Genomic DNA, 46,091 nt, shown 5'->3' on the forward strand with positions numbered 1-46,091 from the left:
TATTGGGTCTGGTCAAGCGTGTCGAAATCCACAAGGATGAGATCGTCGTTGTGTTCAGGGTTGACCCACAGCCTGGGGCTCTCGACAGCGAAAATTCGAATGATTCAGACGACGGAGTGAAAAGTATGCAACGTTGTACGCGGCGTACTGTCGCCGCTGCTGTCGAACATCCTGCTGACGGATTGGGACCGTGAACTAGAGAGGCGGGGGCTGGCGTTCTGTCGCTACGCGGATGACTGCAATATCTACGTCCGAAGCAAGGTGGCGGGACAACAGTTGTTGGCACGTATGACGGCGTTCCTCGCGGAGCGGCTGAAACTGCAAGTCAACGAGGGCAAGAGCACGTGCGGGCGCCCGTGGGCGCGCAAGTTCCTGGGCTACAGCGTGACAGCACACCGTCAGGCGAAGCTGCGTATTGCGCCGGAAAGTCTGCAAAGGCTGACGGGGCGGATCAAGGAGCTGATGCGCAAGGGGCGCGGGAGGGGCTTGACTCACACGATCGCGACGCTGAATCCGGTGTTGCGCGGGTGGATGGGCTACTTCCAGCACACACAGAGCAAAAGACCGCTGGAGGATCTGGACGGCTGGGTGAGGCGGCGGCTGCGCTGTCTGCTATGGCGGCAAGCCAAGAGTTGTACTACCCGGACTGCGCTGCTGCGTCGACAGGGGCTGGAGGAAAGACGTGCCTGGCACTCGGCCCACAATGGGCAAGGCCCATGGTGGAATGCCGGGGCGAGCCATATGCGCGCGGCCTTCCCAAAGCGCTTCTTCGACGCCATGGGGCTGATCTCGCTGCTGGACACGCAGCGACACCTGCAGTCTCGATCATGAACCGCCGTATGCGGAACCGCACGTACGGTGGTGTGAGAGGGCTGAGGGGGTGACCCCTCACCCTACTCAATGGGATACGTCTTGATGACGTCGATTCGCCCGCTTGAGGCTGGAACGCCAAATGCTTTGGTTTGTGGCGTGCAGCGAGGCCGGCCTGGCCGCAATCGCGCAATGGCGCCCTTGCGACCTGCCGGCCTGCGAGCAACGGAGGTAACGATGAATTTGACCACCGTTCTGGTCACCCTGAGCCTGGCCTCATCGGTGGCGGTCTCCTCCACGCCCATTGAAAAGCAACTGCTAGCCATCAGTCCGCGCGATTTCGCCCAGCAGTTCAACGCAGTGGCCCATGACGCGGGCTCCAAACTGACGCTTCCCGATTTCCGCATCAAACCTGGCTGGCACCGCGCCTCGACCAGCGAGGGCGTGTCCGTGCTCGTCCGCGCGGCGCACACCGGCTACGCGCTCGACGAGGTGGTGGTGGTATGCCGTGCCGTCGAGCAGTGCCTGATGACGATCTGTACGACGGCACTGGCGATCGACGCGAGCGTGGACCCCGTGCTGCTGCAACGGTTCATCGCCGCGCGCATTGCCGCGCAGCTCGGCGAGGTGGCACTGGTGATGTCGGGTCTGGTGTACCTGGTGGTATCGCCAAAGGATGACGACTACGTGGCGCTGGTGATTCGTCCGTACTTGCCACAGCAGGAACTCAGCGCCCACACGCAGGCCACATTACGGCCGGTCAGCATGCCGGTGCACGTGCGGGCCATGCCTCAGGTTTGAGCATCCCGGGCAGCCGGGGCCTCTTAGTGCAAATGTGGGCTCGCGCGGCGTGCGGGTGTGTCGTGTCCACGCGAGGGCGCGAATTCCACGATGCGTTGCTCCAACAGGCGTTGCAGCTCGGTGGCCCCACGGTAGTAGTGCGCCAGCAGCAGGCGCAAGTCCGGATCGGCTAGAGGTTCCCGCAGCAGCGCACCGTACTCCGTGGCGGCGTGTCCGGCTTGTTGCGCCGCGTAGCGCAGCAGCACAAGTTCGCCGGCGTCCGTGGGCGGGGGCGCGTGCGATAGCGCGGTATCCCGCCGCCTGGCGGTGGGCGGATACGATTCCTGATCGCTGATGGAAGCGCCCGCCCGCACGGCTAGCTCGGCGGCGGCGCAGCTTTGGATGTTGGCGCGGTGCGCCAGGACGGCGCGCACTTGCGGATCGGATGCCGCGGCGGCCGCGGCGGATAGTGACTCTGCACACAACTGGGCGTGGCGGCTAAGCCGGGCCAGTTTAGTGGTCAGTGCATCCATGACGGTCTCCGTCTTCGCGTTTCTCTACTGTAGATGACGGACCGTATCGATGACCAAAGCGCCATCGTCATCTGTCTGAAATTTTCTTCAGATCTGTCGCAAGCGGATGGGCATCGGGGATATACGCGGAAACGCGCCGCCCGCGTGCCATGTGGTTGGCATGCGGGCGACGCGCGCCACGGGCCCCAAGGGAAAGTCGGGTCCGTGGCGATACCGTTACGCGACGCAAGGCTGTTTCGGCGCCGGGTCCGGTGAGTCGCCCAGTGGGCCGGGCGGCGCTTCTCGGGCGTCGAGACCGGCGGGGCATTCCATGTCAGATTTCCATAGTGTAGTGCCGGATTTTTACGATGGAAGTGCCTTCACGATATGTGCATCCCACCCGGCCCACAGGGGGGCGATGCCTAATCGCGTGTGGGATATCGACGACTTCGCGACGACTTGGCGACGACGCGCAACCAACGCATTCGCCACGGCGCCGCGGGTGGCATATGCATGCGTCGCCCAGCGCGGGCGAGGCGTTCTTTCGTGCAGGTTTTATATGGCGATGTAAAAGGCGCACCGCCGATTTTCGCCGGGAAGACGCGCACGAGGTATGCACGAGGGATGCGCGAGCGATGGCGTGCGGCACGCAGCGCACGTGGGAAGACGGCGGGGCGCGGTATGGAATTTGCGTCCTGAGGTTGATGCATGACGTGTGCGGTGCCTGTACGCGGCGATACGCGCCAGATTCATGCGCCAGATTCACGCGCCAACCGGAGACTCTCATGAACCAGGGCAATCAGTGGGGGAGCGGGTCGGACGACCGCGCTTCCGACGGCTACGGCAGCGATCGCGATGACGATCAATACGCCGACGACCGGCGTGGCAGGGCACAGCGCGCCGGCTGGCAGAACGAAGATGGCTACCCCTCGCCGCACGCGCAGCGCCAGCAGCAGGCGGACAGCGGCGGATGGCTATCTCACCAGCAACAAGGGCACCAGCAACAAGGGCATCAGCGGCAAGGGCCTCAGCAACAAGGCGGCGGCAGTGACTGGCAGGGCCGCGCCAGCCAGCAGCAGGGCGGCGGAAATGACTGGCGGGGCTACAGCCGCGACCAGCACGGTGGGAGCCACGCGCCATCATCCGTGTCCTCGCAGAGCGGATACGGCGGGTATGAAAGCGAGCCTCGTCGATATGGTGGCGAGGGCCGCGATGCGGGACGGACGCCGGATCAGCGCTATGGCTCGCAGCGGCAGGACGAGCGCGAACGCTGGGGCGACTGGCATCAGGAGGGCGCAAGCCGGGGCAGCGAGTGGCAACAACGCGGTCGCCAGTCAGGGAGCCAGGGTGGCCAGTGGCCCGATGTCTCGCGTACGCGCGGCGCGCCCTGGGACGAGCCCACGGGCAACCGGCCGGACATGCGCACCCACTACACGGGCGCTTATGGTGTCTCCGACTATGACCCGTCGCCCGACCAGCGCTATCGCGGCGGGCAGCGGCCTGCGGCATCGGAGTGGCTGGATGAGCAGGGTGACCTGGCCATGCGTCGGCGGCAGGGTATGCGTGGCGGCACGGGCAGCCGCTGGGGCGAGAGCCGCTCGGGGACGCAGTCCGGCGGCTACGATCGCGACGCCGCCGCCTATGAGCAATTCACGGGCGCCAATGAGCGTAGCCGTCTCAATCGCGGCTTCGGCGGTGCCGGTGGCTCGGCCGCTGCACGCGCGCAACGCGTGGCGCCGAAGGGCTACCAGCGCTCGGACGAGCGCATTCGGGAAGACCTTTGTGAACGCCTGATCTACAGTGGCCGGCTCGATGTGCGCGAGGTCGAGGTCTCCGTATCGGCAGGCGCGGTGACGTTGACCGGCTCCGTGCCGGATCGCCAGCAGAAGTACCGGATCGAGGACATCGCCGAGGACGTGTTTGGCGTGAAGGACATCAACAATCAGCTCCGCGTGCAGCGCGACGGCGGCGGCCCGGGCGGCAGGCGGCCGGGTGGCTCGACCGCGTCCGGCACTGGCAGTTCGGCAGAAGGTACGTCAGGCGGCATGTCAGGTGGCAACTCGGGCGCGACTTCGGGCGCTGCCATCGGCTCGGACTTCTCGACAGGCAACGCCGGCAGCGCGACCGGGTCGTCGGCCAGCAGCTACACGAACCCACTGGAGCCTGGCAGGAGCGGCACGACACCTGGCAAGTCCTGATCCGAAAGGGACCCGCCTTGCGTCCGGCCAGGGCGCACGGCGGGGCTGAAAAGCGGATAACTCAGGCCTGGCGCCCGTCGCACGGCTCAAGTGACCAATACCGTTCCGGCGCGCAGACATCGGCCAGTTGCACCGGGCTGAAGCGCTGAAGCTGGCTTGCGTAGGCTTCCACGGCGCGGGCCTTCCGCGCGCGTTGAACATGCCGACCGGCATATGCGTTCGCATTCTGTGCGGGTCACGGCACACCACGGCAAGAACCGTCCTCGGCGGTCCCGTAGCTTGTTCAGGGTTTTGCGTTGTTCAGACAGTATGAACACCGCCAAAAGTTGAACAGCGCCGCGCTTTCGTCCATGATCGTAGCTACGTTTACCAACTCCATGACGCCAGTTCACGGCGACAAGACCACGCTGCCATGGACCAGAAGACGGTTGATTTCGACTGGGTGGAAGCCGCATTGTCGGCACTGCACCGGACGACGGGCATACCGGCGCGCATCCGGCGCGGCAGGCGCGAGGGTGCGGCTTCTCCGGTGGCGGCGGTTTCGCTGCGCCGCGGCACTGTCACGTATCGCTATGCGGTGGAATGCCGCCGCTCGGTTCGCACCGCGGCGGATCTGTCGGTGGTCCGAGCCCAGCTGGCGGCGCGCGATCCGGGCCTGCTCGTCACCACATACCTGACGCCGGCGCTCGCCGGCCAGTGCCGGGAGATGGGGCTGCAATTCATCGATACGGCCGGCAATACCTACCTGGATGCGCCCGATCTGTTCGTCTTCGTCAGCGGCCAGACGCCGCCGGACAGCGTGGTGCGGCCGACGGTGCGCATCAGCGGCAATCCCAGTTCCCAGCGCATGGTGTTTGCCTTGCTGTGTGAGCCGGCATTGCTGCAGGCCACCTACCGCGAGATCGCGCGCGTCAGCGGCATCGCGCTGGGCTCCGTCGGCGCCGTGTTCAACGGGCTTGCCGCGCGCGGGTGGCTGCTGGAGACCCGCCAGGAGGAGCGCCGCCGCCTGACGGCGCCGGACCGGTTGCTGGACGAATGGGTGACCAACTATCCGACGATCCTGCGGCATCGGCTGCAGCCGCGCCGCTTCAGCGCACCGAATCCGGAGTGGTGGCGATCCGTGGGTGTGGTGGACCTGGGCGCCAGCTGGGGCGGCGAGGTGGCGGCCGAGTCAATGGTGGGCGGCCTGCGGCCTGAATGGCAGACGCTCTACGTGTTCCCGTCGCGCATGGCGCAGGCGATGCAGGGGCTGACGCAGAAGCACAAGCTGCGACCGAACCCGGAAGGCGCCGTGGAAGTGCTGGAGGCGTTCTGGGATCCGTCGATCGACAAGTCGGCCGGCGCGGGCCTGGTCCCGCCCGTGCTGGTCTATGCGGACTTGATGGCGACGCTGAGCGCCGCGGATCTGGAGGTGGCCGCCCAATTGCGCAAGGGCATCATCAAGGACGTGCTGGATCAGTTCTAAGGCCGGGGCGCCCGGATGTGCCCCGAATCACCGGTCTGCCGCACGCACACGCCCCGGGGCACCGCTTCAGTACCCGCTGCCGCCTGCGACGGTGGCGCCCTTGCCGCCGCCGTCACGCGACGCTTTCGCCAGTTCGCGCACCGCCCGCGCATAGACCAGCACATCCACGCCGGTGGCCACGAATGTGCAGCCGAGATCGAAATACTGGCGGCCCGCCGCGGCATTCGACGTCAGCGTGCCGGCTGCCTTGCCGCTGGCGATGATCGTCTTCATTGCGCGTTCGATGGCGGCCTGCACCTCGGGGTGGCCCGGGTTGCCGCGATGGCCCATCGAGGCCGCGAGGTCCGCCGGCCCGATGAACACCCCGTCCACGCCGTCCACCGCGCAGATCGCCTCCAGGTTCTGCAGGGCCGTCACGGATTCGGCCTGCACCAGCAGGCAGACTTCATCGTTCGCCACGTCCAGGTAATCGGCGCGCGCATTCCATTGCGAGGCGCGCGCGATGGCGCTGCCCACGCCGCGGATGCCTTGCGGCGGGTAGCGCGTGGCGCTGACCATCCGCTGGGCCTGTTCGGCGGTATCGACCATCGGGATCAGCAAGGTGCGGGCGCCGATGTCGAGCAACTGCTTGATCAGCGCCACGTCGCCGGAGACGGCCCGCACCACCGGTTCGGCCGGGTAGGGTGCCACCGCCTGCAGCTGGGCGAGGATGCTGCGGACATCATTGGGTGCGTGCTCGCCGTCGATCAGCAACCAGTCGAAGCCCGCCGTGGCGGAGACCTCGGCCAGATAGGGCGTGGCCATAGAGATCCACAGGCCGACCTGCGGCTGACGTGCCGCGAGGGCGGCCTTGAAGGGATTGTTTGCGGGCATGGGCTAGGGGCCTCGGGGGGAGCGAAGCCATCACGATAGGACAAAGCCGCTGGAACGGGAAGTGGGGGAAGCGGGGGGAAGGTGCGGAATGCGGCGAGCTGCAGGAGGAGAGGCGGGCAGCGGGGCCCCGGCGACGGGCCCCGCCGATCAGATTGCCGGCTTGCGTCAGCGCGCCCAGGGCGCTTCGGCGTCGAACCGCAGGTCGTACCGGGCGAGCGCCTGCGCATGCAGATCCCGGTCGATCGCATGAAGCGCGCTCACCACGATATGGTGGCGGTCGATCTCGAAGAACTGGCGCAGTGCGCCGCGCGTGTCGCTGCGGCCGAAGCCATCGGTCCCGAGTGCCGTATAGGGGGCGTCGACGTAGGGCGCGATCAGCTGGGCGTAGGCGCGCACGTAGTCGCTGGCCGCCACGACCGGCACATCGCCGGGCAGGCAGTGGCGGACGTGGCTGTGCGCGGTGGCGTCGCCGCCGAACAGCGCCCGGCGCTCGCATTCGCGTGCATCGCGCGCCAGTTCGGGGAAGCTCGTCACGCTCCAGATCTCGGCGTGGATGTTCCAGTCGCTGGCCAGCAGCTCCGCTGCGGCGATGACCTCGCGCAGGATCGGGCCGGAGCCCAGCAGGCGGACCGCCACCGGCGCATCGTCGGGGCCGCGCGTGCCGAACTGGTACATCCCCTTGATGACGTCGGCGTGCGCGCCCTCGGGCAGCGGCGCTTGCGCGTAGTTCTCGTTGTTGACGGTCAGGTAGTAGAACTCGTCGCGCTGTTCCTCGAGCATTGCGCGCGCGCCGTGGTCGATAATGACCGCCGCCTCGCTGATGAACGCGGGATCGTAGGCGCGGCAGTTGGGCACCGTTGCCGCCACCAGCTGGCTTGAGCCGTCCTGGTGCTGCAGGCCCTCGCCGGACAGCGTCGTGCGGCCCGCCGTGGCGCCGATCAGGAAGCCCCGGGCGCGTTGGTCCGCCGCGGCCCAGATCATGTCGCCCACGCGCTGGAAGCCAAACATCGAGTAGTAGATGTAGAACGGCAGCATGGGCACGCCGTTCACGCTGTAAGACGTGGCGGCGGCCGTCCACGATGCCATCGCGCCGGCTTCCGTGATGCCTTCCTCCAGCAACTGGCCGTCGCGACTCTCCTTGTAGTACAGCATCGATCCCGAGTCTTCCGGCTCATAGAGCTGGCCCTGCGGCGAATAGATGCCGATCTGGCGAAACAGGTTGGCCATGCCGAAGGTGCGCGCCTCGTCGGCGACGATGGGCACCACGCGCGGTCCCACGGTCTTGTCCTTGATCAGGTTCGAGAACAGGCGGACCACGCCGGTTGTCGTGGACACCTCGCGGTCATCGGGCTGCAGGGCGAACGCGCCATAGTGGTCAAGCGGCGGCAGCGGCAGCACCGGCGACGCACCGGAGCGCGCCGGCAGGTATCCGCCCAGCGCGCGCCGGCGCGCATGCAGGTAGGCAATTTCCGGGCTGTCGTCGGCGGGCTTGTAGAACGCCATCGACGCCAGCGCCGCGTCGTCGATCGGCAAGGCAAAGCGCTGGCGGAACGCGCGCAGGGCGTCGATGTCGAGCTTCTTCTGCTGGTGCGCCGTCATGCGCGATTCGCCGGCATTGCCCATGCCAAACCCCTTCTTGGTCTTGGCCAGGATGACGGTGGGCCGGCCGGTATGCGAGGCCGCCGCCTGGAACGCCGCATGGAGCTTGCGCAGGTCGTGGCCGCCGCGGCGCAGGCCGTCGATCTCGGCGGGGCTCATGCCGGCGACCAGTGCCTTGAGTTCAGGGTCCTGATGGAAGAAGTGCGAAAGGTTGTAGTCGCCGTCCTTGGCGCCGAGGTTCTGGTATTCGCCATCGACCATCGCGGCAAAGCGTTTGAGCAGCGCATGTTGCGTATCGCGTGCGAACAGGGCATCCCATTCCGATCCCCAGATCACCTTGACGACGTTCCAGCCGGCGCCGGCAAACAACGATTCGAGTTCGTGGATGACCTGGCCATTGCCGCGCACCGGGCCGTCCAGGCGCTGCAGGTTGCAGTTGATGACGAAGGTCAGGTTGTCGAGCCGTTCTCGCGCGGCCAGCGACAGCGCCGCCAGCGATTCAGGCTCATCCATCTCGCCATCGCCGAACACGCCCCAGACGCGCCGGCCCGCGGTTTGCGCGAGACCACGGTCGGCCAGATAGCGCAGGAAGCGGGCCTGATAGATCGCGCTGATGGGGCCGATGCCCATCGAGCCGGTTGGGAACTGCCAGAAATCCGGCATCAGCCACGGATGCGGATACGAGCACAGGCCGTCCTTGCCGACTTCCTGCCGGTAATTGGCGAGTTGCGCCTCCGACAGGCGGCCTTCGAGGAAGGCCCGCGCATAGACACCCGGCGCCGAGTGGGGCTGGAAGTACACCAGGTCACCGTTGCGGCGGTCCATCCCCTTGCCATCGTCGGCCCGGAAGAAGTGCTGGAAGCCGACTTCGAAGATCTCCGCCGCCGACGCGTAGCTGGCCAGGTGGCCGCCCAGTTCGCCGTACGCCTTGTTGGCACGCACGACCATCGCCAGCGCGTTCCAGCGGATGATTGCGGTCAGCCGTTCCTCCATGGCGAGGTCGCCGGGGTACGGCGGCTGCGCGGCCAGCGGGATGGTGTTCTGGTATGCGGAGTAGGGGTGGGGCGCTTCCAGCCCGAGATGGCTGGCATGTTCGGTCAGACGGTTCAGCAGGAACCCGGCCCGATCCGCGCCAGCATGTTCGAACACGCCGCTCAGCGCGTCGAGCCATTCGCGGGTCTCCAGCGCGTCGCTGTCGTGGCTGGTGTGGGCGGGGTTGTCGGCGGGGTTGCCGGTGCAGGTGGCAGCGCTGGCGCTGGTGCCGTTGGTGGCGGGGGTGGCACCCGCCACGGCCTGGTGTTCCGAAAAGTCCATCTCGCGTCTCCTGTAGGGCACCGCGGCCTGTCGTCCCCCGGCGTTTTGAACGATTCTAGGCGCGGGCTGGCGGCAGAAGCTGCCGGATTCGGACGGGTCGGGATCGGCGGGCAGCAGATCGTGCTGCGCCTTGCGCGAAGCCGGGCATGCGCGAGGCCGATGCGGCCATTCCGGCAGCACGGCCGTCGCCTCAATCTCGAACAACATGCCGTCCTGCGCGGTGCACTCCAGCCGTGTTTTCCGCCGATTTTGTGCGGTACGATGGCCGCCTTCCGCATTCGCCCCCATCCGACGCCATGGCCCGCCATCCCAAAACGCCCGTTACCGATCGCCCCCTGCACTCACGCGATCCCTTGTCCGTTGGCGAAGTGGCGGCGCGCAGCGGACTGGCGGTGTCCGCGCTGCATTTCTACGAATCGAAGGGCCTGATTTCCAGCACGCGCAGCGACGGCAACCAGCGCCGCTATCCGCGCGGCGTGCTGCGCCGGCTGGCGGTGATTCGCGTGGCGCAGCGCATGGGCCTGCCACTCGCCGTGATTGCCGATGCGTTCCGGAAACTACCCGAAGGCAAGGCGCCGACGGTGGCGGACTGGCGCCGCTTGTCCGCCGCCTGGCGCGAGGACCTCGACGCCCGCATCCGCACGCTGACGATGCTGCGCGACCAGCTGGACGGCTGCATCGGGTGTGGATGCCTGTCCCTGAAGGCTTGCCCGCTGCGCAATCCGCAGGACGCGCTGGCGGGACAAGGGCCGGGCCCGCATTTCAGTGCGAGTCCGCAGCAGCCGCCCCGGCCGCCGCGGCAGGCAAGGCGCTGACTACTGGTTCTTCATGGCGTCGGCCAGGCGGGAGATGATTTCGCCTTCGCTCTTGAAGGCCTTCTGCGCATAGGCCCCGTATTGTTCCGGCCCCATGTAGTTGGTGACCATGCCGTATTGCCGTGTCACGTTGAGCAGCTTGGGGTCCTTCAGGGCATTGCGGAACGCTTCGTCGAGCCGCTTGACCACGGCAGGCTTCATCCCCGCCGGGCCGATGATGCCGAACGGCGAGTTCGACCAGACTGGGTAGCCAATTTCCTTCAGCGTTGGCGCGTTCGGAAAATCCGCTGCGCGCTTCTCCGACAGCGTGGCCAGCACGCGCATCTGCCCGCTTTGCACATACGGCAGTAGCGTGTTCGACAACACCGCCACGTCGGAGGAACCGCTCAGCAGCGCGGTGATCGCCTCGGCATCGCCCTTGTAGGGCACATGGGTCCAGTTGGATTGCGAGACCCGCGCCAGTTCGGAAATCGTCAGGTGCTGGCTGCCGTAGATGCCCGTGGTGCCGTAGCTGATGCCGCGCTTGCTGGCCCTGGCCTCGTCCACCAGTTCCTGCATGGTCTGCCATTTGGCGTCCTTCTTCACGGCCACCGCGAAGTTGTAGTCCGCGATCATGGAGACATAGGTCAGGTCCTTCAGCGGGTCATAGCGCATCTTCTGCACATGCGGCAGCCGGAAAATCACCACCGGCGCCATGCTGAGTGTGTAGCCGTCGGGTTCCGTGGTCACCATCTGCGTGGCGCCCAGCGTGCCGCTGACTCCCGGCTTGTTTTCCACGACGATCGACTGGCCCAGTTCGCGCCCGGCGGCGTCCGCCAGCGCGCGCGCCACCTGGTCGGTCACGCCGCCGGCGCCGTACGGCACGATCAGCCGGATCGGGCGCGTCGGGAAATCGTCGGCAGCCTGGACTACGGTCGGCAGGACGCCTCCCGTGGCTGCCAGGCTGGCAGCGGCGATGGCGAAGAAGCGGCGTCGTTGCATGGGGTCTCCTGGGATGTCTGCCGGGTCGAACATGTCCGGCGCATGGTGGTTGTCGCCTCAGTATGACTGCGTCGGCGGAGGCGCCCGAGCGGGGTATACGCGAGGTTTGCGCGGGGCGGGCCGCGCTATCCGCCGATTTCATCGTCTCCATGCGCGGCCTGCATGCAGCCGGCAAACGACAAGCCGAGGCGGGTTATCGAAAAGAAAAGGCCACCGGGAACACCGGTGGCCTTGGGCGCATCGCGTGGCCCCTGTCAGGGCCGAAGAATCAGGCAGCAATCAGGCGACGATCAGGCGGCAATCAGGCGGCAATCACGCGTGTGCGGATGAACGCCTCATCGCGCATCAGCGCATCGGCCCAGCCAGCGGGCGGCACCAGGCTGATATCCGTGATGGCATAGCCAATGTCGCCCTCGGTCTGCAGTTGCTGCGCCACGATATTCGCGCCGATCTGCGCCAGCGCCTGGTTGAAGTGCGACAGCGTGCCGGGGCGGTTGTAGTGGATGTTCAGGATGCGTGCGGGCGCCTCGAGCGGATTCGGCTGGATCTCCGGCAGGTTCACCGCGCCGATCGTGGCGCCTGTTTCCAGGAAGTTGACCAGTTTGGTCGCCACCTCCACGCCGATGTTTTCCTGCGCCTCTTCCGTGCTGCCGCCGACGTGCGGCGTCAGGATGACGTTGGGCTTTCCCTGCAGCGGGGAGACGAACGGGTCCGTATTGCTGCGCGGCTCTTCCGGAAAGACGTCGATGGCGGCGCCGGCCAGGTGGCCACCGTCCAGCATTTGCGCCAGCGCATTGATATCCACCACCGTACCGCGCGATGCATTGATCAGGATGCTGCCGGGGCGCATGGCGGCCAACGCCTTGCGGCCCATCAGCCCGCGCGTCTGCGGCGTGGCCGGGACGTGCAGCGTGACCACATCGGCCTGGGACAGCGCATCTTCCAGCGTGTGCACCGGCATGGCCGACCCGATCGACAGGCGAGGGCGGATGTCATAGAACACCACGCGCATGCCCATCGCTTCCGCCAGGATGCCGACCTGCGCGCCGATATTGCCGTAGCCGATCACGGCCATGGTCTTGCCACGAATCTCGAACGAGCCCTTGGCGGTCTTCTGCCACTGCCCCTGGTGCGCCGAGCGGCTTTTCTCCGGAATGCGGCGCATCAGCATGATGGTCTGGCCGATCACGAGCTCGGCCACCGAGCGCGTGTTCGAAAACGGCGCATTGAAGACCGGAATGCCCGCGTGAGCGGCGGCGCCCAGGTCCACTTGCGAGGTCCCGATACAGAAGCAACCCACCGTCAGCAGGCGGGAGGCGTTGGCGAACGATTCCGCCGTCAGCGTGGTGGCGGAGCGGATGCCGAGCAAGTCGTGATCGCGGATGGCCTGGGACAACGGCTCGCCGGCCAGGGCCTTTGGCTGGGTGGCGATGTCGATCTGGTGGCGCCCCAGCAGTTGCTGGGCGCTGGCGTGGATGTTTTCGAGGAGGATTGCGCTGGCCATGACGGTCGGGCGGTGCTGGAGAGAGTTGGAGGGGCTTCGGGCGTCCGCGAGCGTACGAGGTACGTGGAAGGAGACGCGCATGAGCACACCTTATCACTGTCCGGTATCCGTGCTTGTAGGAGGGACATAGCGCGGCGCGGCATTGACCGCCACGCCGTTACGAGGTGTCTTGGTTGGCCTTAGATGTCGTACGAGATGACGCAAAAATCACGAAAACAACCGATTTTGCGCTTGATCATCCATGTTTCATGTCATAGGATGTCTGACAAGTCGTGGGGCCATAGTCACGAAAGAATGAACCGGCTTCCCGCGACCCATACCAACAATCAGGAGACCGGCATGAACGAAGTGAACACGGGAGTCGACCCCCAGCGTCGGCTGTTACTGAAGGCTGGCGCGGCTGCCGCGACGTTGGCGGGCAGCGGGCCGGTGCTGGCGCAGGCCTTCGACTTCAAGCCCAGCCAGCGCTATCCGGACGCCGCAGTCGAGATCCTGGATCCGAGTTTTGCCAAATACCGCCTGTTCAGTTCGACGGTGGAACAAGTCGCCACCGGATTCCGCTGGGTGGAAGGCCCGGTCTGGTTTGGCGATGGCCGCTACCTGCTGTTCTCCGACATTCCCAACAACCGCATCATCCGTTACGACGAAACGTCGAACCAATGGAGCGTCTTCCGCTCGCCGGCCAATTTCACGAACGGACACTGCCGCGACAGGCAGGGCCGGCTGGTGAGTTGCGAGCACCTGACGCGCCGCGTCACGCGGACCGAATACGACGGCACGATTACCGTGCTGGCGGACCGCTATCAGGGCAAGCGATTCAATTCGCCCAACGACATCATCTGCAAATCGGACGGCTCGATCTGGTTCAGCGATCCGCCGTTCGGCATCTCTGGCGACTGGGAGGGCGACAAGGCGACGCCCGAACTGCCGCAGGCGGTCTACCGCATCGACCCGAAGGACAACACCGTCACACAGGTCATCAGCGACCTGAATGGTCCCAACGGCCTGTGCTTCTCCCCGGACGAGAAGAAGCTGTACGTGATCGAGGCCCGCGCGCAGCCCTATCGCGTGGTCTGGGCCTATGACGTGGCGGCGGACGGCAGTCTCGGTAACAAAACCCGGCTGATCGATGCCAATGGCCCCGGCGCGCTGGATGGCATGAAGTGCGACGTGGACGGCAACATCTGGGCGGGATGGGGCAGCAATGGCGCGCCCGGGGCGGACCCGGCCAAGCTGGATGGCGTGCGGGTGTTCAATCCGCAAGGCAAGGCAATCGGCCATATCCACTTGCCGGAACGCTGCCCGAACCTGTGCTTTGGCGGTGCCAAGCGCAATCGCCTGTACATGGCCAGCAGCCATTCGCTTTACGCGCTCTACGTGGAAACGCGCGGCGCGGTTTGAAGCGTTGACGCATCGGGATGGCTGGCGCGGGCAACCGCGGACCCGGTGCCAGTCATTCCATCAGATGAAACGAACATCTGAAGGTAAGAAAAGCATCACTTCCCTGTCATGAACATCGGCCACCATCGGCGCCCGAAGAAAGCCTTGCCAGTGCGGCTGGGACGCTGAGGGCACAGCCAGGCTGGCAGACCCTCAGGACCGAAGGCGCACGGTCAGATGGGTCAATAAAAACAATACATTATCAGGGAAGTTTCATGCGTCACTTTAAATCCACGATCGGCATCGCGGCGGCCTTGGCCGTCGCTTTCGGCTTCTACGGCTGCAATGGCAGCGACGAGGCGACGAGCTCGCCCGCCGCCAGCACACCCCCCAACCCGGCCACGCCCGCGGCGGAAGTCACCGGCAAGTGGACGACCGGCGATCTGCATGTCCATACGATCGAATCCGATGACGCCCAGAGCCCGCTGGCGACGGTGCTGGATCAGGCGCTGGTCAAGAACAACCTGGACTGGACGGCGCTATCCAACCACCTGCGTCCCTCCACGCGCGATCAGAATGGCGCGGCCATCGCCGGCGGCTCGCTGCCGTACTCGCAGGCCATGGCCCAGTACGAAATGCCGGCCGTCCGCCAGCTGCAGGTCAATGGCAGCTACGTGAGCAAGCTGATCTTCTCGGCCTTCGAATGGGACATGCCGACGCATGACCACATGAACGTGGGCATCTTCGGCGGCACCCCGCTGGGCACGGCCACCCGGGCCGCCAATGAGTTCGAGTACTTCTTCACCAACCGCCCGGACACCCAGTTCGACCCGGTCGACGTGGCCAATTGGAACGCCAAGGGCCCGCGCGCCTTTACCACGCACGCCGATGCGGTCAAGGCCGTGGCCTGGCTGCGCGACAACTACCCCGACACCAGCTACGCGCTGATCAACCACCCGTCGCGGAACTCCGGCAAGTACACCGCCGCCGATTACCGCGAATTCAACGATACCGCCCCGAATATCGCCTTTGGCGTGGAGGGCATGGTCGGCAACCAGATGGAGCCGGACCGCGGCGGCTACACCACCGCCTACATCAATGCGAACCTGAAGAACCGGGTCTACGGCGGCGTGGATTACGTGGTGGCTCAGGTCGGCGGCATCTGGGACGCACTGCTCGGCGATGGCCGCCGGTTCTGGAACGTGGCCGATTCCGATCACCACTTCAAGACCATCGGCGCCAACAGCAGCGGGTACTTCCCGGGCGAGTACGCCAGGACCTATGTCTGGATCGACAACAAGAACACCGGAATCAAGGGCGTGCTGGAAGGCATCCGCTCGGGCAAGATGTTCTCGGTGTTCGGGGACCTGATCAACGCACTGGATTTCAACATCGCCAGCGGCACGGGCAAGAGCGAGATGGGCGGCGAGCTGAAGGCCAGGGCTGGCGATACCGTGACGGTGACCATCCGGTTCAAGAGCCCGGACCACAACAACTATCAGTATCCGATCGACAGCGGCATCAACGTCAACGTCAGGCCGGCGGTGGACCATATCGACCTGATCGCCGGGGATGTCACGCCACGCGCGGCGGCGGGCACGCCGGGCTACAGCAAGGAAACCAACGACTCCACCAAGGTCATCGCCACATTTACCTCGGCGGACTGGAAGCTGGACAAGGATGGCTACAACACCGTGACGTATACGTACAAGGCGGCCAGGAGCCAGTATTTCCGCCTGCGCGGGACCAACCTGGGCATGAACGTGCCGGGCGAAACCCAGGACGGCAACCCGCTGCCGGACCAGAAGACCACGGTGACGGAAGACGCGGCGCGCTTCAATGCGATCAACGCGCGCAACTACAACGATCTCTGGTTCTATTCGAACCCGGTGTTCGTGACGGTGGGCAGTTGATCCCGCCCGCGGCGCCCGGGCGGATCAGTTCGCATCGAGCGCCGTGGCCGCCTTGTCCATGAGCGTCAGCAACTGCTGCAGGCCCTCCTGGCCCAGCGCGGCATGCAACTGGCCGTCCAGCCGGGCGGTCAGTTGTGCTTCGATCCCATCGCAAAGCACCCGTCCCGCATGGCTGGCCGCCAGCACCATGCTGCGGCGGTCATCGCGGGCCGGCATCGCCGTGACCAGCCCGCGTTGGCGCAAGGCGAAGATCGCGCGCGAGAGCGACCCCGCATCGTGATCCGTGGCCTGCGCCATCTCCGTCAGCGTGCTGGTCTCGCGTTCGCGCAGATGGCAGAGGATGATCCATTGCGAGATATTCAGCGCGGACTCGCGCAGGATGGCCGTTGCCCCGTGCTGCAGGTTCCGCTTCAGGCGGCCGCAGCGCAGCAAGGCCACGCTGCCCGACAAGCGTCGTGTCAACATGATTGCCTCCTTGCATGGCAGGTTTAGTGCGCGCCAGCCGCGGCCCCGGACACGGCACCCCGGATCGGCCGGGTGAACCAGATCAGCGGCACGATGGCGATGAAGATCACACCCGAGATCCAGAAGATATCGTTCAGTCCGAGCATGACGGCTTGCGTGTTCAGCGATTTCTCGAAGAAGGCCACGGCCTGAGCGGGCGTGAAATGCATCGTGGCCTGGATCGATTCCAGCGCGGCGCCATACAGCGGGCTGTTGGGTCCCGTCTGTTCCACCAGCCGGGCGTGATGCAGCACCGCGCGGTCATTCCAGCCGGTGGCAGCCAGCGAGGTCCCCACGGCGCCACAGAACACCCGGGCGAAGTTCGACAGGCCGGCAGCGGCCGGAATCTTGTCCGCCGGCAGTCCGGACAGGACGATCGCGGTCAGCGGCACGAAGAACAGCGCCATCGGGATGCCTTGGAGCAACGTCGGCAGAACCAGCGTGAACGTATCGACGCCGGTCGTGTAGTTGGACCGCATGAAGAACACAGCCGCAAAGCCGAGGAACGACAGCGTGGCCAGCACGCGCAGCTCCGCCTTGGGCATGAGCTTGCCGAGCAGCGGATTCAGCAGCACCGCGAAGACGCCGAGCGGCGCGGTCACCAGGCCGGCGTTGACGGCGGGGTAGGCCAGGTATTGCTGCATCCACTGCGGCAGCACCACCAGGTTGGCGAAGAACAACGCATACGCCACGGAGATGGCGATCGTCCCGGCCAGGAAATTGCGGCCCTTGAACAGGCGCAGGTCGATGATCGGATTCGGCTCGGTCAGCTCCCAGATCACGAAGAACAGGAAGCTGAGCAGCGCGACCACGGCCAGCGTGATGATCACGGGCGAGGCGAACCAGTCGAGGTCCTTGCCCTTGTCGAGCATGATCTGCAGTGACGCGACCCACGTGATCAGCGACGCCAGGCCCACGGTGTCGATCGACAGCTTGCGCGCGGGGGTTTCACGATCCTTGTAGATCGCCCACGTCACGGCCGCGGCAAACAGGCCGACCGGGACGTTGATGTAGAAGATCCAGGACCACGAATAGCTGTCGGTCATCCAGCCGCCGAGGGCCGGGCCGGCGATCGGGCCGACCGTGGCGGTCATTGCCCAGAGGGCCAGCGCGTGGGTACTCTTTTCCTTCGGAAAGGAACCGAGCAGGATCGCCTGCGACAGCGGGATCAGCGGACCCGCCACGGCGCCTTGCAGGATGCGGGCGGCCAGCAGCGTGGTCAGGTTGGGCGCCACGCCGCAGAGCCAGGACGACAGCACGAACAGCAGGATGGCGCCGACGAACAGCCGGATCTGGCCCACGCGCTGGGTGAGCCAGCCCGTCAGCGGAATGGCCACCGCGTTGGCGGCGGCGAACAGCGTGATGACCCAGGTGCCTTCGTCCACCGACACACCGAGGTTGCCGGAGATCGTCGGGATCGCCACATTGGCGATCGACGAGTCCAGCACGTTCATGAAAGTGGCCAGGGCCACCGCAAAGCTGCCCATCACCAGCTTTGCGCCGGTGAGCGGTGGAGGAGTGAGGGGCGTCTGGGCTTGGGTCGACATATTGCGCTCCGCAATGTGGGGTCGTGGCGGGTCTGTTGGAGGTCTGCGCAGGGTCTGCGCCTCAGGAGCCGCTGGCCGCCGCGCCGCGCCGGGCAATGGCGACGTCGCCCGCCTTGCCGTGGCTGTTCCTGGCGATGATCCGTTCGATCTCGCGGTCAGCTTCCTGCCCGTGGCGCTGGAAGACATCGGTGCTGTAAGTGGTGCGGGCCGGCTTGGCCTGCGCGCTGTCGAGCTGCGAGCCATCGCGCTTGATGTTCACATCGACCTGCATGGACAAGCCGATCTGGAGCGGATGCGCGCGCAGTTCGGCCGGGTCGAGCTGGATGCGCACCGGCAGGCGTTGCACAACCTTGATCCAGTTGCCGGTCGCGTTCTGGGCGGGCAGGGCGGAGAACGCGCTGCCGGTGCCCGCGGAGAAGCCCACGACCTTGCCGTGGTAGGTCACGCTGCCGCCGTAGAGGTCCGCATGCAGTTCCACCGGCTGGCCGATGCGGATGTGCTTGAGTTGAACTTCCTTGAAGTTGGCGTCGACCCACACGCCGTCCAGCGGGACGATGGCCATCAGCGGGTTGCCCGGCGCCACGCGCTGGCCGACCTGTACCGAGCGGCGCGCGACGTAGCCGGTCACGGGGGCGGGCAAGGTGTTGCGCGCGTTGGCGAGGTAGGCATCGCGCACCCGGGTGGCGGCGGCCTGCACACTCGGATGATCGGCCACGGTGGCCTGATCCGTCAGCGCGTGATTCGACGCCAGTTGCTGGCGCGCGGTTTCGAGTGCGGCCTCGGCGGTCTTGACCGCATCGCGGGCGTGGGCGACGTCTTCCGCGGCCACGGCGCCGGCTTCGGCCACCTGCGTGCGGCGGCGCAAGTCGTCCTTCGCGCGGGCCAGGTCGGCCTGGCGCTGTTGCATGGTGGCTTCCAGGACGCCGTTGTTGACGTATAGCGCGCTGACCTGCCGCACGGTCTGGCCGAGCGCGGCTTCGGCGTTGGCCAGTGCGATGCGGGCATCGGCATCGTCGAGCGTCACCACCGACTCGCCGGCCTTGACGATCTGCGTGTCGTCCGCGTTCACCGCGATCACCGTGCCGGTTACCTGCGGCGTCAGTTGCACGAGATTGCCGTTGACGTAGGCGTCATCGGTCTCCTCATGGAAGCGGGCAACGGTGTAGTAGTACGCGCCATATCCCGCCGCGGCGAGCGCCGTGGTCAGGCCCAGCAGGGTGAGCATGCGCTTGCGCTTGCCGGCGGCGGGGTTGGGGGCTTTAGCGGTGGCGTCGGCGGCGGTGGCCGTCGCGGAGGCAGTTGCGGCCGGGGTCTTGTTCGTATCGTTCATGGTGGCACCTGTGCGTGAGTTCGTTCGGGATCGTTATGAATAGAGCGGACGGGTCAGCGGGCAAGTGCCGCCTGTTGGGTCGATGCCGGGGCTTCGGTGTAGCCCCCGCCGAGCGCGGCGGCCAGGGCAATCTGGCGATCGCGCCGGGTCATGCGCAGGTTGGTCACGACCTGGCTGCTGGCCAGCGCGTTCGTTTGCGCGTTAAGCACGGTCAGCTGCGTGGTCAGGCCAGCCTTGTATTGCGCCAGCGCCAGCGTCAGGGCGCGCTGCGCGGCGACATCGGTGCGCTCCGCATTGACGATCTGGGCGTCGATGGCGCGGATGTCGGACAGTTGCGTCGCGACGTCGGTCAGCGCGCCGATCAGCGTGTCGTTGTAGCTGGCGACGGCAAAATCGAACTCGGCATAGCGGCCCTTCAGCTGGGCACGCAGCGCCCCGCCATCGAAGATCGGCAGGTGGATCGCCGGGCCGGCCGACGCCGTACGGCTGGCGGCGCGGAGGAAGCGGCCCCAGCCGAAGGCGTCCAGGCCGATCGCGGCGCTCAGGTTGATATCGGGATAGAACTCGGCCTTGGCCACCTTGATGTCGTGCGTGGTGGCATCGACGCGCCAGCGCGCAGCGACGATGTCCGGACGGCGCGAAACGAGGTCGGCGGGCAGGTTGTCGGGCAGACGGACCTCGTCCCCGGCGCCCAGTGCCGGGCGGGCGATGGCCAGGCCACGGTCGGGCCCCTGGCCGAGCAGCGCGCCGAGCTGGTAGCGGGTACGCAGGATATTGCCTTCGAGGGCGGACACCGACACCTCCGCAGCCGCGAGATTGGCTTCGGCGGTGCGCTTTTCCACCTCGGTTTCGAGCCCCATCGTCACGCGGCCGTTAGTCACGCGCAGCACGTCGCGGCGCTGGCTGACTTCGTTGGTCGCGATATCGTGCAGCGCGTAAAGGCGGGCGAGCTCGTTATAGGCACGGGCCGTCGCGCTGGAGAGCGTCAGCTTCACCTGTTCGGCCTCGGCTTCCGTGGCATGCACCGTTGAGACCGCGGACTTCAGCGCCTCGCGATTCTTGCCCCACAGGTCCAGCTCATAGGTGGCGCTGAGGAACGCCTTGTTTTCCGACTGCCAGGAACCCGCAAAGCCGGGCGGGATGAAGGTACTTTCCGTCAGGCGCTGACGCGTCCAGGAATACCCGGCGCCGACTTGCGGCAAGGTGTTCGCGTTGGCGGTTTCGCTGAACGCGACCGCCGCGGCCACCCGGGCGCGCGCCTTTTCCAGCGTCGGGCTGCCCTGCAGGGCTTCGGCGACAAGTGCCTTGAGCTGCGCGTCGCCAAACTGGTCGGCCCAGTCGGCGGCAGGCCAGCGGCCTCGTTCCGCAGGAATGGATTGCGTGGAGGCAAAGTGGTTCGCCTCCTCCATGTGCTTGTCGCTATGGATGCCCGCGTAGTTGGCGCAGCCGGCAAGCACCGCAGCCATCAGGACCGAGAGGGCGGGCGCGGCAAGGCGGCTGATTCTGGGATTGCGGTGACTGATGCGGCCTACGCGGCTGTCCGCCTGATCTTTTGTTTGCTTAAACATTGTCTGACTCATCAGATAAATGGGCGAAAAAAGAGGCGCGTAGGCTTCCCGGAGCAATCCGGGCACACCAGGCGGCTGAGAAGGCTCATCGTGCCCGCCTGGATACGCGCTGTTTTGGTTGCCTGAACAATAACTGACATATCAGACAAAAGCAAGGGTGAAGCCCGGAAGAAAGTTTCTATCGGGCTGATAGGGAGGGATCGGGCTGGCGGCGGTTATGGCAGATGGAGAGCGTGCTGACTGGCGTCGACCTGTGCGTGCCGGATTGGCGCGGTGGTCTGCGGCGGCGGCTCGGATTGCCGCACCTTGGCGACATCCAGGCGATAGCCGCGCCCATACGCCACGGTGAGCAGCACGCCATTTTCCGCGCGCAGGTTCAATACCCTGCGCAGTCGCGAAATCATGCCCGGCAATGCGCGCGAGGTCGGGAGCAATTCGCGGCCCCACACGGTGCGTTCGATCTGCTCGCGTGATAGGACGATGCCGGGATTGGAGAACAGCAATGCGGCCAGCGTGTACTCCATCGCCGAGAGCGAGATGCGTTTGCCACGCAGGCTGGCGCAGCGTCCGAACGAACTCAGTTCGTATGGGCGGGCGCTGGGAACTTTCTGAAGTCGGTTCGGGCGCTTTGGACGCCGCCGGCATGACGAGGTGATGCGGGCAAGGAGTTCGCGAACGCGCAATGGCTTCACCATCGTGTGGTCAACGCCCGCATCGAGCGCTGCAACGATGTCCTCCTCGTTATCGTGGTGCGTGACCATCAGGATCGGCGCATCGTATGCCAGCTTTCCGCGAAGCTTTTTCAGCAAGACAAGAGACCTGCGAAAGTGCCATCGAGGAAGATCGTCGGTCGCTACTGAAATGCCTCGAGGATGTGTCCGTCGATGACTTGCGGAAGTGGTGTCACCGGGCCGGCGGTGGCCTGGCCGTTTTCGAACAGCCCCAGATCAATGGCTTGATCGGGCGCTTTTCCGAGGTCGTCAAGGCCGCGGACGTCGCGAAGATCAAGGTCGTCGGGAAGACCGTCATCGACATGCTGGACCACATTCTGGATCTGCTTCGCGAAACGTCGACCCGGGAAGGCTGAGCATTCCGGTGAGCGCCTTTTCCGATGCTTCTTCCCGGCGTGGTGCAGCAAGGCTCAGGGCTGCCCCGGAATTATTCGCCCGACCGCTGCGACTGCCAGCAAGTTGTAAGGGATGCACTATGCTCCTTTTAGAGGTCGTTTCAGAATGAAGCGAAGCGGTCCTGGCTAGGCGCGCGGCCGCAAGACAGTACAAGTGGTACGGGCAGGCCGCGCAACGACGCCAGGATCTTTTTTAAACGACCTCTAAGTGCAGGGGCGCCGCTGTTGACGGGTTGCGTGTCTGTGTTCCGCATTGCAGCATCCCTTTTTTCTGGCCGTGACGTCGGTGGACTCCCGTCATGTTGTCGATGGCGGTTGGGGTCCCGGTCGCCTTGTCGTGGGTCGAGGGAGGGCACCATGCAGCGTGGATCTCGGTTATTTACGGGCGCTGGCTTGGTGGTCTGCCGCCTGCTTATGGGAATCCTTGCGCTGGGGATGCCATCGGCGTTCTCCGCGCCGCCGTCCCCGGCACCTGCGCCGTCCTCCGCGACGACTCCTGCCGCCGCGCAAGGCACCTCGTCTGCGAAAGCCCCGGCCGCTCTGGCCAAAGGGGATCCATCCAAACGCCAGTTGGGTCTCGCCGTCCAGCCGTGGAAGGGCGATTTCGACGCCATGATGCAGCGGCGCCTGATCCGGGTCCTCGTGCCTTACAGCCGCTCGCTTTATTTCCTCGACAAAGGCCACGAACGCGGCCTGACCGCCGAACTCGTGCGCGACTTCGAGCGTTATCTGAACAAGACCTATGCCGACCGCCTGGGCAAGCGCCCGGTCACGGTGTACCTGATTCCCACCACGCGCGACCGGATGCTTTCGGACCTGAACGCCGGCCTTGGCGATATTGCCGCAGGGAATCTCACCGTAACGGCTGAGCGGGAGAAGCAGGTCGATTTCCTCGCGCCGCGTGACCGCAAGCCGGTCAAGGAACTTGTCATCACCGGCCCGAAAGCCGAACCGATTGCCTCGCTCGACGCCCTGGCGGGACGCACCATCCATGTCCGCAAGTCATCCAGCTATTACGAGAGTCTGAACCTGCTTGACCGGCGCCTGCGCGATGCCGGCAAGCCAGGGCTCAAGCTCGTCATGCTGCCGGATGCGCTCGAAGATGAAGACGCCATGGAGATGCTGAATGCGGGGCTGATCGATGTCATCGTGGTCGATGACTGGAAAGCCCGGCTGTGGGCGCTGGTACTGCCGAAAATCAAGATTCATGACGACCTTGTGCTCCGTGCCGAAGGCTATGTCGGATGGGCGACTCGCAAGGGCAGCCCGCAACTGCATGCCGCCATCGACGACTTCTACAAGAATTTCCTCAAGAAACAAGGCGTGGCCGAGTACCGCCTGAGCCAGTATATGAAGCGCTTCAAGCAAATCCGCAATAACGGCGGCGATGAAGAGGTCAAGCGCTTCCAGGCGACGGTGGCGCTCTTCGAGAAATACGGCGCGCAGTACGGATTTGATCCCTTGATGCTTGCGGCGCAGGGATTTCAGGAATCGCAGCTCGACCAGAAGCGTAAGAGCCGGGTAGGCGCGGTCGGCATCATGCAATTGATGCCTGCCACCGGAAAGGAAATGGGCGTGGGCAGCATTGCCGTCGCGGAAGCCAATATCCACGCCGGCGCCAAGTATATGGATCAGCTGATGACGCGCTATTTTGCCGATGCGCATTTTGAAGGCAGCACTCGAACGCTCTTTGCGTTTGCGAGCTATAACGCCGGCCCGGGCAATATCTCGAAAATGCGCAAGCTCGCCACCGAGCGGGGCCTGAACCCCGACAAATGGTTCAACAACGTGGAAATCGTGGTGGCAGAGAAGATTGGCATGGAGACCACGACTTACGTACGCAATATCTATAAGTACTACGCGGCGTACACCTTGCTGAAGGAGGCGCAAGCCCGGCGGGAAAAGGCCGTGGAGCAAGTCGTCAAGTAATCAGTAATGCGGCTTCGGAGCGTGCTCTCGCGCAGCGGCATGCGCCCACAGGCGGCGCGCGATATCCGCCAGCAGGCTGTGCGGGCTGCCGACGACTGGCAACTGATCTCGCCGCCCGCGGCGTAAATTCTCGTCCACACATTGCCATAAGAAGACTTATCGCAATGGTGGTGTGCCGGGAGACAAAACTTGATGGCTCGGGAAGGGACAAGGCGCTAAATGCTCCCTTCGGTGCCGCTAGCTGCCGGGCAGGGCGCGATAGACAATCAACGCGAGAGGAGGGAATTGACGGGAAATGCCCTAGGCGGGGCGGCGCGAAGCCGAAGTCTGCTTCGCCAGTGGTAGCAGTGAAATGCCTAGCAAGTGCGTATGGTTCTTCAACGACCTTGGCGATGGTTTTTAAGAAGTTCCCCATTTGTCATAGTACGTGACCACGGCTTCCCTTTCGCGTGTGGCACAGGGTTCGACGGTTCCAATCCATCGCGCATCGGTCCGCTTCTGGGTGCGGACTCTCCGTGACTGCGGACTCTCAGGGACCTGAAATCGAAACCGGCCGAGACTGCAGGCGGTACAGACCACCGCATTTGCCGGCACGGATTCCTGGCAACTGGCTCATACGGGATCGTTAGCGACCCCGACAGCACGTATCGGCGAGTCTACGTCCGCCAGATCGCGGGAATAGCGGCGATTACGGCACGCTTCGACGCGTTTCTCGACACCCCTCTCCCTAAAAAGGGCACCCAGGCACGTCCTCGCTGCGAAATGGTATGCGCTTTTTCCTGCGCAGATGACGCGATGTGGAGAAGAGCGATGGAGGATCGACGCTGCATCGTCCTCAGATCGGCAATCCCAGACTGCCATATCGATACCTGTTTCACATTTGTAACGAATTAAATGAAGAGAAATACTCCAGTAATTTTGATTTAATTGCGATTTCTTGTGTTATGAATAAAGTTAATCTGAAATCAATATCAAGAATAGGTGCGTCCGACCTCTACAGTCGGCGCCCCATGAACGGGGCCGCGAGAAGATAAGCCGGACTCCGGAGGGGAGCGCAAACGCCCGTCCAGTCGAGCGACTGGACGCGGGCATACCCCTGCTTTCGATCTGCGGGAGGCGCGCCTCCCTCATCTCTTTTGGGGAGGCCACCTTTTCAGAACGAGAAATGCATTGTACGCACGGGTGCCGATGCTCATTCGATTTACTGCCCGGCGCAGGGGGGGCTATGACCACCAGAGAGTTCGATCTACGAATTTTCGCCGATGACGGCAAGTATTGGGCGGAAGTTGCCGACTCGCCCGTCAGCCATTCCAGATGCGAGGCCGTGGAGGCTCCTTCCGCGCGACCGAGCGCTCATTCTCGTGCAATTCGAAAATGCCGTCCTGCGAGGCGGAGGTCGGCGCTGCTGCCCTCGCGTCGCGGGAGGAAAAGGTGTTGCGCGACTTCGGCAACAAGATGTTGTTGAGGCCGGCACCGAGCAAAGCATTGTCCGGCAGGCTTTTGCGGCGAATGGGACCCTTTACCGCTCGCGATGAGACGGCAGGCGAAAGGTAACAAATCTCGCGCGATGCGTGCACTTAGGCATGTGGTGTCGCGTGTCATCAACCGTTCGCATCGACTTCACGCTTCCCAAAAGGAGGCTCCATGAAAGACTTGCAGGGAGCGCGGACCCTCCCCACTCCATTCGACTGGTCCGGCCAGCCTTTCATCACCGGACTTATGGCGTCCGATAGTCCGTGCGCGATCGTTGACCAGGCGGGCGTGGTCACCTGCGCGAATCCCGCCTTCGCCATGCTCGTGCCAGACAGCACGGGGCGTCCGATTCAGGTGACGTTCTTTTTCCGCACTCCCATCTATGAGGAAATATCTGCCGTACGAAAACTGCAGGTTCCGAACGAAGTTCTGTACTACGACGCCAGCGGCATGCTTGTGCCGGCATGGCTACATACACTCTACGAGGTGCCGGAAACGGGCGAGCGGCTGATCCTGCTGGCGGACGGCGGGCCACTTAGGCGCGCCGCTGAGCAGCGACTGGACGCGGCGCCTCTCGCAGTGCTTCGCATCAGTACGGACGGTGTCGTGCGCTTTGCGAACGCGGAGACGTATCGCGGGCTGTCGCTGCAAACCGAGGACGTCATCGGTCATACGCTCGAATCGCTGTTCGGAAGAGCCGCCGTGGATGACACAGAGAAAGACAAGCACTGCGTAGAACATCTCAAGTCGTGCTTCAAGGATTGTCTGCAAACGCTAAAGCCCGTGGCACTCGACGTCTCGGTGGCGCAATACGCGAACAATGAAATTGAAACTGCGCAGATGCGCCTGATTCCGGATTTGGCGCCAGATGGTCGGGCACTAGGCGTATTGGCGGTGATCGAACTGACGCTGGAGGATAGGATCCGCACGCAGATCTCGAAGATCTCGCGCGATGCATCAATTACGTGGCAGGAGCGGCTTGGCCTCGTGCTGCAGCAAGTTAATAGACTCATCGATTTCGAGCACGCCACCTTTGGCATGTACGCCGACGATGTAACGTTGTTTCGCGCTTTCGCACTCTATCCATCCAACGACAAATTCAAATGGAAGGAGCGCTGGCTCGTATTGCCTGAAGGAATGAAGGCGTGGGCCGAGGGCAACGCGACCTTCATTCCGGACATCAACATCTTCCTGGACAGTTTCCCCAAGTTCAGGAAGAGCGAGGTCGTGCGCATGTACACGAAGCAGGGTATCCGGTCGTCCGCCACGCTTGTCGCCAAGGACGATAAGGGCCCGACATCGGCGCTCTCCGTGTGTTCGAGCGAGCCAAGCCGATTCACGAAGCGAGACGTGGAAGTCCTGCACAATCTCAATCTTGAGCCGGTACTGATCCGGATTGAGGAGCAGATCCTCGGCCAGCGCATGGAAACCGCCAACAGGCTCAAGAAGAAGCTGTCTGAGGCCAAAGAGCTGTCCAAGGCCGCGTGTGAAGTCGTCGACGAACTGGCCACGACATTCCAATGGGATTATGTATCGCTGTTTCGGGTGGATCGTCACGCCGCGCAATTTGAGCTGTACTACGAGAGCAAGTGTGACAAGAAGTTTTGCATCCCGCACGGCTACACGCAGAAGCTCGACGACGGCATGCTCGGTGAATGTCTGAAACGCGAAGTGACACTGGTCGTCAACGACGTCGGCAACAATGAGGTTGAGCAGTACCATTATATGGGCTTGGCGCGCGATATCGTGCGTTCCGCCATGACCATCCCGCTGCGGCTAAATGAACGTATCCGCTGGATGCTTCATATCGAAGCACGCGAAGCTCAGGCGTTCCACGGCCCCGACCGAAAATCGATCGACGACGTCGTCGCATTGCTCGAGGAGGGGTTGAAGCAACGGGCCATCCTGGAGGTCAACCGCAAGATCATGATGGAGACGCGGCAAGGCGTCGTCATGGTTGGGCTCGAGGGCACGATTCTCGACGTGAATGAGGCGGCGTCACGTCTGCTCGGCCTAAAGCGCGATCATAAACCCGAGCGCTCCGCTCTGAGTGATTATGCTTCGAAAGACAATCCGGTCTCCTTTGAAATACTGAGCGGCTTCGGCTCGACGGAAAGGCGGCGTGTTGAGCTCGAGGGCGAGGACGGCCGTATCCGGCCGGTGCTAGCGACGCGGCGCGTGCTGGAAGGCAGCTTCGATACCGCGATCTGGTTCCTCATCGATCTTCAGACGCGTGAATGGGAAGTCGGAATGCGCTATCTCAGGGCCACCGTCGCTGACGTGGCACAGCAGACGCGCGGGCCACTCGCTCTGGCGTGCAATATCGCGCGGGAATTGCAACAACTGAACTACTCCGCGCTTTCCCCATCGGATGCATCGCAGCCGGGCGAACAGTGCAGTGCCCAAGCACTATCCAAACGCCTGCTTGCCGAAATCAAAAAGGCGGACATTACATTCGAGCGCCTCGCCAAGAGCTACGAGATACGCAGATATCCCATGCGCCAGGCTGAGTCTAGGCCGATCGACCTCGTCCAAAGCGCGAAGCGCGTGAAGGATGCGCTGCCGGCCAGGGATCGCGAGTTTGTTCAGATAAAGGCCAGTCAAGCCTCATTTGAGGTCGACGGTGACGTGGAGCGCCTGGATTTCGTGATTCGATCGCTGGTTGGGCACATGTTGCGTGTGAGGTCGGACGAGCAACGGGTATTGGTCTCCTTTACATCGGGCAAGGGTCTGGTGCAGATGAGTTTTGGTCTGACCCACGCTATATCAACGCACGCGCACAGCGACGACAACAAGTCGCACGATGTAATGTGGCGCGCGTTCCGCATCGCGCGGGAAGATGCTTGCCTCGGCCTCAATGCAGTGAAGCGCGTGGTGAAAGCACACTGTGGGTCGATGGAGACGAAAGCGACGGAGTGGACGAACGACGATGCCGCACCGCCGTGGATCGCGTTCCATATCACCCTGCCAGAACTGACCGGAGACAGCCGGAAATGAGCACGAATCAATTCCAGACGACAAAAATCGCGCTCATTACCGACGATCTCACCAACGTCGAACTGATCGAGGAAGCGCGCGAAAAGCTGCCGCAACAGGAAGACAAGTATCCCGGCGTGGCGGCGTTCGCTAGCATGAAAGTGACGCCATACTCATCGACCGACAAGGCGCATACCAAGCTGTTCAGTGACCCGCAAGCCTGTGCCGAACTCCAGCTGATTGTGCTTGACGGGACTGTGCGCAAAGAAAGCACCGTCGGAACATCGGGAAACAGTGCTGCCGCTATGAGTCTGCTTGACTGGCTCACCGCCAACATACCCGACGTCCCCGTCATCGTACTCGCGTCCACTCGCGTTGAAGGACTGGATTTGCGCCAAAGCAGGCGCGCGCGCAAGAACATCCTCGCGCTTGACATCGCCAACCTGGATATCAATATGGATTTAGGAAGGGCGCTGCATGGTGCACTGAACAGCGAGAGCCTCGACGAATTGCATGTGACCCTTCGCATAGGGGAATATACCGCGCGCCACTCCACGATGTCGGGAGGTATCGAACTCAAGGGCGACGATTACATCTATCGGAACCTGCAGGACATCCATCAGTTGGTCGACACAGTCAACGACTTCTCTCCAATGATCAATGGGGAACCGACCTTCGACTGGCAAACCAAGCTGCGGGAACTGGGCAACAATGTGTACGATTCTCTGATTGCCGGCACGATCGGTAAGCACATCGCCAAGCACTATAAGCTCGAAAATCAGCAAGCTCCCGTCGATCTGCGCGTCGAAATAGACGTAGCCCCCAATGAAACTGCTCAGCTATATGGGCTGCCTTTTGAGCTCGCCAGACCGCCCGAGTATCACGACAAGTATCTATGCACGTGCATTCCGATGGCGCGTCGGATCCACTTCGTGAAGGGGCTCAAGCGTCTCGCCCATGAGGAAGATCCCGAAGGATGTGATGTCATCGAGGAAGTCGCGAGCGACGAGGATGAAGAAGATCATCGTTCCCTTTCGCCAAACGACGAGCTGGCCACGCTTGATCGTCCGCTAAGACTGCTCTTCATCAATGCAAGCTTCGAAGGCTCGGCCCTGGTGCGCCGCGACAGCCCCCCCTATAAGATCGAGACGATCCATGGACTCAGCCATCTTCTTAACACGCCGGACGAACTTAAGACCATCAAGAATTTCGCGACCAAAACACCAAAGGGCGCTGACAGGCCTCCGCTCGAGTCGGTGACCGTGGTCAGCCCGACGGGGGCCTACAAGACCGCTGCCAAGTTTCGGCAGCGGATAGAACAGCTGGTTGAATCGCAATACTTCGACATTCTTCACTTCTCCGGGCATTCAGTCACGCTCAAGGATGACGGTGGAACTTTCCTGATCCTTCCCGACGAAGGTGGCATGGGCGTTGCGGTATCCGCGCGCGTTCTGGCCAAATGGGTGACAGCTGCCCACATCAGAGTGGTGCTGCTTGCGTCGTGCAGCGGATCGTCGCTACGTACCGCGATCGAAGTAATGCGCACGGACGCCGAAGCCGTCCTGGGCTTTCGTTGGGATGTGAACGACCACGCATGCGTGGAATATTTCAAGCGATTCTATGAACTGTATCTGAACAAGAGGATGCGTATCTCACAAGCCTATTGCGGCGCATGCAGCGAGGTCCGTACGTCCGAATACGGACTGCCTGTCTGGGCCTCTGCCATCGCGGTCGTCAAAAACTGAGTCGCGCAATTCAACCCCGGGGGAACCCGCCATGTCCATTCATCGCATTCCCGACAGCGATCTCTGCTATCACCTCGTTTGCTTCGACAACGATGCATGCGAACGAGCGGACTTGGACGGCAGTCTTGCAAGTGCAGCGATCCTGTCTCGCCTGAACGATTCGGCGCATCCGATTTCCGACCTCCTCATTGCCTGTCACGGCTGGATGGCCGATGTGCCCGCCGCACAGGAGCAATACGACGCTTGGTTCGGCGCCGCTGCGAAGGCGATTGGCGACGTACGGCGCGTTGGGCAGTCAGTGCCAGATTTCGCGCCGCTTATCGTAGGGCTGTACTGGCCGAGCCTACCATGGGGCATCGAGGAAATGCCCAAGTCTGAGGTGGCTGAAGGCACGCTCTCCGTGGAGAATGCGGGCGTGCTCGATGAAGTCGCCGCATCGATCGCTGACACGGAAGTCGCGCGCCATGCAATTCAGATCCTGCTGGATGAAGCGACCAAGGCGAACTCCAAGAAGCTGACGCCTGCCATGCACGAAGCCTACGCAACGCTCTTCGAGGAGTCAGGCCTGCGCGCAGACTGCGTGAACGGCCGTCCCGGTTCCGATCTGAATCATTTCGAACCGCAGGGGATTGTCGACGGCACGCCCGTCGAATCCACTACCGATGCGGTGGGTGACGACATGATGCTCGGCATCCCGGGCAATCTTAAGACCGCGCTGCTCGCACCCTTGCGTACATTGTCGTTCTGGAAAATGAAGGATCGCGCGCGCCAGATCGGCGAGACCGGTGCGCGAGGCTTCCTCGATGCCATACAGCGCGCCGCGCCCGATGCGCGCGTCCATCTGATGGGACACAGCTTCGGCTGCATCGTGGCTTCGGGGATGGTTGCGGGTCGGCACGGAGATGGGCTGCTGGAACATCGCGTTGATTCCCTCTTTCTGGCGCAAGGGGCGCTCTCGCTGTGGTCGTATGCCAGCGATATACCTTATGAAAAGGCCGCAAAGGGCTACTACCACCGGATCGTCGCACAGGGACTGGTCCGCGGACCGGTCATCACTACGCGTTCCGTTCACGACAACGCCGTGGGGCGCCTCTACCCGCACGGTGCAAGCGTCATGGCCCAAGGTCTTCTCGGCGAGTTGTTTCCAGAGTATGGCGGCATCGGCGCCTACGGCATTCAGGGCGTGGTGGACGGTATCCCGATCGTCGAAATTCGCATGCGGTCCGGCGACACGCAATACGGGGTGAACGAGCGCGGCATTTACAACATCGATGCGAGCGATGTGATCCGCAACGGCTCGGGGCCCGCCGGCGCGCATAGTGACATTGCGCATCCGGAAGTGGCGCACGCGTTTTGGGCCGGCGTGACATGCGGCATCGACATCGCACGGCAAGTGCGGCAGATCGAGGCGCAGAAACGAAGACATCTGGAAGAGGCCGAGCGCCATATGGAGCGTAAGAGGGGAGCCCGAGGCGGATCGTACTCGATCGGTGGCGGGCTTCTGAGCGTTGAGGAGGAATCCCGCACGTCCTCTCCCGCGCCTGTCCAAGCGACCGCTCCCACACAACCCTCCCGGTGGATGAATGCGAGCATCGAGGGGCTCGAATTGGACCAGCCTCTCTTCAAGGGACAGTGGTATCCACTCTCATTCGATGTCGACATCGAGGCGCGCGCAAATTCGCTCATCAAGACAAGAATACTGGATGGCGCGCTCACCTCGCCGAACTCGGATCGCGTGTTCCTTACCGTGCAACTCGACACTGATGACTTTGAGCTTTCGCATTCCGTCAGCCGCATCAGCGTGCCATGCGTGGGCCGAGGGCAGAACAAGGCACGCTTCGAATTTTCGCCGAAGAGAAACGGCCGCGCCACCCTCAAAGCGACAATCCTACGAGACGGTAATTTCATCCAGCAGATCATCCTCACGTTCAACGTCGGGGCCAATTATCCGTCGGCACCCGATGTCACCACGCGCGGACGTTCGCTGGCGGACGCACAGCTGCTCGAGCCACGCGATGTTGGCCTCGAGATTTCCGCCGTGGGGAACGGCTACGAGTGCACTGTCTGGGGCCCGGTGTACTCGCACGCGCATCTCACGGTCTCACGCGAGTATCTTGAGCTTGCCATCAACAACGCCCGCCAGGCGTTGCTCGGCGTCATCAGACAAACCGTCGATAGGAATCCCATATTCCAGACTGGGATTGACATTCCCGACGACGTATCGCGCAAAGCGCTCAGACAACTGGCGGAGGCGGGCTCGAACCTCATGTACGTACTATTTGAAGGCGCCGACGCCGGCGAGGACTCGAAGGCCGTGGCCAACTTCCTGCGCAAGCTCTGTGGACCTGACACGCCTCGCCTAAAAATGCAGATCATCGCCGCGAAGCTGCCCGTGCCGTGGACCATGCTTTATCTCGGACGCGTTGGAAGAGCGGACATTATCGACTGGAAGAACTTCCTGGGCATGCGCCATATCGTCGAGCAGATACCACTACAGCGCTCGCTGAACGTGTGGGATCACGGCATCGCGAGCGACAAGCCTAGGCTCGCGGTCGGCGTGCATCTCAATCAGGACATCGACGCCGAGATTCCTGGCGGTTTCGTGCAAAGTCAGCGCGAATTCTGGGGGAGGATGCCATTCGACGTAAAAACGCGTCTCACGAGCGCGCATATACTTCAGGACTTCAGCAATGCTGCGCCTGCCGATCAAATCCTCTACTTCTACTGTCACGCAATATCGCGTGGGCTAACCGAGCCGGGCGGTCCGGATGCATCATATTTGTTGCTTAGCGATAAATCGATGCTCACGCTCAAAGACCTGCGCCAAAACCTGCCGGCAGACCTGAGCCTGACGGGAAATCCACTCGTATTCATCAACGCATGCGAGTCGGCGGAATTGTCCTCTACCTTTTATGATGGCTTCGTGCCGTACTTCATGAGCAAGGGCGCGCGCGGCGTGATCGGAACCGAATGCCTGACGCCCGCCTTCTTCGCGACGGAATATGCAAAGCGCTTCTTCATCCGCTTCCTAGGCGGACAGCGGCTCGGCGAGGCCTGCCTCGACCTGCGCCGGGAGTTCATGGAAGAACACGGCAATCCGCTCGGCCTGCTCTACGCCATCCATTGCGATGCCGATACACGTATCCTGCCCCCAACGGACATCGCACAGGTCGCGTGAGCGGCTCTTTAACGGATTGAAGGCAGTGCGCCGCTTTGCTGCGATCACTCGGGGACACGATGCTGAAGTTCATTTCAAGGTCAGCAATGGCGAGATAGTTTCGACTGTCTTTGGCGGGCGACCACCTCAAGCTCCTCTGCCGACTCAACGACATTGGTTTGCGCACGTAACCGGTAGTTGTCCGCCACCAGGAGGAATACAAAATGGGAGTAAAGGGGGCACGTCTGACATCCGCAAAACGACTTACTAAACGAGTGTTATCTATCCGGCGGATTCGGATGTCGGGGAGAAAAAGGTTCAGTCTTGACAGTTTTTTTCGTCATCCGCTTTTTCTTTTATTCGCGGGCTTTTTCCTCACTGCCATCGTCGGAGGAAGTGTCACTTATTGGCGGGATTCTCGAGATCGTGACGCAGAGCGGACGCGTATAGAACAACAGCACAGCAGGGAGGCGATCGACGAGATGCAGCGACGTTATTATGAATTCTACCAAAGAGCCGCAGTTCTTATCCGCGCAATAGATGCAAATGTGCCGCGAGATGAATTAAAAGAAATGAAAAGAAGTTATGATGAATCATTCGCGAATGGTCTAATATTTTCGATGTCCGGTGGTGCCAGGCTAGAGAGTATTATCCCAAATAATTCTAAATCTGAACTTTCTGCGCGTGATAGTTACATAAAGCTGAGCGATATCTCTCAGGCTATTGATTCATGTATCCATATTTTGTATACAACTGGAAAACGACCAAACGACAACGAGGGGCATCTCAGTAATGATCCGTATTTTGGCTGCCGAGATTCGTCCGACTCTACTTCGATGGGTTCTACCGATCCGTCAGCGATGCTATCTAAGGCGCTGTTTTGCGCGGGTATCGTGTTCGAGCCAATCATCAAAACCATCGGTCAGTCGTCGTTAAAAATCGAGGAAAGACAGTCTTTGTATGAGAAGTTGCTGCGAGGATTTCTAGATGACTTTGGAAAAATATGTCAATACATGGGCGAGAAACGTTAATGGTCCGATCCAAGCCCGCGGGTGAACACTGGTCTGACGAGCGAAGTGCTCACAGGTGGGGACCGTAACGGCCGGTGCCGGAATATAATGCTATACGGAGAATGACGCCCCGGTATTCGGCGATGGCCAGGCCTTGGCTTCTTCAATTCATTGGAAAACTACGCTCAATTCATAGCCGAGGTCGAATTTCGCCATTGTGTATCGTGTCGACTTAGCGCCTGGCGCTTGCGAGGTGGTCTCTCTCCCGCTTGCTGGCATCTTCTGGCGGCTGAAGTGCAAGCTATTTCGGTCACCGGCGCACGATTTGCGAAGGGCGCAAACTGATGGTCGCTGCCTTTGCCCGACCTGGCAGGAACCATGCCAGCAGGCCCAGCTTGCCGGTGACACATTTAGTTCGCAACCTGCAAACGCTTGCCCAGCAAGGGCTGGCGGCAAATGGACCGGAATCGCCCGGCGTGTTGACACATTTACGCGCGCTCGCAACCGACAGCCTCCGGCAGGCCGAGCGGGATGCGCTGGCCGGCCGGGCGGCCTTCCTCGAAGAGGAACTCAAGACCGCGCGCACCGCTGCCGATGCCTGTCGGCAGGCGTGCGGGCGGTAGGAGCCATGGCATACGCTGCCGCGTGGCGCGCCGGAGCACCGCCAGCGTGTCGCTTGCGGGCCGCGCATGGCAAAATTGCGCCGGTCACGTTACATTGGCGGAAAACCGAGGAGCCCTTTCATGATGAATGCCGAAGACGCGATGGGCCTGCAGGAGGATCTCGCACGTATCGGGCGCCAGCCCGCGCCACGGCAGGAGCCGTTGCCTGACCCGGACGAAAGCGGGAATGCGCTGGCCGTGGCGATCGTGGCGCTGCGGGCCCAGCAGCGGTCCGCGCAGGAGCGACACCGCAAGCAGCTGGACGATGTCATGTCGGAGCGCAATGAAGTCGTCGTTTCGGCGAAGGCAGCCCGCGATACCATTGACGTGCTCGCGCGCGAGCTAGCTCGCCGATCCGGGCTGTCCGGGGAAGAATGCCTGGGCTTCGCAAAGGAGACCCTTTCCCGCCGCTACGATGTCCTGCTGGATGAGGCAATCGAGAATCACCAGGTGCTGCGGGATATCCGGACGATTCCAGAGGAAATACAGAAGGTGCGCTGGTATAGCCCAGCCCGCTGAAGAACCGGGGCCCGTTTTTCGGTTTTTTTGCAGTCGACCAAGTCTGACGAGCGGCGCAGATAGATTCGCCATCGCGCAGGCAACCACACGAACGGTCGGCCGTCGTGTTCGCATTAAGTCAAATCCAACCCCGAAAGCCCATGATGCTGCGCAAACTCTTTGCCTGGTTTGTCGGAATCGCGATCTTCCTCGCACTTGCCCTCGCGCTGACATGGGCTGGGGACGCTCTGGGCGTGCCGAGCAGCATCGATCTTGATGGACCGACGACCATCACTCGCGGGAGCGATCGATACAGCTACGATGAGGAGACCGACTCTTCGCAGACTGTCTATGGCCTGGCGACCGGCACGCTATCCTTCATTGTTGCCCTGTGGGCGGGCCAGGCAGCCTACGCCCGCAGCTGGAGCGCTGGTTTCACGAAGAAAGGTTGGCTCACATTCTGGGCGTGGACCATGGCGCTGACCATCCTCACCGTCGTGTCCGTCCTCACGCAGCTTGCCTTTAAGAGTCTCCACGGCGGCGTCGCCGCGTATGCCCGTATGCTCATCGAGCTGGGCGCGACGGCTGGGGTAGGCTGGGCCTGCCACCAGTGGTGGAAAAGCCGGGCGAGTCAGCTATAGCGGGAGGGGGACCGGGCGATTTTGTCGCCCGAGTTGCAACGGAACTATTTTTCGGCTGCTGTGCAATAGAGATCTTCATTTTGACTCGCTAATGAGATGCCCCTTTCCCGACGCACCACCAACCGTCCAGGGCCAACCACTGGCCAGCACCTGTATTCCTGGAAGCAGCGCACAGAACCCTCAAAACCGACCGCGCCACAGGTTTCGGCCGAAACTTGGGAAAGGCGCGATACGTGGTCACGGCAGCGCTTCGAACAACTCGATGGCATCGTCAACGAGTCCGCCACCGATGGACTCAAATTCCTGGCCACCATCAACTTGGGTGGTTTGGCGGCCGTCCTCGCTTTTATGGGCAGCATGAAGCTAACGCACCTCTACCTGACGGGCGGAGGGATCGCGTTCATGAACGGCGTTTTTGGGGTCGGGACCTGCTACCTCTACCGATACACGTATATGGCGTGGTTACTCGATGGATGGAATCGGGACTACAAGGGAGTCATGTTGGGCCAGCGTGAATGGAGATGGGCCATTGTCCGCGACGAACAACGGTGCGCTCGATTCGATTGGGGGGCTGCAATCGCCGTGATGTCGCTACTGTTCTTTGTGACAGGAGCAACGCTTGCCTTCATGGGAGCATTCCAAATCGCACAGAAGGCGAATCCCGGCATCGTAAGCACGGCAAAGTAGAAGGGCGTTGCGCGTGTTCACCTCACCATTACGACGAGAAAGCAACAGATGATGAAGCGCATGCTTGCGACGCTGATTTGCAGCCTGGCAGCGACTTCGGCGAACGCTGTGCCCCCTTGGGTCGAGGCGTGTGAGGCACGAGCCAAAGCGGAAGTCGGCAATCTGAAGGGCTTCAAACTTATCGAATCCGGCGCCGTAGAGAGAGGGGAGGGCCGGTGCATGTAGCTGGCAAGGGTGTATGGCGCGACAAATCCGGTCCGAGGCGGGTTGGAGTTTATTGTCTTATGGATTATCAGCCAGCGACGCAGGAATGGGCAGCCACGGTCATTCAGACTGCAGATGGGTCGTCGTTGAAGTAGGCAGCCGCAGGCGGTCGCTTTGCGTAGCTGCTGCATCGGGACATCGCACGCGAATGGATGAGTTTCGGCTGCTTGCGTGAATAGCTTCCTAGCGGCCGTCGCGCACATAAATAGCTTCCTGTTTAACCGTTGCTCGGCATTACAGGCCAAAACGAAATGACTGGCGCAAGACGGCGAAAAAATTGGCACAGCTTACGCGGGGTGAGCGGCAATTCGCGGTTTTAACTCAAGCCATTTAGAACAAACTTAGCGCCTGGTTTGGTGCGCTATAGGGGGACATGTGGGTACGGAGATCTACCTCAGAGTCGGTGGAGTAAGTATTGATTGGGCTAAGAACAACGCGGGGAATGATCACGGCTACCTGTTTCAGGAGAGAGACCGAACGCGGCGGCATTCTGACCAGTTGAACTACGAGTACTGCGCTGAATATCCAGAAGAGGTCGATCTCGCTCTGTGTGAGGCGGCGCTAGTCCGTACATTGGCCCGGGTTCTCCCTCGTCTCGAACTGCTGGGCTGGAGTCTGGAAGCGGCGCGAGCTGAGTACGATGCCGTGGTGGCAGACCATATCGAAGTGGCTGAAGAGCTTGTGCGGGATCCATCGGCCGTGCTGACGTTCGACGAGTATTGCGCCCTCGTTGCCCGTTATCCGCTTGCCAGTCTTAGCGACACGCCCGTAGCTCTCGATGAGACACGGGACGCGATTGTAAAAACCCCGTTTCGTGCGGACGAGGCCGTAATGAACAGACTCCCCAACAGCGAGCACGACCCGTCATACTGGTCAGCGAAGAGCTATTTTGCCTCCAAGATCCACATGCTCAGCCCCTACTCGATGCTGCAAGTATTCGGGCAATGCGAGGCCAACAGGGACGCCGAGGTGGTCTGGCAATATGGCCCCTTAGTCGATGCGGGTTGGGCGTCGCTCTTAGAGTTCGCCGCCGGCGCGAGTCGCTCACAGACAATCCTGGTTGCGACTGAGGGAACTACGGACTCTCGCATATTGAAGCGCGCCTTCGCAACACTACGGCCAGACATAGCCGACTTCTTCCGGTTCGTTGACGTTGACGAACGACATCCTTTTTGGGGCACCGGTAACTTGGTGAAGTTTGCGGAAGGCCTTGTCCGAATAGATATGCAGAACAAGGTGCTATTCGTCCTGGACAATGATGCAGAAGGGATGGATGCCCTCAAGCGACTTAGGGAACTGAGCATGCCCGGCAACATGCGGGCCATGCTGCTACCTGATCACGAGCTATTCAACAGCTTCCCCGCGATCGGCCCGGAAGGGGTCAGGCCGTCCGACATCAATGGACGCGCTGCTGCGATCGAGTGCTATCTCGACCTGAGTTTGCCGAACTATGGACCTCCCGTCGTTCGTTGGAGCAACTATAAGAAGGACATTGATGCATGGCAGGGGGCGCTCGAACATAAGGAAAGCTACATGCGCCACTTCCTAGATCAAACTCCGGAAGCGCTTCACTGTGGCTCCTACGACGTAGCAAGGCTGGAGCTGGTGCTAGACGCGATCACCATTGAGGCGACGCAGCTACAACAGCTTTGATTCGGCGCGGGTGGATACCGTCGAGTGACGTATCTCGCTGAGAAGCGGAACCTCACGTCTGTCGCAGCGCGTAGCTGTCAGGAGTGCACTGACCATGAAGACGCTAACCACGTAGGTTGAGCAGTTGGACCGTACCGCAGAGGAAATGCACACTGGCGCGGATGTCGGAAGCAGGCTTGCGCTGGTTCTGGTCGACAACGTCGTCGACTTGATTCTCTGTGAGGGTGTCGATGTCCATCGTGCAATGGCTAGCGATCGTGTCGGGTATGCAGGGGTGTTGTCTAACGGATACAGAAAATTGAGGCCGCCCTATCGATAGCTCCATCCGCATTTTCGGAAGTCGGGACGGCGTGCACAGCGTCAAACGGAGGCCAGTATCGACTGACCGAAGCTGGCCCAAAGCCTGTCAGCGGTTGGCTCTAATCCAAGGACTGTTCCTGGCCGAATTCTGCCTGGCGGTCGGCCTGGCACAGGCCGGATCTAGACAGAACTGGCCGGTGGGCAGGCCTCTCCAACTTCGCCTGTGCGAGTGTGTCCCTGCCGACCCAGACGGAAGCGCAAACGGGTAGGGAAGCCAGTTGGCTGTTGAGACAAAACCGTATCGATAAGGTTGGTTATCGATATAGCAGCATGTTGTGGACCGAAACTGCCGCTGAAACACCTAAAGTCGTGGCATAGCTTCCAACTACAGTTGTCTGCTATCGGGGGAATCGGGCCGCGTAGCAGGGCCATTCGACAAGCGTCGGCGTGGCCACCGTGCCGCCTAAGCCCGCTCACCATGGGGCCGACTGCGTCCGGTCACCTGCCGGATCTCGGTTCAGCGAACGCATTAGGGCAACATGTTCGTCACGTCGGATCACCTGGAGTAAGACACAACTTCGGTGGGAAACTGGAAATAGAACACAATTTTCGGTGGGAAGAGCCTCATGGCCCTGGCAGAGCGGAAGGGCGGCAGATAAAGGGATCTGGGGAGGTTGGGTCGCTGCAGAGTGGATGAAAATAAGACACAACTTTAGTGGTGCGAGCGATCTCTGGAACACCTAAATTTGTGTCTTATCGGGGTAATGGTCCGCCTGAAAAGGGCTTTGGCGGGGTACCAAGCCTGCCGATCATGCCCTTTGATCGATCAGACGTGCGCGCGCGTGCCACCGGTCGTCGCTGCCGGCTCGAAGTGCCATGCGAACCCGATCAAGGTAGCGCCGCCCACGCCAACTGTCTGCAGCGATAGCGACGAGCTTCGACCATAGTTTGTCGTCATCGATAACCGTGCCGAATTCAAGCGGGGGTAGTTCATGATCGATGAAGCGAGTTACTACTGCAGAGCAAAGCCGTTCGCAGGGCGCTCGCTCACGCCAAGGTCCGGCCCATGGGAGTCGCCTCTCGGTCATCTTCCAGGCAAGATCCGATAGTCGACCGAGCGCAATGGCTTCGTGGAGACGCTGCGCCGAAAAGAAAAGTAGACGTCCAGGTGAGTTGGAACGCCACCCCATAGCCCGACAGAAGAGAAGGGACGCCAGTTCGTCCTCGCCGGCCAGATCTTCCGAAATTCTGCTGTAGTGCATCGCAGTGACCCAAGGATCCTGTCCGATGCTATTCGGTACCGCATCTGGATCGAGGATCTTTGCTAGCTTTATTAGCAGCGACCTATCCTGAAGCGTGCCGTCGGCCATGCAGGCCGCCAACTCGTCCGGCCTACTGGCGAGGGCGCAGAGCCAGGGCGAGAGCGATTCGGGTCCAGCATAGCCAGCAAGCGCTCGAACCATCGAATGAACACCAAACTGGTCTGCGGCTACTGAAGCGTAGTCGCCACGCCCAGCGGCGACCATCGCGGAAATGATAGTCACGGCGTGATCGTGGCTGACTTCGACGAATCGAAGTAGCTTCTCTACTTCGATAGACCGTAAATGCCACAACCCACGGTTCTCCAGAAGGTCGGGCCGCATTTCAAGTATGACTGGCATCGACTCCGGGACCGTATCGATTACTTCCAGCAGTTCATCCGCAGTTGCAATAGGCAACACGGCGTCAACCGCGAGCTGCAATGGATCACCGTCTTGCAGCGAGTTACCAAGCAAGTCGGGCCTCCACCGCAACAGAGCTCTGCCGACGAGGGCTGGATCGATACCCAGCAGATTGCGATCGGAACGAGCCTGATCGAGTGCGAACCGGGATAGACGTTCATCGCTCAGATTTGGGCGCGAAAGTACAAATTTCGCAGCTGACGCTAGCGCCATTTTTCCCTGTCCTGGCCCGAGGCGCTCGACTTCAGCGATGGCATCGGCAATGCTCTCTAGGCCTGCTTCTGGGCGAAGCGAAACGAACAATTTGGTGAGCGCTACCATTGCTGCGCGACCATTTGCAAGGTCAGCACCCACGTCGCGCAGGAAACGACGCAGTCCTGACTGCAACGGCTGCTCCAAATCACCTAGTATTGCATCTTGCCAGTCATTTTCCCCGATGCTCGCCGCGACGACGCCGTCAGGAATGCGCGTCCGACCAAAGCGCAAGCCGCCTATCAACTGTAGGTCAAACACGTCAGTGGAGGTCGATCGATCGTCCACGGCGAAAGAGCAAAAGCGGAAGGTGCGGCGCAACCGTGGCCACTGTTGCATCCAGACTGCCGCAATCAGTCCTTCGTCATCTTCTTCTCGTTCCGCAACTATGCGGCTTCTCGGCTTGCCGTAAAGCGCGCTGACCAACTGCCCGGCACGGACAAGGCTTGAGCCGGTGACAGGGGAAGGTGACCGCGAAATCGCGATCTCTATTGGAACCCCAAACGTCGAAGTTGTGCCGCCAGACGGGCGTACAAACTTTGAAAGGAGGTCGTCAGCAGTGGCAAGACTCGCGAGGTCGGCAAAGTCGATAAGCAGCGAATGAGTCCAGACGCACCCTGGTCGACTCATCTCAGGGGCGGCCCACGTCCGCGCAAGCACGTACATTCCGACATCTGGAAGCGGATACCCGGTCAGATAGCCTTCGCTCGGGATCCGAGTGCCGCTTCCGGAGGCATCGCTTAGCACGAGCATGGACCGTGCAACGGCCTGCGGAAGTTTCGACGAACCTTCGATCAGTCGATGCCCGTCGCTGTAGCCATGAAGGGTCTGATGAACTTTAATGCGGTAGCTCTTCAGTTCATCAACCATTGTAGGGGCTCGGTAAGATCGTTCGATTCCTTCTCGCCGAACACGAGCCGGATGCGGTTGGCGGCGATATCTACTTCGCGCAGGCGATCAGCGTCCTTTCCCTTTTTCGGCGTCTTCTTTGGGCCTGGCGCTGCTACCTGTACACCGTCCTCCGAGTTGTCGGCGTTTCCGTCGTATTCACCGCCCTGTGCACTGACACCGTAGACTCGGCTGCTCCACCCGTCGCGACTCGCTTCAAGGTATTGGGCGAGCAACGGCAGCTTCGCATCAAGGAAGGCATCTGGCGTTAGTCCCTCGCCTTGAGCCTTGTCCCACGCACTGATCATGATGACGATGCGGCGGTCGACACCACCAACCGGCGCACGGGAAATTTGCTGAAGTAGATCCACTAGCTGTACTTGGGTCGGCGCGAAGCTAGGTTCCCACTCCTTTGGCAAAGCATCCGCTTTTTGCGCCTTGGCAACACGTCGCTGAGCCGCGCGTTCCGTGATCCACGCAGGAGCCTTTACCTTGTTACCGTTCAGGAGGAGCATGATGTTTCCGACGGCAAGGCTTTCGCCCAACGAGCGGCCAAGCAAGCGTTCCTCCCACATGGCGAGAAACTCTTCTCCAGGCGCGTCGGGCATGGTGACATGGGCCACTTTGCCATCTTTGTCCTGAAGATTCATTTGCACCGCGCTGAGTCCGGTGAGGCGGGTACGCGCCTGCTCCTTAGCACTGCGCCAGACCTTTACGATCTTGCGTAGGTAACTATGATCGTTGTCCCCAATTGAGTGGAAGCGGAGTACCTTTGGCACCCGTCTTTCGTTCACGAGCTCCCACAGCGCGGCCAGAAACGTCGTCTTACCGGACTCTGGCAATCCGATAATGGAAATTGAGAACGCCTGCTTTTCGGGATCAGCCAAAGTCCGCCCCCTCCACCGTCAGTCCATCGAATACCCGGCCGCTGCCGAAGTGCAGGCGAATCCCTTGCGGTTCCGCATTCGGCTTCATCCAGAAGGCAAGGAGAGCAGATAAGCCCCGGCCGCGTTCTGCGGCCGCATCCTTAGGAGAAGCGCAGGTGACGAAAGACGCCATCTCCCCAAAACTGCTGTCGAAACTGTTCTTGATAGCGTCGACGATGGCGTGGAAATCCTGCATGACGCGGTCCTTTCGTGCTGATGCTTGGATGACGTCATCCTTGGTCAGCACAATCGCTAAGTTTGGCCTCCGCGCGAAAGCGCCGTTCTCTGCCATTCCTTGAAGGATCAACGGTATTGCTCCCATCGTGTCGGCCCGATCGACCGGGGAAACCAGCCGTCGTCCGTCAACGAGGACGGTGATCACGTCTGCACGCCGCAATTCGAACATCGCCGAGGCATTAGCCGCGAGATCGGCGACTTCCTCGTATTCCTCCCCGGAGCGGTCGGCGATGAGTAGGGAGCGCAATTCGCCATTATGGCGAACATCAACGTGGTAAAACCTGACCTCGCCGCGCTTGGTCCGTTCTGAATGCGCCTCTTCCCGATTGGAAACCACCCTGGCATCATGACAGATCAATTCGAGACCGTGCAAAGTGGACGACCCGGCAAACAGGGTCCCCGACACGGGGCCAGTTTGGAAAAGGTCATATAACCCGGCAATGATGCTGGTCTTGCCGGCATCGTAAGCGCCGATGACGCCTATCATTCTTGATGAGAGGGCGGCGAGGACACGGTTCGCGTCCTTCGTTTCAAGCGCCAACGCATTAGAAAGCCGAATGCCATCGAACGTATGATCTATGTCCTCTTCGTGCTCAGCTTCGTCTTCCTCTCGCTCTTCCGGTTCACGTCCGTAATAGGGACATTGGCCGAGGTGTTCGTATCCCTCAAGGCATTTTTTATCCCCAGCAGCCACCCGGCACTGACGGTTCGCACAGACTACTTCGGTATCGGCCATCGCAGATCAACTAAGCCAAAGGATTTCGCGGTAGAAGAGTTGCGCAAGCGTGGTCGGTGACAGAGTTGCGTCAGCGTCTATGCCCGTCGCCGCCGCCCAGCCAACTTGCCAGCCGCCATCGGCCCCCGTCTCTTCCCGCCGCGCCAACGCCGCATGGATCGGCGAACTCGCGGGTGAGGGCTTGCGGCCCTTTAGCACGGCTGCAGTCCATTCGTCCGACACGGCGTTGACCGCCTCAACAATCGTTACCTTGCCCGCCGTTTTGATCCCGGCCCGGCACAAAAGCGCAGGCACGACTGTTGGCCCCGGATGAATTTTTGTCAGTGATGCGAGATCTCTTGCGAAGACCATTGGTTTTTGCGCCTCAGGAATTTCATCAAACGCCTTGGTCGGCATCAATGACCGACCGCCAAAGACCCAAGACAGCATATCTAGTTCCTCATCAGCCATCCTGTTGGCACTGACGACCTTCGCAAGAGATTCGTTGAACTTCTCAGTTATTTCGACGAAAGCTTCATCGAGCTCTGTCTGAAACTGTTCGAACAAGGTCGTGAACGTCTGCGGCTGGTTCGGCTGTACGCCAGAATAATCCAACTCGAGCGTAAGTTCTGGTGCCTCAATCTTCACGTTATTCAAATCCGGCCGCTTGCGATGTGTGGCCGACAGCCGCGCCAGTGCGTTCTCGGCGGAGGCGACGAGATCAATGGGGAGGTCAGCCTTGCGCGCTCCTCCACAGGCGGTCGTTGTCACGGCCATTGCAGGGAAAGCGCGCGTCATTGAGAACTGCAGCAGGGCAGCGGCCGCCAGAACTTGATCCTGCCGGCCGCCGGGCTCGAATGAGGGATCGATATCCGAAAACGCCTTGTGGAATGCCTCGAGGGCCTGAACGAGGTCTGCCTGCTGGTGGCCGGTTGGAGGCGGCTTTGTCCCGAATGCGAGTCGGACGAGAACCTCGATTCTGGGAACTGAATAGGTGCCGACAAACGCCTCGACACCGGCCCAACGCTTGTCACGCTCGGCGCCATCGGCCGAGATTTCGGAGTACAGCTTAGGAAATTCTAGGTGCATTTGGTTCAGTTCCACTCATTTAGCCTATTCACGCTCGGCGACCATCTGGTCTAGCCGGTCGATAAGGTTGCGCTCGGCCGCCCGGATGAGGGCTATGCCGTAGCGCTGCGCTTCGGGCAGCTGGACCTCGTCCTGCGTAATCAGTCCAAGCTCGAGGGCAATCTCGCGTCGATCACTTCCGTCCAGATCCCAGAAGCGATCTACCAGATGTCTGGTTCTTCTGTCGCCCATAGATGCCTCCGCGTCAGTGACGACGGTTGCTGCCGCTTGCTCCAATACAACGGCATCCACCGATCCCGCTTCCACTACTGCCACTTTCGCTTCGACGTAACCACCAGGTTGCGCCTCCACAGGGAAAGGGATCGAATGGCGATGGACCTCGTCGCCACCGTCGTCGGTCCTGATTGGGTGAAAGGCCTCAGGGTTCGTCTGAAACTTGTAAAGATGACTTCTAACGTCGATGCGACGTCCCGCTCCGTCGCCGCAAACCTCGAGCTCAATGATGTTGTAGCCTGGTTCGAACTGCCGCTCCGAGCGTGATGGGTTCACAGCTCCGGCGCTCCAGCGAATATTTGTCTTTCCCTCAAAAATCCGCTGTCGGTGCTTGTGGCCGAAGACTTGGAACATTGCACGCGCATTGAGCATGTCTTCGACATCGTCACCGTCAATAAGCCAGTCCGGCGGATGATGGCAGATCGTCAGATTCACCACGTTTGGCGCCGGATCAAGCGTCGTCTGCAGGGGGCTGAGGTAGAGCGTCCCCTTCGGATCATCTTTACCGTTGCGCCCTGACAGAAGCGTTGAAGTTAGTCCATGGATTCTGATCTTCACACCGCGGCCCAGATCACGCTCTTGTTTCCAATAAAGTCGCCCCGGATAGACCTGGCAGTTCATCTTTCTTGAACCGCCCCGGGTACCGTGGAGGCTGGTTGGTTTAAGTTAATAGCGTTTCAGCGGCAGGCATTTGAAGCTGCTGATAGTAGTTTGCCTCAGCTTCGGCGGGCGGGATATAGCCAAGGGGTTCCATCAGCCGGTGGTGATTGAACCAG

Annotated in this window: 35 protein-coding genes; 18 read left to right on the forward strand and 17 right to left on the reverse strand. The window is 61.9% G+C overall.

The window, feature by feature from the left end; genetic code table 11:
* From AC1DOX_RS28040 to AC1DOX_RS28050, 3 genes are all read left to right on the forward strand, one after another.
* The coding region (locus tag AC1DOX_RS28040) for a hypothetical protein (protein WP_441624661.1) at window positions 1–194 on the forward strand (194 nt) is incomplete at its 5' end.
* The gene (locus tag AC1DOX_RS28045; protein WP_477114081.1) at window positions 175–831 is read left to right on the forward strand and encodes a group II intron maturase-specific domain-containing protein; all 657 of its coding nucleotides are present in this window, start codon (window positions 175–177) and stop codon (window positions 829–831) included. The genes AC1DOX_RS28040 and AC1DOX_RS28045, both read left to right, overlap by 20 nt.
* A gap of 216 nt (window positions 832–1,047) precedes the next feature.
* Entirely contained in the window at window positions 1,048–1,611 is a 564-nt protein-coding gene (locus tag AC1DOX_RS28050) for a malto-oligosyltrehalose synthase (RefSeq protein ID WP_441624003.1), read from the forward strand.
* Between the two features lie 23 nt (window positions 1,612–1,634).
* Here the strand turns inward: AC1DOX_RS28050 and AC1DOX_RS28055 are convergent, their stop codons facing one another.
* Window positions 1,635–2,123, reverse strand: a complete 489-nt coding sequence (locus AC1DOX_RS28055) for a hypothetical protein (protein ID WP_441624005.1) — start codon at window positions 2,121–2,123, stop codon at window positions 1,635–1,637.
* A 764-nt stretch (window positions 2,124–2,887) separates the two neighbouring features.
* Between AC1DOX_RS28055 and AC1DOX_RS28060 the strand changes: the two genes are divergently transcribed.
* On the forward strand, window positions 2,888–4,300 hold the full coding sequence (locus AC1DOX_RS28060) for a BON domain-containing protein (RefSeq protein WP_441624007.1): 1,413 nt from the start codon (window positions 2,888–2,890) through the stop codon (window positions 4,298–4,300).
* Window positions 4,301–4,712: 412 nt separating this feature from the next.
* Complete coding sequence (locus AC1DOX_RS28065) at window positions 4,713–5,765, forward strand: type IV toxin-antitoxin system AbiEi family antitoxin (protein WP_441624009.1); 1,053 nt, start codon at window positions 4,713–4,715, stop codon at window positions 5,763–5,765.
* A gap of 66 nt (window positions 5,766–5,831) precedes the next feature.
* On the opposite strand, the gene hpaI is transcribed toward AC1DOX_RS28065, so the two are convergent.
* Window positions 5,832–6,638: a 4-hydroxy-2-oxoheptanedioate aldolase gene (hpaI, locus tag AC1DOX_RS28070; protein ID WP_441624011.1), complete on the reverse strand. Its 807-nt coding sequence runs from the start codon at window positions 6,636–6,638 to the stop codon at window positions 5,832–5,834.
* Window positions 6,639–6,803: 165 nt separating this feature from the next.
* Complete coding sequence (mdeB, locus tag AC1DOX_RS28075) at window positions 6,804–9,551, reverse strand: alpha-ketoglutarate dehydrogenase (protein ID WP_441624013.1); 2,748 nt, start codon at window positions 9,549–9,551, stop codon at window positions 6,804–6,806.
* A 296-nt stretch (window positions 9,552–9,847) separates the two neighbouring features.
* On the opposite strand from mdeB, the gene soxR reads away from it, so the two are divergent.
* Window positions 9,848–10,366: a redox-sensitive transcriptional activator SoxR gene (gene soxR, locus AC1DOX_RS28080; protein WP_441624015.1), complete on the forward strand. Its 519-nt coding sequence runs from the start codon at window positions 9,848–9,850 to the stop codon at window positions 10,364–10,366.
* Here soxR and AC1DOX_RS28085 read toward each other — a convergent pair whose 3' ends face one another.
* Together AC1DOX_RS28085 and serA are read right to left on the reverse strand one after the other, a co-directional pair.
* A complete protein-coding gene (locus tag AC1DOX_RS28085) occupies window positions 10,367–11,347 on the reverse strand; it encodes a tripartite tricarboxylate transporter substrate binding protein (protein WP_441624017.1) in 981 nt (326 codons plus the stop codon).
* A gap of 301 nt (window positions 11,348–11,648) precedes the next feature.
* On the reverse strand, window positions 11,649–12,851 hold the full coding sequence (serA, locus tag AC1DOX_RS28090; protein ID WP_441624037.1) for a phosphoglycerate dehydrogenase: 1,203 nt from the start codon (window positions 12,849–12,851) through the stop codon (window positions 11,649–11,651).
* Between the two features lie 339 nt (window positions 12,852–13,190).
* Between serA and AC1DOX_RS28095 the strand changes: the two genes are divergently transcribed.
* Together AC1DOX_RS28095 and AC1DOX_RS28100 are read left to right on the forward strand one after the other, a co-directional pair.
* A complete protein-coding gene (locus AC1DOX_RS28095) occupies window positions 13,191–14,252 on the forward strand; it encodes an SMP-30/gluconolactonase/LRE family protein (protein WP_441624019.1) in 1,062 nt (353 codons plus the stop codon).
* A gap of 254 nt (window positions 14,253–14,506) precedes the next feature.
* Window positions 14,507–16,144, forward strand: a complete 1,638-nt coding sequence (locus AC1DOX_RS28100) for a CehA/McbA family metallohydrolase domain-containing protein (RefSeq protein WP_441624021.1) — start codon at window positions 14,507–14,509, stop codon at window positions 16,142–16,144.
* Window positions 16,145–16,168: 24 nt separating this feature from the next.
* Here the strand turns inward: AC1DOX_RS28100 and AC1DOX_RS28105 are convergent, their stop codons facing one another.
* The 5 genes from AC1DOX_RS28105 to AC1DOX_RS28125 all read right to left on the reverse strand — a co-directional run bounded on the left by AC1DOX_RS28105 (window position 16,169) and on the right by AC1DOX_RS28125 (window position 21,854).
* Window positions 16,169–16,609, reverse strand: a complete 441-nt coding sequence (locus tag AC1DOX_RS28105; protein ID WP_441624023.1) for a MarR family winged helix-turn-helix transcriptional regulator — start codon at window positions 16,607–16,609, stop codon at window positions 16,169–16,171.
* 23 nt (window positions 16,610–16,632) lie between these two features.
* A complete protein-coding gene (locus AC1DOX_RS28110; RefSeq protein ID WP_441624025.1) occupies window positions 16,633–18,195 on the reverse strand; it encodes a DHA2 family efflux MFS transporter permease subunit in 1,563 nt (520 codons plus the stop codon).
* A gap of 61 nt (window positions 18,196–18,256) precedes the next feature.
* Window positions 18,257–19,525, reverse strand: coding sequence for an HlyD family secretion protein (locus AC1DOX_RS28115; protein WP_441624027.1), 1,269 nt, complete (start codon window positions 19,523–19,525; stop codon window positions 18,257–18,259).
* Between the two features lie 53 nt (window positions 19,526–19,578).
* A complete protein-coding gene (locus tag AC1DOX_RS28120) occupies window positions 19,579–20,991 on the reverse strand; it encodes an efflux transporter outer membrane subunit (RefSeq protein ID WP_441624039.1) in 1,413 nt (470 codons plus the stop codon).
* Window positions 20,992–21,308: 317 nt separating this feature from the next.
* A complete protein-coding gene (locus AC1DOX_RS28125) occupies window positions 21,309–21,854 on the reverse strand; it encodes a response regulator transcription factor (RefSeq protein ID WP_441624029.1) in 546 nt (181 codons plus the stop codon).
* 17 nt (window positions 21,855–21,871) lie between these two features.
* On the opposite strand from AC1DOX_RS28125, the gene AC1DOX_RS28130 reads away from it, so the two are divergent.
* The 6 genes from AC1DOX_RS28130 to AC1DOX_RS28155 all read left to right on the forward strand — a co-directional run bounded on the left by AC1DOX_RS28130 (window position 21,872) and on the right by AC1DOX_RS28155 (window position 34,530).
* Window positions 21,872–22,180, forward strand: coding sequence for a hypothetical protein (locus AC1DOX_RS28130; protein WP_441624031.1), 309 nt, complete (start codon window positions 21,872–21,874; stop codon window positions 22,178–22,180).
* Window positions 22,181–22,576: 396 nt separating this feature from the next.
* Window positions 22,577–24,148, forward strand: a complete 1,572-nt coding sequence (locus AC1DOX_RS28135) for an MltF family protein (protein WP_477114079.1) — start codon at window positions 22,577–22,579, stop codon at window positions 24,146–24,148.
* 1,644 nt (window positions 24,149–25,792) lie between these two features.
* Entirely contained in the window at window positions 25,793–28,618 is a 2,826-nt protein-coding gene (locus AC1DOX_RS28140) for a PAS domain-containing protein (protein WP_441624033.1), read from the forward strand.
* The gene (locus tag AC1DOX_RS28145; RefSeq protein ID WP_477101621.1) at window positions 28,615–30,342 is read left to right on the forward strand and encodes a CHAT domain-containing protein; all 1,728 of its coding nucleotides are present in this window, start codon (window positions 28,615–28,617) and stop codon (window positions 30,340–30,342) included. Before AC1DOX_RS28140 ends, AC1DOX_RS28145 begins: the two co-directional genes overlap by 4 nt.
* A gap of 31 nt (window positions 30,343–30,373) precedes the next feature.
* Window positions 30,374–33,520, forward strand: coding sequence for a CHAT domain-containing protein (locus tag AC1DOX_RS28150; protein ID WP_441624581.1), 3,147 nt, complete (start codon window positions 30,374–30,376; stop codon window positions 33,518–33,520).
* Window positions 33,521–33,723: 203 nt separating this feature from the next.
* Window positions 33,724–34,530, forward strand: a complete 807-nt coding sequence (locus tag AC1DOX_RS28155; RefSeq protein ID WP_441624582.1) for a hypothetical protein — start codon at window positions 33,724–33,726, stop codon at window positions 34,528–34,530.
* 467 nt (window positions 34,531–34,997) lie between these two features.
* Here AC1DOX_RS28155 and AC1DOX_RS28160 read toward each other — a convergent pair whose 3' ends face one another.
* Complete coding sequence (locus AC1DOX_RS28160) at window positions 34,998–35,144, reverse strand: hypothetical protein (RefSeq protein WP_441624583.1); 147 nt, start codon at window positions 35,142–35,144, stop codon at window positions 34,998–35,000.
* Window positions 35,145–35,252: 108 nt separating this feature from the next.
* Between AC1DOX_RS28160 and AC1DOX_RS28165 the strand changes: the two genes are divergently transcribed.
* The 4 genes from AC1DOX_RS28165 (at window position 35,253) to AC1DOX_RS28180 (ending at window position 38,914) form a co-directional block, all read left to right on the forward strand.
* On the forward strand, window positions 35,253–35,690 hold the full coding sequence (locus AC1DOX_RS28165; protein WP_441624584.1) for a hypothetical protein: 438 nt from the start codon (window positions 35,253–35,255) through the stop codon (window positions 35,688–35,690).
* A 140-nt stretch (window positions 35,691–35,830) separates the two neighbouring features.
* Window positions 35,831–36,310 carry a hypothetical protein gene (locus AC1DOX_RS28170; RefSeq protein ID WP_441624585.1) on the forward strand — a complete coding sequence of 160 codons (480 nt, stop codon included), beginning with the start codon at window positions 35,831–35,833 and terminating at the stop codon, window positions 36,308–36,310.
* A 96-nt stretch (window positions 36,311–36,406) separates the two neighbouring features.
* Window positions 36,407–36,997 carry a hypothetical protein gene (locus AC1DOX_RS28175; RefSeq protein WP_441624586.1) on the forward strand — a complete coding sequence of 197 codons (591 nt, stop codon included), beginning with the start codon at window positions 36,407–36,409 and terminating at the stop codon, window positions 36,995–36,997.
* A gap of 639 nt (window positions 36,998–37,636) precedes the next feature.
* Window positions 37,637–38,914: a HEPN/Toprim-associated domain-containing protein gene (locus AC1DOX_RS28180; RefSeq protein WP_477112643.1), complete on the forward strand. Its 1,278-nt coding sequence runs from the start codon at window positions 37,637–37,639 to the stop codon at window positions 38,912–38,914.
* A gap of 103 nt (window positions 38,915–39,017) precedes the next feature.
* Here AC1DOX_RS28180 and AC1DOX_RS28185 read toward each other — a convergent pair whose 3' ends face one another.
* From AC1DOX_RS28185 to AC1DOX_RS28210, 6 genes are all read right to left on the reverse strand, one after another.
* Entirely contained in the window at window positions 39,018–39,152 is a 135-nt protein-coding gene (locus tag AC1DOX_RS28185) for a hypothetical protein (protein WP_477101617.1), read from the reverse strand.
* An 871-nt stretch (window positions 39,153–40,023) separates the two neighbouring features.
* Window positions 40,024–42,057 (reverse strand): GAP1-N1 domain-containing protein, encoded by a 2,034-nt coding sequence (locus AC1DOX_RS28190; RefSeq protein ID WP_477101616.1) that lies wholly within the window; start codon window positions 42,055–42,057, stop codon window positions 40,024–40,026.
* Window positions 42,042–42,962, reverse strand: a complete 921-nt coding sequence (locus tag AC1DOX_RS28195; protein WP_477101615.1) for a TRAFAC clade GTPase domain-containing protein — start codon at window positions 42,960–42,962, stop codon at window positions 42,042–42,044. The genes AC1DOX_RS28190 and AC1DOX_RS28195 overlap by 16 nt, the downstream gene beginning before the upstream one ends.
* Complete coding sequence (locus tag AC1DOX_RS28200) at window positions 42,955–43,974, reverse strand: TRAFAC clade GTPase domain-containing protein (RefSeq protein WP_477101614.1); 1,020 nt, start codon at window positions 43,972–43,974, stop codon at window positions 42,955–42,957. The genes AC1DOX_RS28195 and AC1DOX_RS28200 overlap by 8 nt, the downstream gene beginning before the upstream one ends.
* A 6-nt stretch (window positions 43,975–43,980) precedes the next feature.
* Complete coding sequence (locus AC1DOX_RS28205) at window positions 43,981–45,057, reverse strand: GTPase-associated system all-helical protein GASH (RefSeq protein WP_477101613.1); 1,077 nt, start codon at window positions 45,055–45,057, stop codon at window positions 43,981–43,983.
* Between the two features lie 9 nt (window positions 45,058–45,066).
* The gene (locus AC1DOX_RS28210) at window positions 45,067–45,936 is read right to left on the reverse strand and encodes a hypothetical protein (protein WP_477114080.1); all 870 of its coding nucleotides are present in this window, start codon (window positions 45,934–45,936) and stop codon (window positions 45,067–45,069) included.
* Window positions 45,937–46,091: the final 155 nt, after the last annotated feature.

Source organism: Cupriavidus sp. 01L415, from assembly GCF_056400065.1.

Excerpts from the sequence above, each read along its gene's own strand:
- AC1DOX_RS28050 (WP_441624003.1), top strand. The coding sequence starts at position 1,048 with ATGAATTTGACCACCGTTCTGGTCACCCTGAGCCTGGCCTCATCGGTG.
- AC1DOX_RS28055 (WP_441624005.1), bottom strand. The coding sequence starts at position 2,123 with ATGGATGCACTGACCACTAAACTGGCCCGGCTTAGCCGCCACGCCCAG.
- AC1DOX_RS28060 (WP_441624007.1), top strand. The coding sequence starts at position 2,888 with ATGAACCAGGGCAATCAGTGGGGGAGCGGGTCGGACGACCGCGCTTCC.
- AC1DOX_RS28065 (WP_441624009.1), top strand. The coding sequence starts at position 4,713 with ATGGACCAGAAGACGGTTGATTTCGACTGGGTGGAAGCCGCATTGTCG.
- hpaI (WP_441624011.1), bottom strand. The coding sequence starts at position 6,638 with ATGCCCGCAAACAATCCCTTCAAGGCCGCCCTCGCGGCACGTCAGCCG.
- mdeB (WP_441624013.1), bottom strand. The coding sequence starts at position 9,551 with ATGGACTTTTCGGAACACCAGGCCGTGGCGGGTGCCACCCCCGCCACC.
- soxR (WP_441624015.1), top strand. The coding sequence starts at position 9,848 with ATGGCCCGCCATCCCAAAACGCCCGTTACCGATCGCCCCCTGCACTCA.
- AC1DOX_RS28085 (WP_441624017.1), bottom strand. The coding sequence starts at position 11,347 with ATGCAACGACGCCGCTTCTTCGCCATCGCCGCTGCCAGCCTGGCAGCC.
- serA (WP_441624037.1), bottom strand. The coding sequence starts at position 12,851 with ATGGCCAGCGCAATCCTCCTCGAAAACATCCACGCCAGCGCCCAGCAA.
- AC1DOX_RS28095 (WP_441624019.1), top strand. The coding sequence starts at position 13,191 with ATGAACGAAGTGAACACGGGAGTCGACCCCCAGCGTCGGCTGTTACTG.
- AC1DOX_RS28100 (WP_441624021.1), top strand. The coding sequence starts at position 14,507 with ATGCGTCACTTTAAATCCACGATCGGCATCGCGGCGGCCTTGGCCGTC.
- AC1DOX_RS28105 (WP_441624023.1), bottom strand. The coding sequence starts at position 16,609 with ATGTTGACACGACGCTTGTCGGGCAGCGTGGCCTTGCTGCGCTGCGGC.
- AC1DOX_RS28110 (WP_441624025.1), bottom strand. The coding sequence starts at position 18,195 with ATGTCGACCCAAGCCCAGACGCCCCTCACTCCTCCACCGCTCACCGGC.
- AC1DOX_RS28115 (WP_441624027.1), bottom strand. The coding sequence starts at position 19,525 with ATGAACGATACGAACAAGACCCCGGCCGCAACTGCCTCCGCGACGGCC.
- AC1DOX_RS28120 (WP_441624039.1), bottom strand. The coding sequence starts at position 20,991 with ATGGCTGCGGTGCTTGCCGGCTGCGCCAACTACGCGGGCATCCATAGC.
- AC1DOX_RS28125 (WP_441624029.1), bottom strand. The coding sequence starts at position 21,854 with ATGGTCACGCACCACGATAACGAGGAGGACATCGTTGCAGCGCTCGAT.
- AC1DOX_RS28130 (WP_441624031.1), top strand. The coding sequence starts at position 21,872 with ATGCCAGCTTTCCGCGAAGCTTTTTCAGCAAGACAAGAGACCTGCGAA.
- AC1DOX_RS28135 (WP_477114079.1), top strand. The coding sequence starts at position 22,577 with ATGCAGCGTGGATCTCGGTTATTTACGGGCGCTGGCTTGGTGGTCTGC.
- AC1DOX_RS28140 (WP_441624033.1), top strand. The coding sequence starts at position 25,793 with ATGAAAGACTTGCAGGGAGCGCGGACCCTCCCCACTCCATTCGACTGG.
- AC1DOX_RS28145 (WP_477101621.1), top strand. The coding sequence starts at position 28,615 with ATGAGCACGAATCAATTCCAGACGACAAAAATCGCGCTCATTACCGAC.
- AC1DOX_RS28150 (WP_441624581.1), top strand. The coding sequence starts at position 30,374 with ATGTCCATTCATCGCATTCCCGACAGCGATCTCTGCTATCACCTCGTT.
- AC1DOX_RS28155 (WP_441624582.1), top strand. The coding sequence starts at position 33,724 with ATGGGAGTAAAGGGGGCACGTCTGACATCCGCAAAACGACTTACTAAA.
- AC1DOX_RS28160 (WP_441624583.1), bottom strand. The coding sequence starts at position 35,144 with ATGCCATGGCTCCTACCGCCCGCACGCCTGCCGACAGGCATCGGCAGC.
- AC1DOX_RS28165 (WP_441624584.1), top strand. The coding sequence starts at position 35,253 with ATGATGAATGCCGAAGACGCGATGGGCCTGCAGGAGGATCTCGCACGT.
- AC1DOX_RS28170 (WP_441624585.1), top strand. The coding sequence starts at position 35,831 with ATGATGCTGCGCAAACTCTTTGCCTGGTTTGTCGGAATCGCGATCTTC.
- AC1DOX_RS28175 (WP_441624586.1), top strand. The coding sequence starts at position 36,407 with ATGCCCCTTTCCCGACGCACCACCAACCGTCCAGGGCCAACCACTGGC.
- AC1DOX_RS28185 (WP_477101617.1), bottom strand. The coding sequence starts at position 39,152 with ATGGACATCGACACCCTCACAGAGAATCAAGTCGACGACGTTGTCGAC.
- AC1DOX_RS28190 (WP_477101616.1), bottom strand. The coding sequence starts at position 42,057 with ATGGTTGATGAACTGAAGAGCTACCGCATTAAAGTTCATCAGACCCTT.
- AC1DOX_RS28200 (WP_477101614.1), bottom strand. The coding sequence starts at position 43,974 with ATGGCCGATACCGAAGTAGTCTGTGCGAACCGTCAGTGCCGGGTGGCT.
- AC1DOX_RS28210 (WP_477114080.1), bottom strand. The coding sequence starts at position 45,936 with ATGAACTGCCAGGTCTATCCGGGGCGACTTTATTGGAAACAAGAGCGT.